This is a genomic window from Bacillus cereus, assembly GCF_007678085.1.
GTDB classification, from domain to species: domain Bacteria; phylum Bacillota; class Bacilli; order Bacillales; family Bacillaceae_G; genus Bacillus_A; species Bacillus_A cereus_BE.
In genome coordinates this window covers 1-57,671 of the sequence record NZ_VEDW01000007.1, presented here as the reverse complement: position 1 = coordinate 57,671, position 57,671 = coordinate 1, and the positions used below count along the sequence as shown (strand labels likewise).

Here is a 57,671-nt window from a genome sequence, read left to right as displayed (position 1 = left end):
AGATAAAGGCTTAATATCATGCTTGCTATTGAAAAAAATTATCAATATGTAGGGGGTACATAATGAATTTCATGCGAAAGAAATCGTTTACAGTATTTGTATTTTTACTGGCATTTTCACTACTTTTAAGTGCTTGTGGGAAATCAAATAACAAAGAAGAATCTACAAAAGAAGATAATAAAAAAGAAATGATTACGGTTGAACATGCAATGGGTAAAACAGAAGTTCCTGCTAATCCAAAACGTGTAGTTATTTTAACAAATGAAGGAACTGAAGCTTTACTTGAGCTAGGTGTGAAACCAGTTGGGGCTGTAAAATCTTGGACTGGTGATCCATGGTATCCACATATTAAAGATAAAATGAAAGATGTAAAAGTTGTTGGTGATGAAGGACAAGTGAACGTAGAAACAATCGCTTCTTTAAAACCAGACTTAATTATCGGTAACAAAATGCGTCACGAAAAGGTGTACGAGCAACTAAAAGCAATTGCACCTACTGTGTTCTCTGAAACGCTACGTGGTGAATGGAAAGATAACTTCAAATTTTATGCGAAAGCATTAAATAAAGAAAAAGAAGGTCAAACGGTTTTAGCTGATTACGATAAACGTATGAAAGATTTAAAAGCTAAACTAGGCGATAAAGTAAATCAAGAAATCTCTATGGTTCGCTTCATGCCTGGTGATGTTCGTATTTATCATGGTGATACATTCTCTGGTGTTATTTTAAAAGAACTTGGATTTAAACGTCCTGGTGATCAAAATAAAGATGACTTCGCAGAGCGTAACGTATCTAAAGAACGTATTTCTGCAATGGATGGTGACGTATTATTCTACTTCACATTCGATAAAGGAAACGAGAAAAAAGGCTCTGAATTAGAAAAAGAATATATCAATGATCCGCTATTTAAAAATTTAAATGCAGTGAAAAATGGTAAAGCATACAAAGTTGATGACGTTATTTGGAATACAGCTGGTGGTGTAATGGCTGCTAACCTACTATTAGACGATATCGAAAAACGCTTTGTTAAATAATATTTCCCTAACCAGCTCCCCTTCTATGGAGCTGGTTATTTTTCAATTCACTTAAATGTCACATTATTTCGTTTTGTATTTTTATTCCCAATATGTTATATTATAAAAGTAAATAGAATATATTTTCTCTATATCGAAATAAATATTTTAATCTAAATTTTCTGATTAATCTTTATTTTATTTTCTTTTAGAATTCAATTATTACATTTGAAAACGCTTATCATTGTGTTTTCAGGGCAAAATACAATAACGGTTGAAGAAAAATAGAACCTTTTTAGAAATTTTCTTTCTATTTCCATATAATTCTATTGACTTCTAAATATTTTGTAAATTAAAATGATTACATAAATATCCGTTATACAGGATTAGGGGGAAACAAAAATGGATGCAGCTTTAAAATTAGACAAAGCTGGAGAGCAACAATCACCAAAAAAACATCCACCAGGGTTGTACTTGTTGTTCTTAACAGAAATGTGGGAAAGATTTAGTTATTACGGAATGCGTGGCCTTTTAGTTCTTTATTTAACAACTGCTGCTGTTAGTGGCGGGTTAGGATTTGATAAGGCAGTCGCAGTGCAATTATATGGTACTTTTACAGCGGCAGTATATTTCATGCCAATTATAGGCGGATGGCTAACAGATCATTATATCACAAGACGTCATGCCATTACTCTCGGCGGAATTATTATGGCAATCGGAAACTTTGTACTATTCTCCATGAATACAAAAACAGGACTATTCCTTGGATTAATACTATTAGTTATTGGTAATGGATTCTTCAAACCAAATATTTCTACACTGCTAGGTGAATTGTATAGTGAAAATGATTCACGCCGTGACAGTGCATTTACTATCTTCTATATGGGTATTAACGTAGGTGCTTTCTTCGCTCCACTTATTTGTGGATTTTTAGCAGAAGATTTCTTTAAAACAAGCGTTGATGGCGTTATGGTTATGGGATATAAATACGGATTCTTAGCAGCTTGTATCGGTATGATTATTGGACAAATTGTTTTCAACTTATTAGCTCCTCGCTACCTTGGTACAGCAGGAACAACAGTTGTTGGTAAAAAAACAAAAAATCAACCTGCAATCGAAAAGAAACCTTTAACAAAACAAGAAAAAAATCGCACTTGGGCAATTGTAATTTTAACTTGTTTCGTAGTATTCTTCTGGGCAGGCTTTGAACAAGCTGGTAGTTCTTTAACACTTTATACAGATAAATTTGTTGATCGTACAATTTTTGGATGGGAAGTTCCAACATCTTGGTTCCAATCCGTTAATCCAGCGTTCATCGTACTACTTGCACCATTCGTATCTATGCTATGGTTAAAACTTTCTAAATCAAAGCGTGGCGATTTAAAAATACCAACAAAAATGGCATTTGGTATGATTTTACTAGGTATAGGTTACCTTGTTTTAACATTAGCGGTTCTAAAAACTGGAAGTAGTGAAGCTGATATAACTGTTAAAGCAAACTTATTATTCATCGTTATCACTTATATGTTCCATACAATTGGCGAACTATTCTTATCACCAATCGGTCTATCAATGGTAAGTGCAATTGCACCTGTTAAATTAGCATCATTACTAATGGGTGTATGGTTAGCTGGTTCAGGTATGGCTAACTGGTTAGCTGGTAAACTTGCTTCCTTTACACAATCATTAGGTTATCTTGAAGTATTTGCAAGTATTGGTATTATCGTTATCGTCCTAGGAGTTGTACTTCTTCTTTGCTCTAAAAAAGTTGCAAGTATGATGGAATAACAAATCAAAAAGACGCTTCTAAAATTAGAAGCGTCTTTTTGATTACTTCTCCTCTAAAGCCGTCACGTTCACGTGAACGCTTTCTCCGGGATTAGATACATCATACACTTGAGCAACTCCACTCTGCTCGTCACAGCTCTCAATCCATACTGGTACACCCTCATATGTAACGTCAATTCTACTTGAAGAAGATAAGATTTGTTTCACACGTTTTACATCCATACTACTATTCCTCCTTTTACTTACTACACTCCTTTCTATCTTTTCTTTTCTCTTTAGAATATATTCCATATAGCAGCATGTTAATGGATAGCCTTTTCTTCCTTACATGCTAACATTTTCTCTCATATTACCTTTCTGACAAATAAAAAAAGACGTATATCCCATACGTCTTTTTCCATAATATTCAAATTTTAAGAAAATAATGTTTTTACTACTTCACTTACTTTATCATTATGAATTTGATAATACACTTCTAATCCTCGTCGTTCAAAGCGTACTACTTTATTTTGTTTTAATTTCGTTAAATGTTGCGAAACTGTTGATTGCGGAATTTCTAATACTTCCTGTAATTGTGTTACATTACATGTTCCACGTTGCATTAGTTCCATTACTAGGCGTAAACGCAACGGATGCGCTAACGCTCTTAACATTTGTACATCTTCTTCTGAAATACGACATTCGAATTGATTTTGGCTCATAAAGTTCCCCTCATTTTCGTTTTTATTTTCTTTTTATTTATTTATATATCTGTTCTTATATTTCCTGTTACGACATAACTTTATCAACTTATAAAGCCGAAAAATTTTTCCATCTTAACCAGCAAAGAACTCAGGAAAAAACCTTGCTGATTTTGAATATTATACTATATGATATAACGAAAAAGCAAAACAACGGGCTGTAAATACTTTGCTTGCAAACGTTGTTTTATCAAGCTTTTTGTTATATTTTCACCTCATTGCAACGTGCAGTAATGATATTGTAAAATACCGTCTATAATTGATAACCTATCGTAACGTATTTGGGTCATATTTAACCTCTTTGTTATGATAAAAGGAATTTTCAGTAAAAAGAGATACTGTAACATTAAAAATTAACTTATTTCTTTTTAAATTCGTATTCCATAGCTTGAACTGTGACGAAATACTTCCTACTTAAATGCATTTGCTTTCTCTGCCCTACTAGATCAACTCGGTCGAGCATGTTACCACCTATCAAAGCTTAAGTATTCCAACACCCTATATACTTGAGGTAAAGATGTCATCTAATATATAGAATCAATGATATATGAACAAACAAAAGAATACGGAAATAACTTCAAAAAGCGCACTCAAATGGATTTGAGTGCGCTTTTTGTCTACTTTATGAACAAAGCATCCCTTTTAACACTATTATGGAATAATTATACTTTTTTACGTTGACAATAGTGTTGAAGGAGAATATACTAAGCATGTAAGTTGATTGTGAATAGTTTCACAAATAATGTGAATTTCTTCACATAAAATAGATAGGAGTTGTCATTATTATGAGTACTTGGACACAAATTTATGACCCACTAAACAATATTTGGTTATCTGCACTAATCGCAGCACTACCAATTTTCTGCTTCATCATTTGTTTAATGGGACTAAAAATGAAAAGTTATATCGCTGGTCTTTACAGTGTGATCGTCGCTATTATTCTTGCTATATTTGTTTATAAAATGCCAGCAACTGTAGCTGTAGCATCTGCCGGATTCGGTGTTTTATCTGGATTTTATCCAATTTGTACTATCGTTATCGCAGCAATTTTCCTTTACAAATTAACTGTTAAAACAGAGCAATTCAATGTCATTCGTGATAGTATTTCAAGCATTACAAATGACCAACGTTTACAAGTATTATTAATCGCTTATTCTTTCGGTGCTTTCTTAGAAGGCGCAGCTGGTCTAGGGGTTCCAGTTGCTATTACAGCTGCATTACTTGTAGGTATGGGCTTTAATCCATTAAAAGCAGCAGGTATTTGTTTAGTAGCTAACATCGCTGGTGGTGCTATGGGTGCTATGGGTATCCCAGTTACAGTACCAGCACAATTAACTGAGCTAGACGCATTAACTATCGGTCGTCAAACTGTTCTTATTTTACCATTCATTAGTATTGTTTTACCTTTCTTACTTGTTTCAATGATCGATGGAATTAAAGGTATTAAAGAAACTTGGCAAGGTATTCTTGTAAGTGGTGTTTCTTTCGCAATTACTCAGTTCGTCGTAACTTATTTCTTAGGTGCAGAACTTACTAACATTTTCGCAGCCGTTGTAAGTATGGTCTCTCTTGCATTATTCTTACGTGTTTGGCAACCAAAATCTTCTACTAAAGAAGAAAAACAAGAAGAAAAAGAATCTCATACATTCAATCAAATTCTATATGCTTGGTCTCCATTCGTATTCTTAACTGCATTCGTAACAATCTTTAATTTAAAACCAATTAAAGCTTTATTTGCTCCGGATGGCGCACTAGCAAACTTAGTATTTAACATTCAGTTCCCTGGTCTTCATAATGCTGTTATGAAAACTACACCAATTACAAAAGCTGATACACCTTTCGCAGCTGTTTTCAAGTTTGATGTATTCTCATCTACAACTACTGCAATCGTATTAGCAATTATCGTTTCACTTATCGTATACCGCGTAAAAGGAAAAATGGTTAAAGAATTAATGGTTGAAACAATAAAAGAACTAAAAGCTCCAGTATATACAATCTGTAGCGTTATCGCTTTAGCTTACGTAGAGAACTACTCTGGTATGTCATCTACACTTGGACTTGCATTCTCTTCTACTGGTAATGCATTCCCTGTTCTTTCTCCGATCTTAGGATGGATTGGCGTATTCATTACAGGATCAGTAGTATCAAGTGGTTCATTATTTGCACCGCTTCAAGCAGTAACTGCAGATCAATTAAACATCGTTCCTACTACTCTTGTTGCATTAAACGTAGTAGGTGGTACAATGGCAAAAATGGTTTCACCACAATCTGTAGCAGTTGCTTGTGCAGCAGTTGGACTAGTTGGTAAAGAATCTGTCCTATTTAAAACAGCAATGAAATACAGTTTAATCTTCTTAGCTATCATTAGCTTACTTCAATTAAACGCTGTATTTAATATCTTTTAAAAATAAAACACCGATCCAAATGGATCGGTGTTTTTTCACATTACATCTTCTTATTCTTTAATAAAGAAGCACCAGCAATTTCAGGGTGTGTCATTTCGAATGGATCTAAAATAATATCCAATTCTTCTTCTGTCAGTACACCATGTTCTAAACATAACTCTCTAACAGATTTTCCTGTTTCAATTGCTTCACGCGCAATACGAGATGCTGCTTCATAACCAATATGAGGGTTTACTGCCGTAATAATTCCAACACTCTTCTCCACATATTGCTTCAGCAATTCTTCATTTGCTGTAATTCCTTTAATACAATATTCACGGAATACACGGAATCCGTTATTCATAATACTAATAGATTGAATTAAATTAAATACGAGTACAGGCTCCATTACGTTTAACTCTAATTGTCCCGCTTCTGATGCTAAGCAAATTGTATGATCATTACCAATTACTTGGAAAGCAACTTGATTGATTACTTCTGCCATAACAGGGTTTACTTTTCCTGGCATAATAGATGAACCTGGTTGACGAGCTGGCAATTGAATCTCCGCCAATCCAACACGTGGACCAGATGCCATAATACGAAGGTCATTCGCAATTTTAGACATATTCATCATACATACTTTTAATGCCGCAGATACTTCTGTGTATGCATCTGTGTTTTGCGTTGCATCAACTAAATGCTCTGCACCAACAAGTGGGAATCCGCTAAATGTTCTCAAGTGTTTAACCACTTGTTCGATGTACGTAGGGTTTGCATTTAATCCCGTACCAACAGCTGTCGCCCCCATGTTCACTTCATATAAATGTTGGCGAGACTGTTTAATTCTCTTTATATCACGCTCAAGCACGCGGCTATACGCTTCGAATTCTTGTCCAAGACGAATCGGAACAGCATCTTGTAAATGTGTACGCCCCATTTTAATAACGTGATCGAACTCTTTTGCTTTTTCACGGAAAGCTGCATGAAGTTCTTCCATTGTAATAAGAAGTTCTTCTAACATCATAAGAGTTGCAATATGAATTCCCGTTGGAAACGCATCATTCGTTGATTGAGCCATATTCACATGCGTGTTTGGACTAATCTTTGCATACTCGCCTTTTTCATATCCCATACGTTCTAACGCTCGATTAGCGATTACTTCATTTGTATTCATATTAATAGAAGTTCCAGCACCGCCCTGGATTGGATCCACGATAAATTGATCATGGAATTTTCCATCAACAATTTCTTGTGCTGCCTCTGCAATTTCATGTCCAATGTCTTTTGCTAAGTAACCAGTATCCATATTTGCAAGTGCCGCCGCTTTTTTCACAATTGCCATTGCCGTAATGAGTGACGGATGAATGCGATATCCTGTAATCGGGAAGTTTTCTACAGCACGTAATGTTTGTACACCATAATAAGCTACATTCGGTACTTCCTTTTCACCTAAAAAGTCTTTTTCTATACGTATATCCTTCGTTGCTATCATTTTTATCACCTATACTTTTCATTCTAAATCCTTATCTAAAAAATTCGCCCTCTAAAAATACGAGTATCATGCAGAAGAATTTTTCAGTATCCACCTTCACTATATAGCACCTTTTTTGAAAGCGCAAACATTTATTTTTCTATATATATCTTTTATAAATATTTACAGAAAATCATTCTTCTACCTTCTTTACTTCCACTCGTTTAATTTGATGCATATCCTTTTCAAGAACTTTAAAAGAAAAGCCGGATTTTTCAATAATATCTCCTTCAGCAACGATTTGCTTTTGTACCATAATCCAGCCACCAATTGTATCTACATCATCAGCGATTAAGTGTATGCCAAATAAATCATTTACCTCACTAATAAGCACTTTTCCATCTACAATCTTACACCCTTCACTTATATGCTCTATAGGCGGGTGTTCATCTTCATCGTATTCATCTCGGATTTCTCCAACAATTTCTTCTAAAATATCCTCTAGTGTAACAATCCCCGCTGTACCGCCGTATTCATCATATAATACAGCTAATGGAATTCGTTTTCTTTGCATTTGTAATAGCAAATCATGTATAGGAATATTTTCCAAAACTTCAATAACTGGCCTTGTATATGGTGTAATCGAGCACTCCTCATCTCGATTACCATCCATATAACGAATAAATAAATCCTTTACATTAACCATCCCAATGATTTCATCTTTATCTTCACCAAATACAGGATACCTCGTATATTTTTCTTGTGCGATTATTTTAATATGTGTTTCAAATGGTTCGTCCTCATATAAACCTACAACTTCCGTACGAGGTACCATAATTTCCTTTGCGACTCTATTATCGAATTCAAAAATATTATTTACATATTTAAATTCTCTTTGATTAATCTCTCCGCTCTCATAACTCTCTGATAAGATTAATCGTAATTCTTCCTCCGAATGAGCAACTTCATGTTCAGAAGCCGGATGTAATCCAAATAACCCTGTCACAAGCCTTGCAGAACCATTTAAAGCCCAAATAAATGGATACATTACTCGATAAAAGTAAATAATTGGCTTCGATAATAATAAGCTAACTTGCTCTGCTCTTTGTATAGCGAGCGTCTTCGGAGCAAGTTCACCAATGACAACATGTAAAAACGTAATCACGGCAAAGGCAATAATAAATGAAACGGTACTTGCAATTGCAGGAGATAAGTGTAGTTTTAAAAACAATGGCTCGAGTAAATGTTTTATAGTCGGTTCGCCTAACCACCCAAGCCCTAAAGCAGTAATTGTAATACCTAGCTGACATGCTGATAAATACTCATCTAAATTCGAAGTTACTTTTTTTGCTGCCAATGCTCCTCGGCGTTTTTCGCTAACAAGTTGATCAATACGACTGCTACGTACCTTAATGATTGCAAACTCAACAGCTACAAAAAAACCTGTTAACGCGATAAGGATGACTACCATCAGTAATTTTAAAATATCCACATATATCCTTTAGCTTTCTTAGCTAAAGTTACACCTCCTTTAAAAAAGAAGTTTCACTTTAGTTTCTTCATTTACACAAAAGCAACCCTATATAAAATTCACCAATTTCAAACCTCATACAATTCTAAAGGCAAGCCATCAGGATCTTGGAAAAAGACGAATTTTTTTCCGGTTATTTCATCCATACGTATCGATTCAGTCTCTACACCGCACTGCTTTAAATGGTTTACAGCTTCTTCTATATTTGTAACAGCAAATGCCAAATGTCTAAGTCCAGCCGCTTCTGGAAAACTTGGACGCTCAGGAGGACTTGGAAATGAAAATAATTCAATTTGATACTCTTCCCCTACACATAAATCTAACTTATAAGAATCTCGTTCCCTTCTATATACTTCATTTATCGCTTCAAAACCTAATATTCGAGTATAAAAATCCTTTGACACTTCATAATTCGAACAAATAATTGCAACGTGGTGCACTCTACATATATTCATGCTCTCTCTATTCCTTTCTTTACCAAAGATGTATATTCTCCCTTGAAATGAAAAACATATATAGCAGAATATCTCTTTTAGGGGGCTTACTATGAAATTTATTACTTTTTTCGTGGGACTTATCGTTGTTTTCTTCCTTGCTTATATTGCTAGCAACAATAAGAAACATATTAAATTTAAACCAATTGTCATTATGCTTATTATACAGTTGATTTTAACCTATTTATTATTAAATACAGAAATCGGCCTCATACTTATTCGGGTTATTTCCAGTCTGTTTACAAAGCTACTCGAGTATGCCGCTGATGGTATAAACTTCGTATTTGGCGGTCTTGCCAATAAAGGTGAAATGCCATTTTTCCTTACTGTATTATTACCAATTGTCTTCATTTCCGTCTTAATTGGTATACTACAACATTTCAAAATACTACCATTCTTTATTCGGTGGGTCGGTTACTTCCTTAGCAAAATAAATGGGCTTGGGAAATTAGAATCTTACAACGCTATCGCATCTGCCATTGTCGGCCAATCAGAAGTTTTTATTACGGTAAAAAAACAATTAGCCCAAATTCCAAAACACCGTCTTTATACACTTTGTGCTTCTGCCATGTCAACCGTATCTATGTCTATCGTAGGTGCCTATATGACAATGATCGAACCAAAATATGTAGTAACCGCACTCGTTCTCAACTTATTTAGTGGATTTATTATCGTACTCATCATTAACCCTTACGACGTAAAAGATGAAGAAGATATTTTAGAAATTAAAGGTGAAAAGCAAAGCTTTTTTGAAATGCTTGGAGAATACATTCTAGATGGCTTTCGCGTAGCCATCGTTGTCGGCGCTATGCTCATCGGATTCGTCGCATTAATTAGCTGCATTAATGACCTATTCCTCATTATATTCGGCATTACCTTCCAGCAATTAATCGGCTACGTATTTGCGCCTATTGCATTCCTTATCGGTGTACCAAATTCTGAAATTGTCACAGCTGGTAGCATTATGGCAACGAAGCTTGTAACGAATGAATTTGTAGCAATGATGGACCTTAATAAAATTTCTAATAGCCTTTCTCCCCGTACAGTGGGTATCATTTCTGTATTCCTCGTTTCTTTTGCGAACTTTTCCTCTATCGGCATTATTTCAGGTGCGGTAAAAGGTTTAAATGAAGAACAAGGAAACGTCGTTGCCAGATTTGGCCTTAAATTACTATATGGAGCTACTCTCGTTAGCATTTTATCTGCAATTATCGTAAGCATTATGTTGTAATCAGGTAAAATTTTATCATTTTCTTATCCCTATCTTTTGTATACAATAACGAATAGATGTCTTTATAAATAATCAAGACATCTATTTTTTATACATGTACAATCGCTTTTATTTAGCGTACAATATTTTTTATGTGTTTGAATGCGCTTCTAGATGTATACACTTTGATAGTTTTAAAGGAGAAAAAATGATGAAATCCGATATGAACAAAGATACTCGAGCCAAAAAAGGACGCTCAAAGAAAAAACGCCTACTTTGGTTCCTTCTTATTCCATTACTGATTATAGCACTAGGAGCAGGAGGCTACTCCTTCCATATATACAGTAAAGCGAAGTCTGTGTTAAGTAATGCCTATTCCGAACTGGGCCGCGGGGATAAATCCAGCAAACGTGAAAAAGCCGTGAAACCTATGACTGACAATATTTCCGTACTTATTATGGGTGTGGATGAAAGTGATATTAGGGACAAAAATTACGGAAAAGCAACTCGTACAGATGCGCTATTACTTGCAACGATTAATAAAAACGATAAATCTGTTAAGCTTGTTAGTATTCCACGTGACTCACGTGTCTACATTAAATCACGTAAGAAATACGATAAAATTACACATGCACACGTATTCGGTGGTGTGGATAGCACAATTGATACTGTAGAGAACTTTTTAGATGTTCCAGTTGACTACTATGTAAAATTCAACTTTAAATCATTTATCAAAATTGTTGATTCCCTTGGTGGTATTACTGTCGATGTTCCAGTTGAGTTTACAGAACAAAATAGTAAAGACGAAGCAGATGCAATTCACCTGAAAAAAGGACGTCAACATTTAAATGGAGAAGAGGCATTGGCACTAGCTAGAACTCGTCATATCGATAGTGACTATATGCGCGGTCAACGACAGCAGCTTGTTTTAGAAGCTATTGCTGAAAAAGCACTATCTCTTAATTCCATTAATAAGATCGGTGGTCTATTAGATGCTGTTGATAAAGACTTAAAAACAAATTTAACTTTTGATGATATGATGACAATTGCCAAAAATTCAATGGATTCCAATTTAAAAATGGACAAACTGCAAGTAGAAGGTACTGATAAATATATAGGTGGTATTTATTATTACGTTCCAAACGAAAAAAGCGTCAATAATATTTCGACAACACTACAAGAACATCTCGGTGTTACGAATAAAAATGAGCATAAAAAATTATAATAAAAAGGCTGCTAGATCTTTCTAGACAGCCTTTTTATTATAATTTTCAACATATTTCTCGTACATATTGTGACAAAAAGAGACAATTATTACAACGGTGTAACATTTTTTATAAAAACATTACACACATAGTGGGAATAATAGTATACTAGTACGTACATAATGTTATTTTCATCATTTTTATACAAAAAATGTAATACATATATTTATACAAAAATTTCTGGGGGGAAATAAATGAAGCTAAGTAAAATACTGATTGGTTCTGCAATTACTGGAGGCATATTACTTTGTGTAGGCGGTGTTAGTGGATATCAATATGTATCCAAACTAAATAATCAATTAGATACTACTGCATTACCAAATACTACATTTGAAGGTATTTCTCTCGATGGAAAAAATAAAAAAGATATTCAAGCAATTATCAATCAAAAAGTAACTGAATTAGACCAAAAATCTCTTACCTACATATTTCAAAATGATAAACAAACGTACACATGGAAAGATTTGGGGATAAATTATAAGGAAAAAGATATTATCGACAAAATCTTTAAAGAACAAGAAGGAAACGCAATGAATCGTTACAAAATGCGGAAGCAGGCTGAAAACGGTGAATTAAAACGTGATTATAAATTAACGCCTCAATTAAATACAACTGCTTATGAAAGCTTTATGAAGGATAAATATAATGACACATTAAAAAATCCTGTTAATGCAGAATTAAATATTGAAGGCTCTACAGTAAATATTAGCCAAAGTGAAAATGGGGAAAAAATTGATAAAGAAAAATTAACTGATTTAACGCAGCAAGCCATTACTTCTGGCACACCAGATGTTACGTTACCAGTTACACTATTAAAGCCTGAACGTTCTACAGAAGATATACAGAAAATGGGCATTAAAGAGGTAATCGCTGAATATTCGACTCCAATGGCTGGTCGTAATGGGAATCAATCCTTTAATGTAAATAAGTCAGCTAATACTTTAAGTGGAGTTATTGTCGCACCTGATGAAACGTTTAGTTTTAATGGCCGCGTTGGCGTAACAGATGCTGCACATGGTTATAAATCCGCAGCAGTATTTTCACAAGGTAAAGTTATACAAAGTGCAGGCGGAGGCGTTTGCCAAGTGAGTAGTACTTTATATAGCGCCGCTTTAAGAGCAGATTTAGGAATTGTCTCTCGAAGCAATCATTCTATGCCCGTAAATTATTTACCACTTGGGCAAGATGCAGCAGTGGCAGATTATGGTCCAGATTTGAAATTTAAAAACAATACAGGCAATCATATTTATATTCAAGCTTTTTCAAATGGAGGTAGTATTACTACACGCATTTTCGGTACAAATACTGGTAAAAATGTTGAAGTTTCTTCTCAAGTAATTAGTAGGACTGGTGATAAAATAACAGCAGTTACGTATAAAAAAGTAACACAAAACGGTGAAGTAATATCAAATGGCCAAATTTCAAAAAGCGTATATAAAAGTGCTCCAACACAATAAGACACTATCAAACGAATAAATTGCAAAAATAAAAAAGGCGTGATCTACTCACGCCTTTTTCTTTTGCAATAATATTAAAAAGGTTGCAAGATGGTCTTTCGTTTCTTCTAACGACCACATGCGATTTCCTTGCTTCGCAGCTAATACGCACGCCTCTTCCCAAGCATCCTTTTTCTTCATATATAATAATTCATCGCGTAATTTCAAAACAATTTCTTCGTCTTCTTGCTCTATAAACTCTTCCATCACGCCTACTATTTCATCTTCATGAACACTTAACGTACAGTAAGATTTAAGAAAGTATTGTAATGTTGTATACATATGCACTCCCCCTTCTTATTTGTCAGATGGATAAGAAGTAATGATCTTATATCCTAAATCTCCTGACTTATCTCTCGCTAAAACAGTAACAGTTTTTACTAACTTGTCTTTTACATTCATATTTTTCTTTATTACCGTTTTTCCAACCGGGAATGAATGAGTTGTATTTAATACGAGACGAGCCTCTTTAGAATTTTTCAACCAATCTTGAATTTCCTTATCATGCTGCTTCAAACTATCTTTTACAGCTTTCGTCGCCGTTTCCTTATCATAGTATGTACTTGCCGCTGATACTTTATCTGTCTTCACGCGATTCTTCAAATCCTCTTCTGATTTTCCTACATGTCTTTCAATCGTATGACCATTTTTAGGTGGCCCTTCCATTTCATCTAAAATATTATCACTAATTTTTTCTACTGATGTCGATTGATTACCTGTTTGTTTCTCTGTTTTTTGTTCTTTTCCTGCACATCCACTTAAGATCAGCATTAATGCCAATAAACTACTCAAGAAAAGACTACTTATTCGTTTCATCATATCACCTCTTCCATGATTATTATCGTAACTTACCTAAAAGTCAATTTCACAACGAAAAAACATATATATTTTTAAAATTCCTCGTTTATTTTTCCATATTACCACCATAGTTTCATCAAATCGCTATTTTAGCCCTTATTATAAATATACCCCTATGTTTTTATGATTATTTCCCAAGTTAGATCACCTCTTAAATTACCGAATAATCCCTTTAAACACGGAGTTTTTTGGTTGTTTTCCAAAAATATAAATATACCCCTATTTCCATATACCCAATACCTATATAAGGTATATAGATGGTGTTTTATCAACAATTTCTACATTATGTAAATTTGTGCTTGCCTACACAATGAAAATATGGTGTAATGCAAAAAAAGATAAAGGATTTTAAACGATGGCTGAAACAATTCAAAACTTCTTAACAGATTACTATTCAATCGCAATTCCACTTAGTATCTTAATTAACATCATCATCAGTCTTTTAGGTTTTATCCCTAGTATTTTTTTGACCGCTATTAACATACAGCTCTTTGGCGTAACGAACGGAACCATTATTTCGATCGCAGGTGAGGCCTTAGGGGCTATTATCTCGTTTTATATTTATCGTATAGGCCTTCAAAAGTTCACTCACGATAAAGTAAATAAGTACCCAAAGGTAGAGCGTCTTCTTTATGTACAAGGCAGAGAGGCCTTTCTACTCGTCCTATCGTTCCGCCTCATCCCTTTCATTCCGTCCAGTATCGTGACTTTATTTGCCGCTCTAGGCAAAATGTCATTACTCTCCTTCAGTATTGCCAGTACAATAGGTAAAATACCGGCTTTGTTAATCGAGGTATATTCGGCTTACCATGTCATGAATGGAACGAATGAAGCAAAGTGGATTGTAACAATCGCAGGCGCTATTGGATTGTTTTATTTGTGGAAAAAATGGAGAAAAAAATAAAGAAGGAGCATAGGCTCCTTCTTTATTTTTGAAGTATTTTATTAATAATAGTCTCTTAAATCCTTAGTTTACACCAACAGCACTATATGATTGCTTCACTGCTGCTACTTCTGCAGAGCTAGCACCATATAAGTCAGCTGCAGCTTGTACTAAACCAGCGCGAGCTTGACTAAACGTAGTAGATTGAGTGAAATATTGCGTGTTTGCACGGTAATAAATAGCTCCTACTTTATCTTTGCCAATACCACTCACAGTCACACCGTAATGCGTGCCACCATTCGCTAATAAATAAGCCGCTTTGTTAATAATACCGCTATTCGTATGAACGCCACCATTGTCACTAGTACCAGTGTAACGCTTAGAGTAATGATCCGGATCACCATATTTCGTTGGATCACTCATAGAGCGAAGCGCATCTCCTGCTTTACCAGGCGTATAAATATCTTCACCAATTTCCCAATCTGGATTACGGTTATCATAATACTCTACTAATGTACCAAAAACATCTGAAATAGCTTCATTTAATGCTCCTGATTCATTTTGATAAATTAAATCTGAGCTATACTCTGTAACAGCATGCGTTAATTCGTGACCAATTACATCAATACCACCAGATAATGAAGTGAACGTTACACCATCACCATCTCCGTATACCATTTGTGAGCCGTTCCAGAATGCATTATTATACTTACTTCCGTAATGAACTGTTGATTTTAATGGTGCTCCTGCATCATTAATAGAGTTTCTATTAAATGTAGCTTTATAGTAATCATATGTTTTACCTGCATAGTAATGAGCATCTACTGCTGCTGCATCATACGCTGCATTGAAAACATTATCTGCATCTGCCCATAATGTTCCTGGTAATGTTGAACGATTTTTCGCATCATATGTAAAAATCGTTGCTCCGCGCGTATTATCTTGCAAGTAGTAAGATGATCCAGATAACGTTGTATTAAGCGACTTTGTATCCCCTAATACACCTTTACCAGTTCCTACTTTATTTGTCCCTGTTACAGCTGGCTTTGCTTCCTGTTTAGGTGCCTCTTGCTTAACTGGTGACTTATCTTCATTTGCTACATGATCAAGTTTATTATATTTATTTAATACTTTACCGCTATCTGCTTCAATGAAATAGTAGTAGTTTCCTGGACTTGGATCTAAGAAGTTTAAATTTACAACGTATGCATATGTTGTTTCTTCACCATTTTGATATACATATAAGTCCGCTTTTGGTTCTACCTCATATTTAGGTGTAACCCCTAAATCTTTTTGCGCAATTTCAATTGCTTTTGTGCCTTCGATCTTATTTTTATTTTTCAACTTGTCCTTTTTGTCTAAATCAGGCGCAACTGTTCCAGACAATACTTTTAAAGAACCATCTTTACTTACGTGAGCTACTTGAGTAGAACCCCATACAGGTACTCCTTCGTATACTTGTTGTAAACGTAATACTGTTGAATCAGTTACAGCATCTTTCTTCACTTGTTTCACTTTGAAAGAATCTTGCGCACTCTTTTCCCCTAACTTATAATCACCTTTTGCCGCATTTAAGTAATCAAACACAACAGATTCTGCTTTCTTACCAGTTGCTCCAGTTAGATCACCAGAAATAAACTCAGGTGACTGCACCGTCTCATTGTACTTCTTCGTAGAGAGCACATTTTTAGAATCCGCAAACGCAGAGCCTGTCCCTCCAAACGTTGTAACTGCCATTCCTGTCGCTAACACTAACGCTAAACTTTTCTTTTTCATGAACCTTCCCCCTAATAAAAATTTTTTTGAAAAAGAGTAGTTTCATATTAGCATTATGTTTCCACTATTAATATACTAAAAATTCAAATAATTATTTTCTCAAGTATTGTAGAATTTTGGGGAACAAATATTGAAAAACCCCTTTCCTGTTGGAAAGGGGTTTTTATTACGATTCAATTGTTTCCACTATTTGTGTTCCTTGCGTTAAAACATCCGGTCTCGACGAATACTGTGCAATAAACTGCGTCAAAAATACAACTCCAACAACAAGTCCTAAAAACACCACTTTTTTCATATTATTTCTCCTCTCCTTTTTCCAATAGTGAAATAGTTTCTTTATAATAACGACTACTCTCTTCGAAATTACGGATCTCCTCGAAATAATTCGCAATTTCTAAATATACTTGCTTTAAATACACTAAATTACCTTCACTTTTAAAAAATGGTATAGCCTCTAATTCTAGAAATTTCTTATATTCATCCGATGTACGGAAATATTTATATTGTAAAATAATTAGTAAATATAATACCCTTTTATACTTTTCGTGTTGCTGAGCAATAGAGATACCTTTTTCTATCCACTGATTCGCCTCATCCATTTGTTTTAAATGAATACACTGTAATGCTGTATGATATAAAGTATCTAAATAATTATCATCTTCATGTTGATGATATTGCAAACTATTCAAATAAAATTCTTTAGCCTTTTCATATTGTTTTTGGTTACCATAGACTTCGGCAATATTACTTAAAGCGATACTCATAATTATCTCATTTTCAGAAAACGAACTTGCTTCACGTAAAATGCTATTATACATATCCAAAGCCTCTTTGTACTGCCCTTGCCTTACAAAACAAATCGCTATAATAAATTGACAGTTTATCACATTACGGAATTTATATTCACTACGGAATCCCTCTATTGCAATGTTAGCGAAATGCATAGCTTTATAGGGATTTTCTAAGTGACTATATGCCAATGCTAAATTATAGTAAATACCATTCTCATGATAATTTAGTTCTTTCGCCATTTTTTCTGTTTCAATTAAACTCTCTAATCCTATCCTCCATTTGTTTTGTAAACAATTTAGTAATGAAACATTATATGTGAATAACATTTTTTGGAACTTAGATAATTTTTTATACCCTTTTTTTAATTTATTTAATCTTTCCACTCCGTTGTCAATATCACGCTTAATCATAAGATAACGTACATATAATAGCTCATAATAATTCATAATTTCAAAATCCGTTACTTGCTCCATTTGTTCTTGTAAATCAGCATATATTTGTTCAATTCGTTCTCTTTCTAAATGGACGATAGCTTTATGCCAATCCTCCAGCTTCCCCTTCACATCTTCTTCTACATCTCTCAAATCCGTCACGGCAATTTCTAACCTTGTGCAGAGCAATTGTAGAATTTCTTCTGATGCTTCGATCTTTCCATTTTCGATTTTACTTAAGTATGAGACAGAACAAATGCCCTGACATAATTCTTCTTGTGTCATTTTTTGCTGTAGCCGTTTATAAAAGACTTGTTTGCCTATTTTTTCTAATGTTTGTTGCATTGTCCTCCTCCATTCTCATTACCCCCATTACTCTAATAATACATAAAATCTTGAGAAATATAAATTGATAAATGTTAATTTTCTAAAAAATATGCAATATTTCATTTTTTTCCCTCTTGACTATACTTTCATATCCATTCTTTGCTACGAGCGATGAAAAATTGGTATACTATAACCAAATTATGGAGGTGTTTTCGCGATGACTTATTATAAAGACGATAGCTATGCCTTACATACAGATTTATATCAAATTAATATGGCTTATACATATTGGAAAGACGGTATTCATAATCGCCGCTCGGTGTTTGATTTATACTTTCGAAAGCTTCCATTCGAGAACGGTTATGCTGTTTTTGCTGGCCTTGAAAAGATTGTAGAGTACATAGAAAACTTCAGCTTTACGGAAAGCGATATCGCTTATTTAGCAGAATTACAATTCGAAGAAGAATTCCTTCAGTATTTACAAAATATGAAATTTACCGGGACGGTTCGAAGTATGCAAGAAGGTGAAGTTGTATTTAATAACGAGCCTTTATTACGTGTTGATGCACCGCTCGGCGAAGCACAAATTATTGAAACTGCCCTGTTAAACATTGTGAATTACCAAACATTAATTGCAACAAAAGCTGCTCGTATGAAGCACGCTGCAAATAATGATGAACTTTTAGAATTCGGTACAAGACGTGCTCACGAGTTCGATGCTGCTCTTTGGGGCACACGCGCTGCCTTTATTGGTGGTTTCTCCTCTACAAGTAACGTACGTGCTGGAAAACGCTTCGGGATACCTGTAGCCGGCACACATGCTCACTCTTTCGTTCAAGCGTATCGCGACGAATATGTCGCGTTTAAGAAATACGCTGAAACTCATAAAAAATGCGTCTTTCTCGTTGATACATACGACACTTTAAAATCAGGTGTTCCAAATGCGATTCGCGTCGCGAAAGAGTTTGGAGATCGTATCGATTTTTACGGCATTCGCCTTGATAGTGGTGATATGGCTTATTTATCTAAAAAGGCAAGAAAACTACTAGATGAGGCTGGATTTACACATACAAAAATTATTGCTTCTAGCGATTTAGATGAGTACACAATTATGCACTTGAAATCTCAAGGTGCAAAAATTGATGTATGGGGCGTTGGAACAAAATTAATCACATCCTTTGAACAACCGGCGTTAGGGGCTGTGTATAAACTAGTTGCGATTGAAGATACTGATGGAAAATTAAATGATACAATTAAAATTTCATCTAACCCTGAAAAAATTACCACTCCAGGACTGAAACGAATTTATCGCATTATCAACCGAGTTAACGATCATGCAGAAGGTGATTATATTGCATTAGATTCTGAAGAACCAGGAAAAGAAGAACGTTTAAAAATGTTTCATCCTGTTCACACGTATATAAGCAAATTTGTAACAAACTTTGAAGCTCGCGAACTGCATAAAGACATTTTCGTTAACGGCGAAAGAACATATGAACTACCAGGCATATTAGATATTCAAAAATATAACGAACAAAGTCTCGCGCTATTTTGGGAAGAGTATATGCGAACTTTAAATCCTGAAGAGTACCCTGTCGATTTAAGTCAAGAATGCTGGGATCATAAAATGAATTACATTCAAACTGTTCGAGAACAAGTTGAAAAAAATATACAAAAATAAAACAGAGAAGTTTCTCCTTCTCTGTTTTTTCAATACCATATGTATCTTTGTGGAAAATATATTAAAATAATAAGACAAATATTTTTTATTTGTAAATTTTAATATTACGTTATTTATTAACAAAATAATATTTGTTATTATTTTATTGAGTCAATTTCAACAAAATAACCTAAAAAAGAGGACGCAGGTTGCGTCCTCTTTTTTATAAATCTTTCACTCGTAGTACACGCATTGCATTTAACACTGCAAGTAGTGTCACACCAACATCCGAGAAGACAGCTTCCCACATTGTTGCAATACCAAACGCACCAAGTAATAAAACTAATCCTTTTACACCTAATGCAAAGATGATATTCTGCCATACAATGCGTCGTGTGCGTTTTGCGATGTTTAAGGCTGTTGCAATTTTCGAAGGCTCATCAGTCATAATAACAATGTCTGCCGCCTCAATCGCTGCATCTGATCCTAAACCACCCATCGCAATACCAACATCTGCTCTTGCTAATACCGGTGTGTCATTAATACCATCACCAACGAAAGCAACTTTTTCTTTTCCGTGCTTCGCCGCATCAATTTTTTCAATCTCTTCTACTTTTTGTTGCGGTAATAGTTCTGCGTGAACTTCATCTAAACCTAATTCTTTACCAACAGCTTCACCAACTGTTTTTGCATCACCAGTTAACATGACTGTCTTCTTAATACCTAGTTCTTTTAATTTTTGAATTGCTTGTTTTGAATCTTCTTTTACCTCATCAGAGATAACGATATAACCTGCATATTCCCCATCTACAGCAACGTGAACTAATGTACCTACCGTTTCTGGTTGCTTAAATGTAATGTTTTCTTTTCTCATTAATTTAGCATTACCTGCAAAAATTTCTTTTCCTTGTACTTTGACGACTGTACCGTGACCAGAAATTTCGTTATAATCATCGATTATTTTTTCATCAATTGATTTTCCATATGCCTTTCGAATCGATTGTGCAATTGGATGGTTAGAATACACTTCAGCAAATGCTGCATACTCTAATAATTCTTCATTTGTAATGCCTTCGCTTGGTTCCATTTTTGTAACTTTGAAGACACCTTTTGTTAATGTTCCTGTTTTATCAAAAACAATATATTTCACATCATTTAAAGCTTCTAAATAGTTACTTCCTTTTATTAATACACCACTTTTAGATGCACCACCAATTCCTCCAAAGAATCCAAGAGGTATAGATACAACTAACGCACATGGACAAGAGATTACTAAGAACACTAAAGCTCTATAAATCCATTCTGAGAATGTAGCTCCTTCTAAAATAAGTGGTGGAATAAACGCCATAATCGCTGCTGTAATAACTACAACTGGGGTGTAGTAACGCGCGAACTTCGTAATAAAGTTTTCTGTTGGCGCTTTTTTACTGCTTGCATTTTGAACTAAATCTAAAATTTTTGATACAGTTGATTCACCAAATTCTTTTGTAACTTCAATTGTTAATACACCATTTTGGTTCACAAAACCACTTAATACATCATTTCCAACTTCGACTTCACGTGGTACAGATTCACCAGTCAATGCTGAAGTATCTACCATTGATGTTCCTTCAACTACTTTTCCATCTAATGGTACTTTCTCACCAGGCTTCACGATAATATAATCGCCGATTTGTACATCTTCTGGTGATACTTGTTTCGTTTCATTTCCAACCTTCACATTCGCGTAATCAGGACGGATATCCATTAATGAAGTAATTGACTTTCGGGAGCGATTGACCGCAATACTTTGGAATAGTTCCCCTACTTGATAGAATAGCATTACCGCAACAGCTTCTGAATATTGTTGAATCGCGAAAGCTCCTAGTGTTGCAATTGCCATTAAGAAGTTCTCATCGAAGACTTGGCCGCGAGTTATGTTTCTTACCGCTCTCCAAACGATATCTCCACCTATTAATAAATACGCAAGGACGAATAACGTAATTGTTATCATTTGTGGTAAGCCAGCTAATGCAGCAATTGCTGTCAAAATTCCGCCGACCACTAATCGTCCTACCATCTTTTTCACATTTGCTTCACCATGGTCGTGACTATGTCCGTGGTCATGACCACCTTTTTCTTCACGAACAACTTTCACATCTGGTTCTAACTTTTGTACGACGTTTGTTATATTTGCTACAGTCGCTTCTAATTCTCTTTTATTCGCAACTTCTACTCGTAATTTCTTTGATACGAAATCAACAGTTGCTGCTGAAACAGTCGGCATTTCCTTCACTTTATTTTCAATCTTCATCGCACAATTCGCGCAATCTAAACCTTCTAATATAAATACTTCTTTTGCAACTTTATTTTTTTGTTCTTCTTGTACTTTAATATGTGGTTCTAATTTTGTAACGAGTTGTTTTGCTTCTGTAACAATTTCACTTTCTTTATTTTGTGCTGTTTCTAAAAGCATTGTTTTTGTCGCGAAATTTACAGAGCAAGAATTTACTCCTTCTATATTCCCAACGCCTTTTTCAATTTTCATTGCACAGTTCGCACAATCTAAACCTTCTAACACTAGTTTCTTTTTCACTAATGCTTCAGCCATCGTTCTCCCTCCTCGCGTTCTTTTTTATTCTTCCTCGTTTACGTGTTCAAACGCTTGCTCGAAGATATGAATTACGTGCTGGTCAGCTAACGAATAATAAACGACCTTTCCTTCTTTACGATTCTTTACAAGTTTCGCTTGCTTTAACACACGAAGCTGATGTGAAATTGATGATTGTGTCATTCCTAATAAATAAGCTAAATCACACACACACATTTCTGCTTCAAATAACGCATGTAATATTCTCGTACGTGTACGATCGCCTAATACTTTAAATAGTTCTGCTACTTTACTTAAACTTTCATCATTTGGAATTGTTTGTTTTACTTGATCAACAACTTCTTCATGAATTATCGTTTGAGAACATGTCTCTTGTGGTGTTTCTACTTTATTTCCAGCCATTATAGCTCACCTCTTTATTTGAACATATGAACAATCATTCATATATCTTATACTCTTATTATATGAGCGTCCATTCATATGTGTCAATGAAATCTCATACATTTTTTCGAACATTTTGTTCACATTTTAATAAAGCATACACATATTTTCCGCATCCATTACATTCTCATTCAAAGAAGGATCTACATTTTGCACAAAAGAAAAAGCCTTGCGCGCTCCCTAGACGCACAAGGCTTACTATCTTATATCCCTTTTAATTAGCTGTTAATTAGCTTGTTCTAAATTATCCTGCGAACTTCCATCGTCTTTTAAATGACTATGTTTTTTCGAATAAACAAAGTATACAACTACTCCAATTGCTAACCAAATACCGAAGTAGATCCATGTTGTTAATGGTAGGTTAAACATTAAGAATAGACAACATGCGATTGAAATAATAGGTAGCGTTGGTACAAGTGGTACCACAAATCCACGTTGTAAATTCGGATGTGTTTTACGAAGAATAATAACCGTCACACCAACCATCGCAAACGTTAACAATGCTCCAATATTCGCTAAATTTGACAATTCTTTTAAATCGACAAATCCAGCAATTAAAGCACTACCAATACCTGTTAACCAAGTTGAGAATACTGGCGCTTCTGTTTTCTTATTAATTTTCGCAAATGATTTTGGTAATAAACCATCACGGCTCATCGCGAAGAATACACGTGTTGTTGCATAGATGTAAGCAAAGATTACAGCCATAATACCAATTACAGCTCCAACTGCGATTACACCTGCTACTTTATCTTGCCCTACAACTTCTAACACATATGCCATAGCTTCTGGTACATCTAATTCTTTATAAGAAACCATACCTGTCATAACAAGACAAACTACAACATAAATGATTGTACAAATAATTAACGAAGCAATAATACCAATCGGTAAATCACGTTGTGGATTTTTTACTTCTTCAGCAGAAGTTGCTAATGCATCAAATCCTAAGAAAGCAAAGAATACTGCTGCTCCTCCGGCAAAGACTCCGCTAATACCGTATGGTGCAAATGGTGTCCAGTTTTCTGGTTGTACGTAAAACGCACCAACTGCAATGAATAAAACAACAATACCAATTTTAATTAATACCATTATGTTATTCACACGCTTACTTTCTTTCGTACCTCTTGATAGTAACCAAGTTAAAACTAATGTAATGATGATTGCTGGTAAATTCACGATACCACCTTGTGATGGAATCTTTAACAACTCTGTCGGAATTTCTAATCCAAATCCACTCACTAAGTTATTGAAATAACCTGTCCATCCACCAGCTACTGCGGCAGTTGTTACGACGTATACAGATAGTAATGTCCATCCCATTAGGTGGGCAATAAACTCACCAATTGTCGCATATGAATATGTGTACACACTACCTGAAACCGGCAGTGTAGATGCAACTTCTGCATAACATAATGCTGCAAATCCACAAACAATCGCTGCAATCATGAATGAAAAAATAACTGCTGGACCAGCATCTCTTGCTGCTACTAATCCTGTTAATACTAGAACTCCTGTACCAATTATCGCACCAATCCCTAGCATTGTTAGGTCGAATGCCCCTAGCGTTTTCGTTAAAGTTTTACTTTTACTTTCCCCTAACAATTGCGTAACGGATTTCTTTTTAAATAGGTTGGCCACGATGTATGCCCCCTTTTGCCAAGAAGAGCTAAGAGATATTCACTCTTAGCTCTTATCATGTTGGTTTATATATTGTTCGATTTTGTTTTGTATAATGCTTCTATTAGCAAGATACTGTTTCTGCTTCTAATAATTCTTTAGCACCTTTGTACTCTACACCGTGAGCTTCTGCAACTGCTTCAAATGTTACATAGCCGTCTAATGTGTTAATACCTTTTAGTAACGCAAAGTTGCCTAGGCAAGCTTCTTTGTAGCCTTTGTTAGCAATTTGTACTGCATATGGTACTGTTACGTTTGTTAATGCAAGAGTTGATGTACGTGGAACCGCACCTGGCATGTTTGCAACTGCATAATGAACAACGCCGTGTTTTTCGTAAGTTGGGTTATCATGAGTTGTAATACGGTCAGTTGTTTCGAAAATACCACCTTGGTCAATCGCGATATCTACAACAACAGAACCTGGTTCCATTGATTTAATCATTTCTTCTGTTACAAGTTTTGGCGCTTTTGCACCTGGGATTAATACTGCACCGATTACAAGATCAGACTCTTTTACAGCTTCTGCAATATTGTAAGGATTAGACATTAAAGTTTTTACTTGGTTTCCGAAAATGTCATCTAATTGACGAAGACGTTCTGCACTTAAGTCGATGATTGTTACATCCGCACCTAGTCCAACTGCAATTTTAGCAGCATTTGTACCAGCTTGTCCACCACCGATGATTGTTACTTTACCACGTTTAACCCCTGGAACACCTGCAAGTAAGATACCTTTACCGCCTTTGTTCTTCTCAAGGAATTGTGCACCAATTTGTGCAGCCATACGACCAGCTACTTCACTCATAGGTGCAAGTAATGGTAGAGAACGGTTTTCTAATTGTACTGTTTCATATGCAATAGAAACAACTTTCTTTTCGATTAATGCTTTTGTTAATTCTGGTTCTGGAGCTAAGTGTAAGTATGTGAATAAGATTAAACCTTCGCTGAAGTGTTTGTATTCGCTTTCAATTGGTTCCTTAACTTTCATAACCATTTCCATGTTCCAAGCTTCTTCAGCTGTATCAACAATTTTTGCTCCTGCTTCAACATACTGAGCATCTGTGAAACCAGATCCTAAACCTGCACCCTTTTGAATGAATACTTCGTGATTGTTACGAATTAAATGTACAACACCTGCTGGTGTCATTGCCACACGGTTTTCGTTGTTTTTAATTTCTGCTGGTACCCCAATACGCATAATGAAATGCCCCCTTATAATTAACAGAAAAAAGAAAGTCTTTTTTCTTTTTGTAATAATTAATAACTTATGTCCTTATTCTAGCATAACTTAAAAGTTATGAAAACGCTAACATACTATATTTTTAAAGTTTATATATTTAGAATAGTGTAAATATATGGAACATTGATTCTATTAGCCTCTTTGTTCCATCTCATTATTTATCACTCTATTTTTATTATACTCCTTCAAAATAAGTAGTAATCATTTATTATTTGACAATAATGTAACGATGTAAAAAACCTCAATGATGCCGTATACATATTCAGTTATTAATTTACACAATACTTTAGGGATATATTCTTTTTGTAAAAAAAACAGCTGCGGGCATTTAGCCAGCAGCTGGGTAACTTATAAATAACTTGGAAAATAAATCATCTGTTGTTTCAGTAATTTTATCAAACAGATCACTTTCTTCCTCTTCTTGTTCTTTTAGCATCTTAATTGTTTCACGTGCATCTTCAGGATAATCGGTAATGATACCATCTACGTTTAACTTATAATATCCCTTTAAACTTTCCATATCATTTACTGTCCATACGTAAATTGGCTTGTTTAACTTCCTTGCTTCTTTTACTAACTTCTTATTTAACATATATTCTTCTGCTACATAAAAATCAGCTTTCACATTCTTTAAGTTGGCTCTACTTGCATACAGTATATATCCGACTTTTATATCTGAATTTGCACGCTTAAACTCTTTAATAAGCGGGTAATGTAACGTTTGAATGACACATTGTTTCTCAAATTCATTATCTTTAATCGCTTTTAATACTTTGTTTACGAAGTCTTTTTCGCCACCATGAAGCTTCACTTCAATATTAAGCTTGATTTTCCCCTTTGCCAGCTTAATGATTTCATCAAGTGTACTGATTTGTCCTGAAAACCCATCTTGACTAAGGATAAGTTGTCTTAACTCGTCCATCGTTAAATCTGACACATGAACATTAGCGTTAGCAAGACGTTTTAGCTTCAAATCATGTATAACTGCTAGTTCACCGTCTTTCGTTTGCAGTACATCAATTTCAGCATAATCTGCTTTCGCATCAATAGCTCCCTGCAAAGCTTCTTTCGTATTCTCTACACCTTTTGAAATATAACCACGATGAGCCATAATAATTGGCTCTTTATACGTATTTGTAATAAAGGTCACAATAAAGGCAACAACCATTCCCGCCGTAATAATTCCTACAATATATACACCAATAAATTTCCAACGATGTTTTTGGAAGAAACATTTATCTGCCTTCGTCTTTGAATAATCTAATCCTTCTTCTAATAAAACATCTTCAACCGGAACCTTTTGTAAATACAACCTTGTTAACGCCATAATATAAAACGGCGTCATAATAAAGCTAAATAGATACAATGTACTCGTTAAGAAGACTGAAATAGTTGACTCTGCTAGTAGTGCAAATGTCCCTTCTGGGTTTGTAAATTCATATACTCCCCACAGACAAAGTAAATAAATTCCTACACATAAAAGAAAGACGATTCCTACAGATATGAAAAAACCTACTAAAAAGAACAATACTTTAAAAAAGCTTTCTTTTACTAAGTTTGCGCTTTTGCGCGCTGCCGTGCGAAACGGTTTTTCCTCTAAAACAATAATAGGTAAAACAAAAATCCAACGAAGATTTAAATAGGCAACTACAGCAAAGAAAGTATAATACCCAACTTGTCCCATTGTTGTCTTAAATAGTTCACCTGTAATAAAATTAGGAATTTGAATTTCAGGAATCAATGCAGATTTATATCCCATACTTAATAGTGGTAATAGTACAACTGCATACAAAACAAATCCAGGTAAGCAATATGTAAACAAGGACGGTAAATACGTTACTGTTTTATACAAAATGGGACGTAATCTCACCTTTTGCCTTTTATGAGCGAAGTACGAAATGATAATAAGTACTGCAAACTCTGTAAAGATAAGAAACAATGCCAATATAGATAAAATTACAATTGCCAAAATCCCGTATGGTGTTTTCAAAAATGCTAATAACTCATCATTTGTTGCATTTGCATACCCACCAAAGTACAACAACTTATTGAAAATAATACCGAAAAGTGGGATAAACACAATCGCTGCTAACAATTTATAAGCAAGTTGGAATGTTAACACATTCCAAAAAGCAAATCTAACAGTTTGAAAGGAATGTCTCATTACTCCTGGTATAGATAGTCTTTTACGGTGTTGCATATATTCCTCCACATTCTAAAACGATATTTGAGATGGATTCCATATTTCCATTTCTAATCCACCTTTTTAATAATAATATATTCCACCTAACATGAACACTCTTATACATACAATGAAAAAAGTGATGGCTACTTCCCATCACCTTTTTCATTTACTCTATTTTTTCTCTAACCCTTGTCCAAATGCTTTCAAGAAGCTAAAACCGAATGTAATGGCTCTATTGATATCTGGATCTTTTAACACTTTAAAGAAATCCATCACTTTTGTTTTTTTACCACTATTTAATTCATCTGTAGCAAATTGCAATCCAGTGACTAAACTCGATGTGATTTGCTTTGTTACTTCTGGGTCAACTGCGGATAACGCTTCCCCCGCCCCCATCATATTGTTGAGTGCATTTTTAACTGGTTCACGATTTAATTGCTCGACAGCGATTTTTGAAACATCTTCTTTCGCAGCAAGTAAACTAATCGCTGCGTCTAATATCCCAGCCTTCTGCAACTGTGCTAAAAGCTGCATCGTTTCTTCTACTGCTTCACGATTATTAGATAGCTCATTTAGAAGTTCATCTGCTACTTGCTGTTTCTGTTCTTCCTCTGTTACAACTTTCTTTTTAATTAACGTAATTTCTTTCGCCACTATCTCCGCCCCCTAGTCCACAAGTGATACGTATTGTTTTCTTTGCCACTTTTGCTCGATTTCAACACCATTTTGCGGATTGCGCTTTTTATCTCGCGGGTTTGAAGATGGTAACGGACGATTTCCTTTTTCACGTAATACACGCATTTTCACCATCGTTTGTTTATACGCTGGTGTACACGTATACAGGTCTGTTGCCGTTCCAGTTAAAATATTAATCGCTTCTTCATTTATCGTTGCATGCATCGGTAAATATAGCTCTTTCCCCGTTACACGATCAGTAATAAGCGCTTGTACTTTAATTTTTCCAAATGGTGATGCTAATTCCACAAGGCCACCATCTTTCACATTACGCTCTATAGCGAGTTCAGGTGAAATTTCAACGAATACTTCAGATACTTTAGATAAAATACCAGCCGACTTATTCGTCATATTCCCTTCATGGAAATGTTCTAGCATACGACCATTATTTAAAAGTAAATCATACTCATCTGGCGCTACAACCGGTGGTACCCATTCATCTAATGATAAACGAGCAAGTTTATCTGGGAAGTTAAATCCATCTACATATAATAACGGTGTATCGCTACCATCATGACTACCCCAACATAAACTATTCCATCCTTCTAAACGGTCGTACGTTGCTTGAGAATATAACGGTGCAAGTGATGCGATTTCGTCCATAATTTCACTTGGACTTTCATAATTCCAATCCCCGCCTAGTGCACGAGCAACTTTTTGTAAAATCCACCAGTCTGGTTTTGAATCACCAAGTGGTTTCAATACTTCGTATAATCTTTGAATACGGCGCTCTGTATTCGTAAATGTTCCTTCTTTTTCTAAACTTGGTGCCGCTGGTAAAATAACATCGGCAAAACGAGCTGTTTTTGATAAGAACATATCTTGAACAACCAGGAAGTCTAAATTCGATAAAATATGTTGCACATGGTTCGCATTTGAATCAACTAAAGCCATTTCTTCACCCATGACATACATACCGCGTAGTTTTCCTTCTTCCGCTGCAAGTAACATTGCAATATTATTTAATCCCGGTGCTTTCGGAATAGTTGTACCGTATGCTTTTTCAAATTTTGCACGAAGCGTATCATCTGATACTGCTTGGTAACCAGGAAGCCAGTTTGGTAATGTTGCCATATCACAAGCACCTTGTACGTTATTATGTCCACGTAATGGATATGCACCTGCACCAGGACGACGATAGTTACCCGTAACAAGCAGTAAATTGGAAATGGCAGCTGACGTTGTACTTCCTCCTGTATTTTGAGTCACACCCATTCCCCAAAGTACACACGTACCATCTGCTTCATATACCATACGAGCCATTTCTTTCAGATTCTCTTTCGAAATCCCCGTAATTTCTTCTGTATAATCAAGCGTATACTTTTCTAACATTTTGCTATATTCATCAAAGTTCTTCACATTTTCAGCTAAAAACTTTTTATCGTGCCAATCTTGATCAATAATATATTTCGTAATACCAGCAAGCCATACGTAATCCGTACCTTGGCGCGGATGAATAAATAAATCTGCACGCTCTGCCATTTCATGTTTACGAAGGTCTGCTACGATCAGTTTTTGCTCGTGTAATTTATGCGCACGTTTTACTCTCGTCGCAAGTACAGGATGTCCTTCTGTTGGATTCGCACCAACGATAATAACAAGGCCTGCTTCAGCTATATCTTTCACTGTTCCAGCATCCCCGCCCATACCGACAGTTTTAAATAAACCATCTGTTGCTGGAGATTGACAATAACGAGAACAGTTGTCCACATTATTCGTTCCATATATTTGTCGGGCTAGTTTTTGCATAAGGTAATTTTCTTCATTCGTTACTTTCGAAGAAGAAATAAATCCAAATGCATCGCTACCGTATTCAGATTTTATATGCTGCATGTTAGAAGCAACAACTTCTAATGCTTCTTCCCATGAAGCTTCAACAAACATATCTCCTTGGCGAATTAATGGCTTCGTAATTCGATCTTCGCTATTTACAAAGTCCCATCCAAATTTACCTTTTACACATGTGGAAATACCATTAACCGGCGCATCTGAAACAGGTTGCACTTTTAATATATGGCGATCTTTCGTCCATACTTCGAAGGAACAACCGACACCACAAAATGTACAAACGGTTTTTGTTTTATTAACTTTCGTCTTACGCATCGCAGCCTCTACTTCTGAAACCGCTAAAATACTACTATATCCAGGCTCTACATCCTTTACAAAATCAATCATCGGATCTAACACATCTGGTTTTAATCCTGTCATGAACCCAGCTTCGCCTAACATTGATTTTTCCATTAACGCATTACACGGACATACTGTTACACATTGCCCACAACTTACACAAGATGAGTCATTTATACTTACACCATGATCCCATATAACACGTGGACGATCTAAGTTCCAGTCTATCGATATAGTTTCATTAACCTGTAAGTTTTGACATACTTCTACACACTGTCCACAAGCAATACATTGATTTGGATCATACCGATAAAACGGATGTGACATATCCACTTCACAAGCACTTACTTTCGGCTCATACGGATATTTCTGTTCTTCAATTTCCATCATATGTACTGTGTTATGGACTTTACAGTTACCATTATTGTTATCACAAACGGTACAATACAATAAATGATTCTCTAATATTCGATCCATTGCCTCAGTTTGTGCCTCTTTTGCACGCTTGGATTGTCTTTCGATATGCATACCATTCTCTAATTTCGTTGAACAAGCACGCAATAATTTCCCATTTACTTCTACAATACACGTATCACAAGTTTGAATTGGATCTACTTCCGGTACATGACAAATTTGAGGATGTTCCAAATTACTCTCGTTAAATAATTGTAGTATCGTCTTTTCACCCGATGTGGAAAATTCTTTACCATCCACGGTTACACGGACTGTCTGTTCTGCCATAGTTTCCCCTCTCCTTACAACCAACTGTACAACACAATTATGAATCCGTTTTCAAAATCGTATTACTGTACATATTTTTGAAACGCTCTGTCCAAATACTTTTCTTATGAAGTCGATTCTAGATGTTATAAGGTATAACTACGAAAGCTTGAAAATATCACTATTCTACAGTTCTATTATATCGTACATATACAATAATAACCAAAATAATCTGTAATCTTCTTGCTAATAGATGTTTTTATTTCCCCATTGTTTTATGATAAATATGGGAGAGAAATACATATAAAAGGGGAATTTAATATGGGGCTTACGCAAGAGACTTATACAATTGTACGCTATCAATCTGGTACATTTTCAAAACAACTTGATGAGATTGTTACAGAATCTCCTATTACTATTAAATTAAATGGTGAAGAGTATGTAACAGTCGTATGTACACCAAATTACATCGAAGATATGGTAATTGGTTTTTTAATTTCTGAAGGAATTATTTCTTCCTATAAAGATGTTGAAGAAATATGGGTTCAAAAAGATAACGGAATTGTCCATGTAACCTCATCAAAAGTAAACCCACTCTATCAAAATTTATATAATAAACGATACATCACTTCTTGCTGTGGAAAAGGTAGACAAGGTTTTATTTTCGTTAACGATGCTGCAAAAGCAAAAGATTTACATGATATACATGTAAAAATTACTCCTGAAGAATGCTTTTACTTAATGAATACTTTACAACAATCTTCCACTACATTTCGCCAAACTGGTGGTGTGCACAATACCGCGCTATGTGATCGAAACAAAATTCTCCTATCAAGAATGGATATCGGAAGACATAATGCATTAGATAAAATATATGGCCATTGTTTGCGTAACGATATATCTGTTAAAGGAAAAATCATTGCATTTAGCGGGCGTATTTCATCCGAAATTTTACTCAAAGTTTCAAAAATTGGATGTGAAATTGTTCTATCTAAATCCGCTCCAACAAAACTGGCATTGCAACTCGCTCACGATTTAGGCATTACAGTCGTAGGATTTATTAGAAATGAATCTTGTAATATTTACACACATCCACATCGAATTGATGGTTATCAATCGAATAACTAAAATAACTCCTCAATTGAGGAGTTATTTTAGTTATAAAAATGTAATATATTAAAGACTTGAATAGTTAATAAAGTTAATATATAATTTCATTACATATTAAAAACAAAACATTGTAGCATATATCTTTTCATTCTTTTACAAATTAAAAGAGTCTGCTAACAAAACACATACACAATTTTATAAAAGTAATGGATTTATTTTATTTGAAATTGACCAAGGAGGTTACAACTATGGAAATTCGCTTATTAAAGACAGAGGACGCAGAAATATATTTAAAAGTTTGTATGGAAGGTTTAACGAAGAACCCGGAAGCTTTTAGCTCTTCTTATGAAGATGTTCTGAAACATGAGGATCCTGTAGCTGCTATGGCAAAACGATTAAGCAATCCGGATAAGTATACTCTAGGGGTCTTCAAAGATAACGATTTAATCGGCATTGCTACTTTAGAAACAAAACCATTTATTAAACAAGAACATAAAGCAAAAATCGGTTCCGTTTTCGTTTCCCCAAAAGCACGTGGCCTTGGAGCAGGACGAGCTCTCATTAAAGCAATCATTGAAAATGCCGATAAATTACATGTAGAGCAACTTATGCTTGATGTTGTAGTTGGTAACGCTGGTGCCAAAAAATTATATGAGTCATTAGGTTTCCAAACTTACGGTGTACAAGAGCGTTCATTAAAACATAACGGTCAATATTGGGACGAGGAACATATGGTTCTGTTCTTAAATGATTAATACTTCAATATAGTTTTTTAAAAGCATCTTCTTATTAAGGAAGGTGCTTTTTTCATTACAACAATGTAATCTTCATGTCACCTTTATCGATCGTACCAAACCTTTCCATTCATTATACTAATAATATAAAGTGAAACTTTACTCAGTGGGGAACTACATCCCACGCTGATCGCATGTACTTGATATGTAGAGGAGAATGTGACATGAAACAAAACAAACGAGCTATGATTTTAATATTTACTACAGCAATTGTAACTTCTGGGTTAGCAATTTTACCTTGGTTTATTATATAGAACGATTCCCCTAATAATGAAAAAAGCTTATTGCTTCTTAAGAAGCAATAAGCTTTTTTTATATTATAAAATCCCCAAAATTTTATTTACACAACTTATAATAATAACCATAGATACGGCAATGCACATGACAACCGTATTACGATCTTGCTTTTCTTTTTTTGAAATTTCTTCTTTTGGATTCATGTGTATGATCTCCTTTTAAAAAAAGTGTGAGATAGGAAATTTTTCTTATCCGATGCGAGGTGAATACGAAAACCCTCTCTATCTCACATACACAATAGAATGGAATTGTCATTTTATAAATAAAATGACATGACGTTATGTCGCAACATAGGGTATTTTGTGTCGCTACGTTTTCTATTATAAAAAATAGTTGTGCAAAACTAGTGCATTTTTTATGTCAATTACTCTGAGCGTAAAAATAACTCTTCCACTCAATCACATAAAAAGAGTTTTTTATTATTTTCATGTAAACTATACAAGTAGAATGAACAGTTTGGGGTGCACAAGATTATGGTAAAAATTTTATTAGTAGACGATGAAGAACGCATGTTACGATTATTAGATCTGTTCTTAAGTCCTCGTGGCTATTTTTGTATGAAAGCTACCTCTGGCCTTGAAGCACTAAAGTTAATAGAACAAAAAGACTTCGATATTATTTTGTTAGATGTTATGATGCCGAATATGGATGGATGGGATACTTGCTATCAAATCCGTCAAATTTCCAACGTTCCAATTATTATGCTAACAGCTCGTAATCAAAATTACGATATGGTGAAAGGCCTTACTATGGGCGCGGATGACTATATTACAAAACCATTTGATGAGCATGTATTAGTTGCAAGAATCGAAGCTATATTACGCCGTACAAAGAAAGATGGCTTCGTTAGCTTCAATGGTATTGAGTGGGATAAAACGAAACATACTGTCACAGTATATGATGAAAAAATTCCACTAACTCCTATCGAATTTTCTTTACTTGGACTATTTTTACAAAATACAAACCGTGCTTATAGCCGAGATGATTTAATCGAAAAAATTTGGGGTTATGAAACAGACATTGAATATAGAACAATCGATTCACATATTCGCAATATCCGTGATAAATTACGCAAAAAAGGATTTCCAGTTGAAAATTACTTAGAAACTGTTTATAAAGTCGGATATAAATGGAAAAGTGAATAATTACTTCGGTCAGTGGACAATAGTATACCACTGACCATTTATATGAAATAAGGTATGGTGAGAAAATGAGTAAACTTTCACTTAAAATTGGGACATACTTTTTAATATTAGCTTTATGTATTGAAACAATTGCTTTTGTATCTTTTTACAAAAGCATTTCAACAATGCGGATTGAGGAAGAAACACTTGCTCTTTTAGAAAAAGGTAATCGCTATAGTAAAAAAATTACAAGCCGCACAAAGTGGAATGCAATTGCTAAAGAAAAGCAACATCCCGAACGCGCTGAATACAATAAAAACCCTAACCGTCCTATGTATCCAGATTTCGATATCGCGGATGCAGCTGCACACTTAGTAGAATCAGAATTAATTGCTAACTCTGATATAGCTATCATACTAACAGACAATAATGGCAAAATTATTTCCACTTCAGAACCCGTAACAAAGGCAATGCAAAAACAACTTATTTGCAAGACAGAACCTATTCCAAAAGGCGGATTGATCGTCGAAAAGAACTGGAAAAAATCAAAATTCATCACAACGGTAAGCCCACTTAACACAGCAGAGTTTCAAGGGAAGTTATATATGTTATTAAAAACATCCTTCTTAGAGAATATGTTACTTAAACTCATGAAACAATTTCTTATCATTGGTGTTTTGACAATTATTTTGACTACTATTTCTGTCTTTGTTTTTTCGCGTGTTATTACAGAACCACTTATAAAAATGAAGAGGGCGACAGAAAAAATATCAAAATTGAATACACCAATTCAATTAGGTATTAAACGGAATGATGAACTTGGAAGCTTAGCAAAAACGATTGAAGATTTATCCAGTGAACTGACTTATATGAAAAAAGAACGTAATGAATTTCTCGCTAGTGTTGCCCATGAACTATTAACTCCATTGACCTATATGAAAGGTTATGCGAAGGTTGCAAAGAGAGACTCTTTAACGAAAGAAGAGCGTGAAGAATACTTACAAATCATTGAGGATGAAACAGATAGTGTAACCGATCTCGTCCAAGATTTATTTATGTTAGTGCAATTAGAACAACACCAGTTTGTTATAAAAAAACAAAAAGTGATTCTTCAACCATTTTTAGAACGAATGGTTGAAAAAACAAAAACAACATTAACTAACAAACAAATGCAACTCCATGTATATTGCAAAGATGATTTAGAAGTTTGCATAGACGAAAGACGTATGGAACAAGTTATGTTAAATTTATTACACAATGCTTATCAACATTCGCCAGAAAACACATCTATTACGATACGTGTACTAACGGAAACTGATTCTTTCACAATAAGTGTAGACGATGAAGGAGAAGGTATTCCTGAAGAAGATATCTCACATATTTTCGATCGTTTTTATCGTGTTGATAAATCCAGAACGAGAGCTACCGGAGGAAAAGGTATCGGGCTAGCTGTCGCAAAAGAAATTGTAGAATTGCATAACGGTTCCATTCTAGTAAAAAGCCAATTAGGAGTAGGAACAAACTTTATAATCGAGCTACCTTTTGAATAAGATGCGTGTGAAAACACCAGTAGTAGTAAACACTACTGGTGTTATTTTGTTCATAAAATCAGCTCATATAAGCTAAGCTTTTGAAATTATTCTTATTTCAATATAAAATAAAGGTACATTTGCAAAGATTTGGAGGGTGATATAATTGGATATCCATGTATTAACAAAAGACGAAGCGGAAATTTACTTAGAACTTCGTGTAGAAGGATTAAAGCAAAACCCTGAAGCTTTCAGCTCTTCTTATGAAGATATTATTAATAAAGAGTGTGCGATCGAATATAAAGCACAAAAATTAGCACAAGATGAAAACTATACGCTAGGTGCATTTAAAGATGGACAATTAATCGGGGTTGCAACACTGGAAACGAAACCATATGTAAAACAAGAACATAAAGCTAAAATCGGTTCTGTATATGTGTCTCCAAAAGCACGCGGGCTTGGAGCAGGAAAAGCACTTATTAAAGAATGTCTTGAACTTGCTAAATCTTTAGAAGTAGAACAAGTTATGCTTGATGTTGTTGTTGGCAACGATGGAGCGAAAAAACTTTATGAATCATTAGGATTTAAAACATTCGGTGTACAAGAACGTTCATTAAAATATAACGGACAATATTGGGACGAAGAGCATATGGTCTTATTCTTAGATGAAAATAAATAACAAAAAACATCCTCATGCTTGGAGGATGTTTTTTACTTTCTTGTATACCATGCCTTATGTAATAATTGAATCGCTTTCGCAATTTCTTCTTCTGATAAAATCGCAAATCCAAGTAAAACTACATTTTCAGGTGCAGTACCGTCTTTATAGTACGTAGAAACAGGATATATTTTAATACTATATTTTGCTGCTTCTTGAATTAGTTCTTCTTCTCGCATTCCATTATGCACTTGTAATAAAATGTGCAATCCCGAATCTTCTCCTATCACTTCAACACGATTAGAGAAATACTTTTCTATTTCAAAGACAAGTCGATCCCTCTTTTTTCGGTAAACGACACGCATTTTATGAATGTGTTTTTCCCAATAGCCTTCATTTAAAAACCTTCTTATCACTTCTTGGTCCATTCTTGAAACACTTTGCGTATAAAATAAATATTCCTTTTGATACTTTTCAATTAAATGCTTCGGTAATACTATATAGCTCATCCGTAATGAGGGCAACAAAGCTTTTGAGAGCGTCCCCATATAAATAACTTTCCCATCTGTATCTAATCCTTGTAGTGCCGGAATTGGCCTTCCTGAATAGCGAAATTCACTATCGTAATCATCTTCAATAATATACCTACCTTCTGCTTTCTTCGCCCATTGTAAAAGCTGCGTCCTTCTCGTAATAGGCATAATCATTCCATATGGAAACTGATGAGAAGGAGTTACAAATACAACATTTGCATCGCTATTTTCTAAATCTGCCATACAAATTCCGTCTCTATCTAAAGACAACATTTGAACCTTCTTTTCTCCCTGTTCAAAAACGACCATTGTCCTATGATAACCTGGGTTTTCAACTGCATAATTACTTCCCTTCAACAATTGAAAAAGTAACTTCACTAATATTTGTGTTCCCGCTCCTAATACAATTTGACTAGCTGAGCAACGTACACCTCTAGATTCATACAGATAGTTCGCGATTTCCTCCCTTAAGCTCAATTCCCCTTGAGGGTGTCCAAGAAAAAGCAACTCATTATTATGTGGCTGCCATACATCATTTATAAGCTTGCGGTACATAGTGAACGGAAAAGTATTCGTATCAACCCCTGTTTGGGTGAAATCAAATGTATAGTTCTCCTCCCGGAACGATACTTCTTCTACTTTCTCTTCGCTTCCTTCTACATAAATCATTTGTTCAATTTCACATACAAAATAACCTTTTCTCGATGCTGATTCAATATAACCTTCTGCAAGTAATTGCTCGTAAGCCGCTTCTACTGTATTCTTACTCACTTGTAAATAGCTCGCCAGCTTTCTTTTAGCAGGTAATTTTGTAAAAGCCGGAATCGTTCCATCTTTAATTTCTTTTTTTATATACTCATACAATTGCACGTACAATGCTATTTTACTTTTCGCATTTAAATTAGGCGTTAATTCTAACATAATATCTGACCCCTTAATAAAACTAAAATCTGATACTTTTTACAGTACCAGAAATTATATATAATTCCTTTTATCATGTCACACATAAAAAATCAAATACTCGAGAAGGGATGCATGATCATGAACAATAGTAGACGGATTGGACTCATTATGATTATTACAGGAGCTACCTTATGGGGATTATCTGGCCCGATGATTCAGTGGCTATTTCAACATACTAACGTATCATCAATTGATTTTTTAACAATTCGCTTGTTGCTTGCGGGAATATTTATTTTATCTTTCTTACTTATAAAGAAACAAAACATATTTCAAATTTGGAAACATCCTAGACATTCTATACAACTTATTATTTTCTCTATTCTCGGCATGCTCGGTGCGCAATACGCCTTTATTGAAACGGTTCATATTAGTAACGCAGTCACAGCGACATTATTTCAATTTCTAGGTCCTGTTCTTATTACCATTTATGTCGCATTTGGACAAAGAAAATTTCCTGCTTCTATGCAAATACTCGCAATTATAACTGCCCTAACGGGAACGTACTTTATTATTACAAACGGTTCAATTGAAAATATTGTTTTATCAAAAGAAGCCATTATTTTCGGCCTATTAACAGCAATTGGCTTTGCATTTTATACCCTTCATCCAGCTTCTCTTATTAAAGAATGTGGAACAACTGTAGTAATTGGATGGGGAATGTTAATTGGCGGTATTGTCCTGCTTATTTGTAATCGCTCGTTTGGATGGAATCAGCTTTCACAAACTTTTACACCAAAAACTTTTTCTATGCTGATTCTTATCATCATAAGTGGCACTCTTTCTTTCCTCCTTTATATCGGTAGTCTGAAATATTTAGCAGCAACAGAAACAAGCATTTTATCTAGCATTGAACCACTTGTAGCTGCCATCGTTTCAATCGCTTGGCTAAATGAATCATTTGGAGCCTATCAATTATTAGGCGGCGTATGTATCGTTCTTTCTGTTATTTTCTTAACGATGCCGCAAAAAGAGAATGAACCTACCTTTTCAACTGAACAAATATAAAGTGAAACTTTAATCAGTGGGGGTTTTCTTCATCCCCCACTGATTATTAGTTGAACCAATCGGACTTTAATGGGCAGCCCGACCCCCACCTAAATTCTTAGCTTTCGCTGAATTTTGAGGTGGGGGTCTTACTGCCCATTAAAGCGGGATAAAAAATGTCAAAAGAGGTCGTACAAAACTTACGACCTCTTTTGACGTTTTAAAGGAATTGTCCCGCTTTCTAGCAAATACAATTACACTAACAATAAAAATTAGGAGTGTGACACCATGAAAAAAATTGGAACTATGCTACTTGTCTCCTTTCTCATCGCTGGATGCATACAAGCGCAGCCTGATTCAGAAGTACCTAAAAAAGAAGCTATCGCCACGTCATCCACCAAAGTTAATGCACCTTCCTTCTTTCACCTTAGCGTTTTAAAAGATGTAAATTGGGAAGAAACACCCTCCTTCATACAAGAAAAAACACCTTTAAAAGGTATCGAAGAAAAAATCGCAATGGCTGATAGCCCCATTATCGCAAACGAAAAAAATGAAATAATGTGGTACTTTTTAGATCCTGAAATGCCAACTGGAAAACTATCTATTATTGCATTAAAGCAAGGATTAGTAACTCCAACACCCGTACTCTTTCAACAAGAAACTTCCAAACCAACTTGGACTACTTCAAATACAATTGATTCCACTACAAACGAACTCCCTCTCACTATGTCACTACCTTCATCTGGATTATGGGTATTAAACATATATGTAAATGAAAAATATTATAATCAGTTTGTAATTACTGCTGAGTAAAGTGACAAAACTAAAACACTTTCTACTTTCTTACAACAATGTAATTTCTACGTCATATACTTCGATAGTTTAAGTATCTCTCTTCTCTTATACTTAAAGTAAGAAATGACACAAGGAGAGATGAGAGATGAGAGATGAAAAAAATGATAGAAGTGGTCGTAGCAGTAACTGAGGTTTTAGTAAATGGTAAACAAGTTGCAATGGAATTAAATAAATAGTGAGGAAACACAAATAAATAATTTTACACTTCTTCATTATTTTGATTTCTTATCTCAAAAAAGCAGTGCCTTTTAGGCACTGCTTTTAGCTATTAATAACTTGGCATTTCTGTAATTTGTGCCACACCTGAATCAATGGCTGCTTTCGCTACAGCTTCCGCAACACTTGGAACAACTCTTTTATCTAATGGATTCGGAATTACATAATTCGTATTACGTTCTTCGTCCGTAATGATGTTAGCGATCCCATATGCTGCCGCTAATTTCATCTCTTCTGTAATATCAGTCGCGCGTACATCTAACGCACCACGGAATATTCCTGGGAACGCCAATACATTATTTACTTGATTCGCATAATCCGAGCGCCCGGTTCCTACTACAGCTGCCCCAGCCTCTAATGCATCCTCAGGGAAGATTTCTGGAATTGGATTAGCCATAGCAAACACAATTGCTTTCTCATTCATCGTTTGTACAAGTTCTTTCGTTAATACGTTAGGAGCAGATACGCCAATAAAAATATCCGCTTGATGAATTGCTTCTTTTAACGTTCCACGCACATGTTCTCGATTTGTCTTTTTTGAAACTTCAATTTGCGCTTCGTTCATCCATGTTTCACCTTCACAAACAATACCTTCTAAGCTAACTAACGTAATGTGCTTTGCACCAGCCTTTAATAATAATTTTCCAATTGCAATTCCTGCCGAACCCGCACCGTTAATAACAATTTTCACATTATCCATTTGTTTGCTAACAACTTTTAATGCATTAATAACAGCTGCTAATACGACAATAGCTGTTCCATGTTGATCATCATGGAATACAGGAATATTTGTTTCTGCTTTTAATCGCTTTTCAATTTCAAAACAGCGTGGTGCCGCAATATCTTCTAAGTTAATTCCTGCAAACGTAGGCTCTAAATTTTTCACAAGGGTAACGATTTCATCCACATCAGTCGTACCTAAACATAACGGGAAAGCATCTACATTCGCAAATTTCTTAAATAAAATACTCTTCCCTTCCATAACAGGCATAGCTGCTTTCGGTCCAATATTCCCTAAGCCAAGTACCGCTGTTCCATCTGAGACAACTGCCACCATATTACCACGTGCTGTATAGTCATACACTGTTTCTTCATCCGCCGCAATTGCTTTGCAAGACTCCGCTACACCTGGTGTATATGTCAGGCTTAAATCGTCCGCTGAATTTACTTCTACTTTACTTGTAATTTCAATTTTCCCTACTAATTCTTTATGCAGTAACAATGATCTTTCATTAATTTGATTCTCTAACATACTTATAATCTCCCCTTAATTTGACAAGCTAGCTATATGAATATAGCTAGCTTGTTTGATCATGAAAACATTTTTAATAAAATTGTCGCTGTTACAACCATTGCTGCCCCGCCTAAACGTGTTGAAATTTGCGCAAACGGCATTAATTCCATACGATTTGAAGCTGATAAAATAGCAACATCTCCAGTTCCACCTAAACCACTATGACATCCCGTTACAATTGCTGATTCAACTGGATACATTTTCATCACTTTCCCTACAAGAAAACCTGATGCTACCATTGTAAGAACAACTGATGCACACACAACAACATATCCTACTGAAAGAACTGCTGCTACGTCTTTTAGCGGAATATATAGCAACCCCAGTCCAACCATTAACGGCCAAGTTAAATTCTTCGAAATGAATTTATATAAATGGAATGCACCTTGCTCCATTTTTGCTGGCATTAATTTAAAATATTTTACAATTGCTGCCGAGAAGATCATAATGATTGCCCCAGGAATACCGATGAACTTAGAAGCAAATCCTCCGAAAATGAAGAACGTACACGCAATTAATAAACCTGCTCCCATTAATGAGAAGTCAATTGGCTTTTCTGTATTTTGTTCTTTTAATAACTCGGCTTGATTATCTGTTTTCACTAATACACCGTTACCACTAAGCTCTGGTTTCTTCTCACCTAAACGCTTCATATACCCTGCACTCACAATTGCGAACATATTTCCAATAATAGCCGCTGGAATAAGCTGTGATACAAACGTTGCTGATGATTCGTTTAAAATATCACTATAAGCTAGCGATAATGGTAAAATCCCTTCCCCGATACCACCACTAACAATTGGTACGATGATGAAGAAGAATGTTTTCTTCATTTCAAATCCAAATAGTGAACCGACCAATAATCCTACTGCTACAGAAGCTAACGTCCCTACTACTAAAGGAATAAACATACGAACGAAACCTTGTACTAACACTTTACGGTTCATTCCTAAAATACTTCCGACTACTAAACAAGAAATATATAAATATAAGAAGTTCGATTTTTTCATTAACATAGTCGCAGCTTCCATTGAAGCTGGATTCATCCAGTTAAAAAATACAAGTAATGATGGAATAAATAACGAAAGTATTGCCGGACCGCCGATATTTTTTAAAATTGGAATTCTCATCCCAATGTCTCCTAAGAAAATACCCATGATCATAATAACTGCAAATCCACCAATCATATCTGCTGGCAATTTATTATATACAGATGCCCCATAAATAATAGCAGCCAATACTACATATAACGGTAAAGGTATAACACCGATTTTTACATTCATAATTTTAGAAGCGAAAGATTCTCTTTGTACTTCATTTCCTCCAGAAAATGATACCGCTTCCACATTCTTTTGAATTCCCATATGGCACCCCCTTGTTTTCTTAATAACAATATTAAAACGCTTTCAATAGTAAAAATAGTTTTTGTAAGTTTTGTAATTGATTTTGTAATTAAAAAAAGTATAAGCGACTTATAATAAGTCGCTTATACGTAAAACTCTATTTTATTTTGGTCAATACATCTTAATTTACTCACCGGTCTCCCTACATGTTGATACACCATTTCGTTTTCTAATACTCCAATTTCAGTCAAAAACATTACATACTTTCGAATAGAAACCCTTGAAACACCAACTAATTGCGCCATTTCCTCTGTTGTAAATGCTCGTCCATTCAGCGACTCGATCTTCTGCCAAATTAATTGCATCGTTTGCTTCGTTAATCCTTTCGGAAGCTCTTTAGTGACAGTAGACTCTCTTTTTTCTTTTTGCAAAATTAACGAATCTAATTCCGATTGAGTAATTTTTTGTTGTTCTTTCATGAAAGTAAGTTTTTCTCGATATATAGTTAACGCCTTTTTAAATCTTTCAAATGTAAATGGTTTAATTAAATAATCTACTACGCCATATTGTAATGCTTTTTTAATACTCCCCATATCATGTACAGCTGAAATCATCATAATATCGATTTCTTTTTCTTGGTTCCGAATATACATTAAAAGCTCAAATCCAGTCTCTTCAGGCATAAAAATATCAAGTAATACTAAATCTACTCGTAATCCCTCTAATACCTCTATCGCCGATTTTACGGAGTTAACTGCTTGAATAAGTTCGAATCCTCCTACTTGCTCTAAATAATGCGTATTTAACATTGCTACCATCGGGTCATCTTCTACAATTAAAACTTTAATCATATTTGCCTCTCATCCCTACCTTTAGGTATTTCAATTGTTATCGTTGTTCCCTTTCCTACTAATGAATACACATGAATTTCCCCATTTATTCGCTGTATACTTTCTGTTACAAGATACAAACCATAACCACGGTTATCTCCCTTTGTGGAATAACCTTTCGTAAATAATGCCCCTATTTCTTCTTCTGGTATACCTTTCCCAGTATCTTGTACTGTAATGATTAATGTATCACCATATTGTATCTCAAGTTCAACTTGCTTCTTTTCACAATTCGTCACTGCCTCTAATGCATTATCAATTAAATTTCCGACAATCGTAATTAGTTCATGAATAATACTTTCATCATCTATTTCCGGCATGTAAGAGTCTTCACTTATGATTAATTTTATATTTTTCTCTCTAGCATAGCTAAGTTTCCCAAGTAAAAAACCAGCAAATACTGGACTTTTTATTCTTTCCATAACCCCACCAATTTCATATTGATGCTCTGATACCATACCGCTTATATACTTCTGTAATTCTTCATACTGCTTCATGTGTGTAAGCCCTAATACAACATGCATTTTATTCATAAATTCATGTGATTGTGCCCGTAATGCTTCCGCATATAGTCTAATACCAGTTAATTCTTCTGCTAATTTTCTAATCTCTGTTTTATCACGAAATGTTGCAATCGCACCAACTATTTCTCCTTTTACATATAAAGGAACACGATTTGTCACAATCGTAATTCCATAAATATTTTGTTCTTCGTTTAATTGTACCTCTCCCGTTTGTAATACTTCTTTTATACGTGAATTAGGCATATACAACTCAACATCTTTACCAATAAAATCTTCTTCAAGACCACTTTTCTTAAACAATCGTTTTGCCTCATTATTTATTAAAGTCACATGGGCCTCTTTATCTACAGCAATAATACCTTCCTTTACAGATTGTAGCATCGCATTTCTTTCTTCAAGAATTTTCGCTATCCTGTGAGGTTCAAGACCAAATAAACTTTTCTTTATATGTCTAGCTAGTAATATTGCTCCTATAATTCCGACTAGTACTCCAACTCCAACTCCAATATAAATAATATGTCTACTTTCCTTAACTCTCTCTTTTACATTATCTGCTGAAATACCAACGGCCACCGCTCCAAGTTGTTCACCTGTTTCAGAAAATATAGGTACAAACACTCGCATTGAAATACCTAAAGTTCCTTCTGCCAGCGATACATGTTCCTTTCCTTTCAATGCAGGCCCCTCATCTCCCCCAATAAAATGATGACCTATTTTTTGAGGATTTGGATGTGATTTTCTTATTCCATTCATGTCCATAACTACAATAAATTGAACACCTGTGTTTTTTAATATTCTATTTGTATACGTTTGGATTGCAGAAGTATCTGCTTTCCCAGTCAAACCATCGATCACAATCGAATCATTCGCCACAATGTGTGCAATTGTTTTTGCTTTCTCTGCTTGACTATCCTCCGTCGTCCGTTCTACATTATGACTAATTAATATATCTGTCACAAGTAAAGAAAAAATTACAACTGTACAAACTAACAATGTAATCGTTTTCCATAAATTCCATAGTCTTTTCCTTTTTTTCATCCCGTTAATGACTCCCCTAATTACTGAATAGAAAAATAAGTAAGGTGATATTATTTTCACCTTACTTATCTGCTGTTATTATACTTTAAATTTACTAGTCATCGCTTGTAGTTCTTCGGCCATCTCAGCTAAATTTTGCGAAGCTGAACTAATTTCTTCCATTGAATTCATTTGTTCTTCTGTTGAAGCAGCAACACTTTGCATACTAGCTGTATTTTCTTCTGCAGCCGCTGCAATTTCATCAATAGCATTTGTCACTTCATTTGCATCTCCAGCAATTCTCTTTGTTGTTTCCACCATTTGATTCACTTGAGAAACAATATGTGTAGTAGAACTTAAAATTTCCGTAAAACTTACTTTCGTTTTTGTTACAACATCAAGGCCTTGTTGAACTTCCCCATTCACATTATCCATCGCCTTAACAGTATGTTCAATATCAGCCTTAATTTCTGCAATTAAATTCGCAATCTCTCCAGATGATTCTCCTGATTGCTCCGCTAATTTCCTAACCTCATCTGCTACAATAGCAAACCCTCGGCCCTGTTCACCTGCTCTTGCTGCTTCAATAGCCGCATTTAAAGCTAATAAGTTCGTTTGAGTAGCGATGTTTTGAATTGCTTCAGAAATAGCTCCTACCTGCTTTGATTTCTCATCAAGAAGTTTAATAATAGCATCTGACTCAGATACCGATTTAGAAATAGACTGCATTTGTTTTGCTGTTTGTTCAACCAATTCTTCCCCTTCTTCAGCTCTTTCTTTCGCATGTAATGAGGAGATAGAAATTGATTCCGCGCTTCCATTTACATCTTGAATTGCAGTATTTACTTGTTGTAATGTAGCTGCACCTTCTTCAACACCTTGACTTTGTGATTCAGCCCCACCTGATACTTGTTCCATTGCAATTGTAATTTGATCTGTCGCATCATTTGCTTGCTGTACGCTCGCTGTTAACTCTTCAGCCGATGCAGCGACATGTTCTGCTGAAAAACTAATTTGAGTAATCACATCTTGTAAAGAGGCAGACATTTCATTAAATGAATTCCCTAATTTCCCTATATCATCATTGGAATGGATTGTAATTTTCTCTGTCAAATCTCCCTTGCTAATTTTATGTGCCGAGTCAGCTATTTTTCTTAATGGTCTTGTAATAGACTTTGTAATGAAATAAATTAATACACTACCAAATACAATAGCGATAGCAATGACAATCAAGGTCTTATAAAACACTGGATTCGCAGCTTGGGTAATTTCTTCGTCGAACATAACTCCAACTACTTTCCATCCTGTTTTCTCATTTGTTGCAAAGATTAAATTCTTTTTATCATCTTGTTCTGTATAAGACACATTTCCTTGTTTCTCTTCATAAATTGGTTTAATCCAAGCGTCAGTAACTTTTGCACCTGGTTTTCTAGATGGATGACTAACAATTTGCTTATTTTGATCTAAAATAACTGCATAACCTTTTTCACCAATATTAATCATTTTAGAAATTTTTAAGATGTTATCTAAATTTAAGTTAATTCCTATAACACCTTTACCATCTTTTACTTCTTTAGCAATTGTCACTACCATATTTTTGGTAGATGCTGATTGATATGGTGCAGTAACAATTACTTTCTCTTTATTTTCATGCGCTTCTTTATACCAAGATCTATCTGTTGGATTATATCCATCAGCCATTTGGATAAATGGTTCTCTTATAAACTTTCCCGTCTGCGTTCCAATATAAATGCCTTCTACTTCTGGATGAAGTTTTATATATTGTGCTAACTTCGTTCTTACTATTTCTTCTTGCCCATTTGGATATGTATCCTCTGTTAAGATGTCTGCAAAGTATGCTGCATCAACAAATTTCTCTTCTATATTTTGAGAAATAACAGTATTTAAAATCGAAATATTTTCCTTTGCTTTACCTGTGATTTGTTGTTCAAAATTTGTTTTGGCAGTTTGATATGAAACACCACCGATGATAAGTCCTGGTATAGTTAAAATAAGAAAAAATGAAATGATTAATTTTTTCTTGATACTCATACATTTAACCCAATTAAATATTTTTTGCATAATAAGCCTCCTTTATGTAATGTGGATACTTGTGTAATTTTATACAATCAACATATATAAAACAATATATAATGATAACATGTAATTTTTTTGTCAATTATGCATTTTTACATATTCACTACTTCTAAAGATTTAATCATAAAAAAATAAGAGAACTTCAGCTTATATAATAAGCTGAAGTTCTCTTATTTCTTAACAAAAAACTTACAATTCCTTACATCTCTTTCCTCACTACTTCATTTAGAGCTTTTCACATAACTAATCGCCTGACTCCCCATTTGCATCCATGCCTGTTCAAAGCTTTCTCTCGGTACTTTTACATCTAAACTATCACTTAGGGGATCTCGAATATATACAAATTCCTTATCATATCCAATAAGTACTACACAATGTTCATTATACGTAATAGAAACATCTCCACTATTTGTTTCCCATGTAGTAAATTCATCTTCATCTAATGGTGCAAATGTTGCATTTGTAATCATAACTACCGGTTGTCCTGATTTTATACTCTTATAAAGTTCTTCTATATTCTTCCCTGTTAAGTCTACAGCTTTATTAGGTAAATACTGTTTCGCTAATTGAAATAGTGGTCCATGATATACACCGTATCCAGATTCAGAAAAGGTATAAATATTCCCTACAAATCCTTCATTCGGATTCCCACGTACACCATCATTCATAAAATCAACTTTCTTTATTTCATTTGCTAATTTCATTTTATCCGCTTTAACACCTGCATATTGTAACAGCATCGCTAAACTTGTTACTTCGCAGCCCCTATCTAGCTCTGGTAATTGCTGAATTAAAGGTACATTTGATAAGATAACCTTTTCATCATTATTACTAAACTCCGCTTCTTTTCCGCTTCGTATATGGAAGAATGTTAACTTCTCCACATACTTTGGCATTCCATTTGTATATACATTCCATGCTGCTATAGCTAGTAAAGCCATACATATATACCACTTCCATCTCCGTATCACTCTCACGCCCCTTTTAGTTCGTTAAATAAGAATAAAACGCGTCAGCATCCGTGCGAATCACCGGTACAAAATTTAGTTCTTTTCCTTTTTCAGGCTGATCTTTTTTTATTTTTTCGGCTAATTCTTGAACGTTCATATTCGTTTTATCCATATTAAGCTCATCTGCCATTTGTAATACTTTTTGCTCATTAATTTCTTTTAATACTTGATATATATCTTTCCCATACAAATCAATATGATATTTTTTTGCTTCTTCCTGTACTTTTTGTTCATACACTTCTTGTGCTAACGTTTCTATCTCTTTTCCTTTTTGGGAAATACCTAACTTCTCTGCTTCCTCTCTTACTTTCGTTCCATAGATTTCTTCCTCAATGTTCTCCATTTCTTTTCCATTTGTCAAAATGCCTAATTTATCCGCTTCATCGTTAATTTTAATCGTATTAATTTGATTAATTAAATTTACAATCGTTGTATTCTCTATAGATATGCCTAGCTTTAACGCTTCTTGCTTTATTTTTGTTTCATAGATTTCTTCTGAAAGAGTTCCAACGTCTTTTCCTTCAATCGAAATTCCTAACTGTTCTGCTTCCCTTCCTACTTCCGTCTCATGGATTTCTTTTTCTAGCGTAATTTGTTCTTTCCCTTCCGTTTCAATCCCTAGATTCTCCGCCTTTTCCTCTGTATGTACCGCATGTATCTTCCCATTATTTAATTGTTCTTTGCTGCGCTGCTTATAATCTGTCTTTCCTTTTGATGTTTCAGAAGGAGAGGCACCGCCTAATATACTTAAACTCATTACTCCAATAGTGAATACTGTCATCATTTTCTTTTTCAAAATTAATTCCTCCCTCTTACACTTTCTTTTCCATCATTCCCTATACATAATGGAAATAACATTATGATCGATATAATCTGCTCAAATACCTTTTTATAATCGCTTCTTCATAGAGCGAACTTTCTGTATATCATACATGTTATAAATAGTTTCTTAACTTTCCCTTAAAAAAGACGACCTTGTAAAAACAAGATCGTCCTCTCACTTATATTCTTTGGTTTTTAGGAAGAATTACTTCAAAACAAGTGCCCTCTCCCCATTTGCTCTCTACTAATATTTTTCCATAATGCTTTTCTACAATCCAATTTGCAATTGAAAGACCTAATCCAGCTCCTTCTGAAGCACTTCTCGCTTTATCTCCTTGATAAAAACGATTAAATAGTTTTGGGATGTCCTCATCTTTCACTCCTATCCCATCATCTTTCACTCGTATACGAATCGAACTGTTCGTTTGCGTACAATCGATTTGAATATGACCACCTTCATTCGTATACTTCATCGCATTATCTAACAATATGACCATCATTTGATGAACTCTCTCTCTATCACCCATAAATGATATATTATGTTCTACTTTCAATATCATCGCTTTTTCTTGATATGACGCAATTTCCTTATATGGATCTACTATTTCTTCTAACAATGTATCCATCTCAAATGTTTTCTTATCCATCTCAATTTGATTAGAATCCGAACGTGCTAACAATAATAAATTAGCTACAAGCTTAGATAATCGTCTACACTCCTTTGAAATCGTAGAAATATCCATCGCTTTTTCTTCTATTGTCGCAGATGGTGATTGAAATAATATATCTGTTTTGGATTGAATAACCGCAAGTGGTGTCCTTAATTCATGCGATGCATCCGAAACGAATTGCTGCTGTTTTTCCCATGAATTTTGAATGGGTACGAGCGCCCTGCCAGCTAAAAAAAATCCAATTCCTATTGCACATAAACTTCCTACGCTACAACCTATAACAAGAATTAAAAATAAAGTATTTAACATGTCTTTTTCAGCTGTTATATCGCGTACGATTTGAACTATTTTTCCATCTTGTTGAAATGCAAATGTCCTAAAATATAGTCCTTGCACTTCTATATCTCGCAAAGTTCCTAATTTTTTTGGCGAAAACTTTTCCAAATTTTCTTCAAAGATCAAACGCCTTTTGCCGTTTTCAACACCTATCTCCACTGTGTTTCCACTCCAAGTTAACTCCATTATCCTTGGATCCCCAATTGGAGGATATCCCCTCATTTTTTTAGGTAGTTTTTTATCCTCTGCATTCTCTCTATGCTGAACGGCTTTTTCTATCGATTCATTTACTCCACTATAAATACGCTTATATGTATACGAATAAATAATACTACCTAATACGCCTATCAAAATGATAAATACTAATGAATTCAATATAGTTAATCGAATGCGCATCTTCTGAAACATACTTCCCTTTTTCATTGTTCTTTTAATATATATCCAATACCTCGAACGGTTTGAATATCTTTCTGATAACTGAATGGCTCTAATTTTTTACGTAAATGATGTACATACACTTCTACAATTGCCACTGTCGTATCTGAATCAAATCCCCAAACACGATCAAAAATTTGTTCACGCATTAAAATCTTTCCGCTATTTTGAACAAGGTACTCTAGAAGCTCATATTGTTTTAATGTTAGCTTCATACTTTGTCCATCTACTTGAACATCTTTATCTTTTCCAAACAGCTCAATCCCTCTATAACGAATAGTCTGCTTTGTTGTTAAACTACCGCTTCGTCGTAATAAAGCACGAATTCTCGCTTTTAACTCTGGAGCCTGAAATGGCTTAACGATATAATCATCGCCACCAAAATCCAAGCCTTTCACGCGATCTTCTAAAGAATCTCTCGCTGTCAAAAATAGGACTGGTGTTTCAATCTTTTCATCACGTATTTTTTGAATTACTTCAAAACCGTCCATTTCTGGCATCATCACATCAAGCAAAATGGCATCATATATATTTTGTAACGCTAGAAATAATCCATCTTCTCCATTCAATGCTGTATCTACTTCAAACTCATCGCGTAATATCTGGACAATAGACTCTAATAAAGAAGCATTATCTTCTACTACGAGTAAGCGCATATTCTCACCTTCCACCATATTGTTCAATTCTATTTATAATTACATTTTAACGTTTTTTTTCGATATAAAATTGGGAAGATTTATTATAAAAGCTCTTCCTTAAATTTTGCTTAATAAAAAATTGAAAGAAATAAGATTCCCCTCATCTCTTTCAACTTTTTACTACGTATACCTTTTTACTCGGCAATTCTAAACAATTTAACTGGCCACCATATACAGCACCGCCATCAATCCCTATAATACGATTACTACCAAAATACACGCTGCAATTCTCACTACCATGAAGTGTTTTTGTTTCCGTATGGCCAAATACAACAACCTTTTCGCCACTGTATCCATTATGAAACTCATTACGAATCCACATTAACTTATATGGTTCACATTCCGAAACTCGCTTCAATGGCTCAACACCAGCATGTACAAATATATACTCTTCTGTCTCAACGTAATGATCTAATTCTTGAATAAACTTTACATGTTCCTCTAAAACATGAGATTGTAACATTGGTTTTCGGAAGGCTTCCTCATTGACCACAATATCTTCTTCTACAAAGCCATAGCTGTATAAAGTCTTATCTCCACCATTCCTTTTTACCCAATGGTTCCATGAACGTTCCTCATCCGTCGTTAACGCTTTAATCATCATATCTTCATGATTTCCTTTTAAAACAAAGGCACCTTCTTCTTTTAACTCTTTTACCTTTTCAATTACAGCACGCGCATTTGGACCACGATCTACATAATCACCTAATAAAATTAATTGATCCTGTCTTACATCGTATTGAGCTTCTTCTAATAACTGTTCGAACTTTTCTATTTCCCCATGAATATCACTAATAACAAGAATTCTTTTCATATTATCCCCTTCTTTCTAAACCACTCTCTTTCTAATTATAGTTCAAAACAACAGAAATTTCTGAACTCATATTTATTACAAATAAAACGATTATCCTTACAACAATGTAAGTCTCTTGTCATCCAATTCGATAGTTACAATTGCTATATTTCCTTATACTAAAAGTAAGAAATGAAACAAAAAACAAGGAGAGATGAGACATGAAAAAAGTGATGGAAGTTGTAGTAGCAGTGGCAGAGGTTTTCGTAAATGGGAAACAAGTTGCAATGGAGTTAAACAAATAATGAAAAGGACAAGATTCATTCTAGACCCTTTACTCATATAAAAGAGATAAGACTTCTTCATTTTTTTGATCCCTTATCTCCTTGTAGAGAAAGCCGTATCCTTTTTCAGGATACGGCTTTCTCTTATTACCATGTTTCATTTACACACTTTATTATTCCTTTTACTATGTATCTATCCCCTCAAATAATTTTTTCAAAACAAAAATCCCATTTACATACACATTACTGAATCCATCATACGAAATGACTTCTTCATTCTGTCTATCTAAATGGGATTATTTCATACTTGTTATTCCACCTGTTGTGGTTGTGGCTGTATTACTTCATTTGCTCCAGCTACCCTCAACATATTCGCAATATCTTTAAAGCCTCTTTTTTCAGCATATTGCAATGGCGTAATATTTTCCTTATTGACCATATTTACATCTGCCCCGTGGTCAATAAGTATTTGAATTACTTTCTTATGATTTTCACTACCATTTCCTAATACGATTGCTTCTACTAAAGCCGTTCCACCACGAGCATTTCTATAATTTACATCAATATCTGTATGCTCTAACAATTCTTTTACGACTTCTACATGGCCACGTTCAGATGCAGAAATGAGTGCTGTTCCACCTGATTTAGTAATTTCTTTCGTATTAACCCCTGCATTAATTAGTAGCTTTACAATGTCCGTATATCCTTCTCTACTTGCATAAAGAAATGGATTACTTTGTTTCTCATCTTTACTTTCAATATTAGCACCTGCACCAATTAACGCTCTAACTGTCTCTACGTGATTTTGATACGTTGCTGCAAGGATAGGTGTTTCTCCGTTGTCACCTTCTACATTTATATTGGCTCCATCTTGAATCAGCTTCATAGCTGTTTCTGTGTCTCCAAGAGTCGCAGAAAGTAACAACTGTTTGTCCATTAAATTTATACTTTTCTCTTCTTTAGATTCTTCCTGTTCTTTATGCTTTTCTTTTTTCTTTTCATTTTTCACATGAACCGGTTTCGATTCTGGCTCCTCTTGCTTATCGCAAGCCACTACCGTCATTAAAAGTCCTAATAACATACATAATAAAATTTTTTGTTTTCTCACAACTACAGCTCCTATGAAAGATAATGTTTTCTTAACCATTCCTCCATCACATACAATAACTCTTCTTGATTACATTTATCCATAAGCCCTTTATATTCCTTCTTTAATCGGATTATCTAAACTTATACCTATGTTTCTCAACCTATATCAGCAGAGCAATTAGTTTAGCACGATTTTACCGCATTTGTATACATTTCTAAAAAGTACATAAATGATTGCTTTAGGTTACTATATTCCATTGTAACCGTTCTTCTAAAAATTTTACACCTTTTCTATATTTGCACCTGAGTAATAATAGAAAGAGACAACTATATAGTTGTCTCTTTCTATTATTAATGATGCCCACCGTGATTTCCCTTTTTCGGGTTCCCCATCATCTCTTTATTCATTTCCCATTTATGCTCTGATAACTCTTTATATGAAAGAACTTTCCCTTTATAGTTAGACACAAAATTCTCTGCATCCTTTTTATTTTCAAATGAAATGACATTATAAGCCATCGGTGTCGTTATTGTTTTATCATATACGTAAGTCGCATCTTCTAATGAAATCCACTCTTTCGAATCATAATCTCGAACAAATTTTTCTTTCGTCTTTTCACCTGGATTAATCTCCATCCATTTATACATACAACCGATATCATCAAACTTTAACGCTTTTCCATTTTCTAAAATAACTTCTGTTGCAAATTGATTATCCATTACCCCAATTTGGCAAATATCACATTTATCATGTTTCTCATCAATTGCCACAGCCTCTGCTTGTTTTTTACCACATCCTACTATTGTGAAGACAAAGAATAAGCATATAGCAAGCATCACATACTTTGTTCTCATTTCATTTCCTCCCTAACCATATTTTCCACTAGGAGAATATCAAAAATTTGTGTGAGATTTGTGAAAAAACAATGTTCTTTTTGTAATATATGGAACAAAAAAGATGTGTAGTCATATCTACACATCTCTCATCATTCACAACCTGTAATTAATAAATCGTCTTCTAACTTAACTAATAATGTATCTGTATTAATTTGCTGTCCAACAACTACATTTACTAATCTTATATTTCCACTGATACCGATCGCAACTTTTTGAAGTTCATCGTTATTTTTTCGGATCATCATTAATTTTTCCCACTCATATACGTAAGAAGATTCATTAACAAAAATCTCTTCTATTTTTCCTTCATAAGAACTATAAATCTCTTCCATTCTCGTTTTCATATAAAATCTACTCCCTATTTCGCACTTCAATATTTTCATCTTATTCTACCATTCTTACGGAGAGCAGCTTACTTTTTAAAAATTCAAATTAACTACCGTGAACAAAATGACCAAAATAAAAATTATGCTTCTAATGATGTTATTTTTCAAATTATTTACCATTTGAATGAACGATTTTATGATAAACAAAAAACATTTTTTCTGAATTTTCATTACATTTTGAAAGCGCAATCATTTTTGAGGGGGAGATTACATGTTAGCACTACTTGGATTTGCAATGGTATTTGTCTTTATGTTTTTAATTATGACGAAACGTATGTCAGCACTAGTAGCATTAATATTAATTCCAATTACTTTCGCATTAATTGGCGGTTTTTATGCAAATATGGGACCTATGATGTTAGAAGGAATCCAAAAACTAGCACCTACTGGTATTATGCTTATGTTTGCTATTTTGTATTTTGGAATTATGATTGATAGCGGTCTATTCGATCCTGTCATTAGTAGGATTTTGAAATTTGTAAAAGGCGATCCTTTAAAAATTGTTGTTGGTACAGCGATTCTTACGATTATCGTTTCATTAGATGGGGATGGAACAACAACGTATATGATTACTGTTTCCGCAATGTATCCACTATATAAACGTCTTGGAATGAATCCACTTATATTAGCTGGGATTGTTATGTTAGGAGCAGGAGTGACAAATCTTACACCGTGGGGCGGACCGACAGCTCGGGTTATGAGTGCTCTTGGACTAGACGCATCTGAGCTCTTTACACCACTTATACCAGGGATGATCGCTGGTGCCATTTGGGTCGTTTTCGTCGCTTACTATCTTGGCAAAAAAGAAAGAAAGCGATTAGGAATTATGGATGTACGATATTTAAAACAAATGCAAACGATGGATGAGCAAGCTGCCACAGTAGAAACTGCTGTTCATAAACGCCCTAAGCTTCTATGGATTAACTTTTTATTAACTGTTACCTTACTTGTCTGTCTCATACTAGAAGTTATGCCGTTACCTGTTTTATTTACAATCGCTTTCGCCATTGCTGTTATGCTTAACTACCCGAATTTAGAACAACAAAAAGAGCGTATTGCTTCTCACGCAGGAAACGTATTAGCGGTTGTTTCTCTCGTATTTGCCGCTGGAGTTTTCACTGGTATTTTATCAGGAACAAAAATGGTAGATGCAATGGCTCAAAGTGTAGTTACTCTTATCCCTGACGCTCTTGGACCACAACTACCAATTATTACAGCTCTTCTTAGTATGCCGTTCACATTTTTCATGTCCAATGATGCATTTTACTTCGGAGTATTACCTATTCTAACGAAAGCTGCCGCTGCTTACGGAATTAGTGCAGCTGAAATGGGACGCGCTTCATTACTCGGGCAACCTGTTCACTTATTAAGTCCTCTTGTCGCTTCCACTTATTTATTAGTCGGAATGGCCAAAGTTGATTTTGGTGAACATCAACGCTTTACTTTACTTTGGGCTGTTGGAACGACAATGGTTATGTTAATTACGGGAATTGTTATCGGAATTATTCCAATATAAGACGTAAAAAAACAGTAGAAGAAATGTAATTCTCTACTGTTTTTTTTGTTATGAAGAAACAAGAAAATACCTTCTTTCTGGTCTCCCAACACTCCCATATATAAGCTCCGCATGAACTTTCTTTCCAGATATTAAATACTCTAAATAGCGCCTCGCTGTTGATCGGCTTACCCCAACCATTGAGCTTAACACTTCTGCCGTAATACCTTCTTCATCTACTGTTAACATATGCTTTTTTATTTTTGCTAAAGTTAAAGGGTCTATCCGATACGATAAACTTAACTAAATCTATACAATTCAATCAAATTTACACAAGTTAGTGCTTCATCGTGTTCTCGCAGCCCCAAAGGGACGAGGGGTATAACACTCCACACGAGGCAGTATCGTTACCTCCTATTATCAAGCATTTATTTTACCCATCTTGATAAATTTATCGATGCATTTACATCCCTATCGTGATGGCTATTGCATGAAGCACAACGCCACTCACGTATTTTTAAACTCCACTGTCCTTCTGGTTGAACTGAATGGTCGTATTTTAATCCGCAACATGAGCAAATCTTACTTGAGGCGAACCATTTATCAGCTTTTACATACTCAATGCCATGCTTCTCGCACTTGTATGATAAACATTGAAAGAAGAAGTTTAATTTTTGAAATGAAAATGCT

49 protein-coding genes and 2 pseudogenes are annotated in these 57,671 nt (G+C 34.7%); 16 read left to right on the top strand and 35 right to left on the bottom strand.

Annotation, left to right across the window (positions count from 1 at the left end):
* The first annotated feature begins 62 nt into the window (after positions 1 to 62).
* On the top strand, positions 63 to 1,031 hold the full coding sequence (locus FS742_RS24605; protein WP_144615739.1) for an ABC transporter substrate-binding protein: 969 nt from the start codon (positions 63 to 65) through the stop codon (positions 1,029 to 1,031).
* Between the two features lie 381 nt (positions 1,032 to 1,412).
* Positions 1,413 to 2,798, top strand: coding sequence for a peptide MFS transporter (locus FS742_RS24600; protein ID WP_144615737.1), 1,386 nt, complete (start codon positions 1,413 to 1,415; stop codon positions 2,796 to 2,798).
* Positions 2,799 to 2,840: 42 nt separating this feature from the next.
* On the opposite strand, the gene FS742_RS24595 is transcribed toward FS742_RS24600, so the two are convergent.
* Both FS742_RS24595 and FS742_RS24590 read right to left on the bottom strand, forming a co-directional pair.
* Positions 2,841 to 3,020, bottom strand: coding sequence for an acid-soluble spore protein H (locus FS742_RS24595; RefSeq protein ID WP_000382683.1), 180 nt, complete (start codon positions 3,018 to 3,020; stop codon positions 2,841 to 2,843).
* Positions 3,021 to 3,211: 191 nt separating this feature from the next.
* Positions 3,212 to 3,499: an ArsR/SmtB family transcription factor gene (locus FS742_RS24590; protein WP_000081429.1), complete on the bottom strand. Its 288-nt coding sequence runs from the start codon at positions 3,497 to 3,499 to the stop codon at positions 3,212 to 3,214.
* Positions 3,500 to 4,323: 824 nt separating this feature from the next.
* Here FS742_RS24590 and FS742_RS24585 point away from each other — a divergent pair.
* Positions 4,324 to 5,943: an L-lactate permease gene (locus FS742_RS24585; RefSeq protein WP_144615735.1), complete on the top strand. Its 1,620-nt coding sequence runs from the start codon at positions 4,324 to 4,326 to the stop codon at positions 5,941 to 5,943.
* A gap of 40 nt (positions 5,944 to 5,983) precedes the next feature.
* Here FS742_RS24585 and aspA read toward each other — a convergent pair whose 3' ends face one another.
* From aspA to gloA2, 3 genes are all read right to left on the bottom strand, one after another.
* Complete coding sequence (gene aspA / locus FS742_RS24580; protein ID WP_144615733.1) at positions 5,984 to 7,417, bottom strand: aspartate ammonia-lyase; 1,434 nt, start codon at positions 7,415 to 7,417, stop codon at positions 5,984 to 5,986.
* Positions 7,418 to 7,589: 172 nt separating this feature from the next.
* Positions 7,590 to 8,888 carry a hemolysin family protein gene (locus tag FS742_RS24575; protein WP_144615731.1) on the bottom strand — a complete coding sequence of 433 codons (1,299 nt, stop codon included), beginning with the start codon at positions 8,886 to 8,888 and terminating at the stop codon, positions 7,590 to 7,592.
* 107 nt (positions 8,889 to 8,995) lie between these two features.
* Entirely contained in the window at positions 8,996 to 9,382 is a 387-nt protein-coding gene (gene gloA2, locus FS742_RS24570) for an SMU1112c/YaeR family gloxylase I-like metalloprotein (protein ID WP_144615729.1), read from the bottom strand.
* Positions 9,383 to 9,473: 91 nt separating this feature from the next.
* Here gloA2 and FS742_RS24565 point away from each other — a divergent pair, with 91 nt between their 5' ends.
* From FS742_RS24565 to FS742_RS24555, 3 genes are all read left to right on the top strand, one after another.
* Positions 9,474 to 10,652 carry a NupC/NupG family nucleoside CNT transporter gene (locus FS742_RS24565; protein WP_144615727.1) on the top strand — a complete coding sequence of 393 codons (1,179 nt, stop codon included), beginning with the start codon at positions 9,474 to 9,476 and terminating at the stop codon, positions 10,650 to 10,652.
* A 187-nt stretch (positions 10,653 to 10,839) separates the two neighbouring features.
* The gene (locus FS742_RS24560) at positions 10,840 to 11,856 is read left to right on the top strand and encodes an LCP family protein (RefSeq protein ID WP_313956679.1); all 1,017 of its coding nucleotides are present in this window, start codon (positions 10,840 to 10,842) and stop codon (positions 11,854 to 11,856) included.
* A gap of 234 nt (positions 11,857 to 12,090) precedes the next feature.
* Positions 12,091 to 13,353, top strand: coding sequence for a VanW family protein (locus FS742_RS24555; protein ID WP_144615724.1), 1,263 nt, complete (start codon positions 12,091 to 12,093; stop codon positions 13,351 to 13,353).
* Positions 13,354 to 13,401: 48 nt separating this feature from the next.
* On the opposite strand, the gene FS742_RS24550 is transcribed toward FS742_RS24555, so the two are convergent.
* Positions 13,402 to 13,674 carry a hypothetical protein gene (locus tag FS742_RS24550; protein WP_144615722.1) on the bottom strand — a complete coding sequence of 91 codons (273 nt, stop codon included), beginning with the start codon at positions 13,672 to 13,674 and terminating at the stop codon, positions 13,402 to 13,404.
* Positions 13,675 to 13,689: 15 nt separating this feature from the next.
* Positions 13,690 to 14,208, bottom strand: a complete 519-nt coding sequence (locus tag FS742_RS24545; protein WP_144615720.1) for an RNase A-like domain-containing lipoprotein — start codon at positions 14,206 to 14,208, stop codon at positions 13,690 to 13,692.
* A gap of 397 nt (positions 14,209 to 14,605) precedes the next feature.
* Between FS742_RS24545 and FS742_RS24540 the strand changes: the two genes are divergently transcribed.
* Entirely contained in the window at positions 14,606 to 15,154 is a 549-nt protein-coding gene (locus tag FS742_RS24540; RefSeq protein ID WP_144615718.1) for a TVP38/TMEM64 family protein, read from the top strand.
* Positions 15,155 to 15,217: 63 nt separating this feature from the next.
* Here FS742_RS24540 and FS742_RS24535 read toward each other — a convergent pair whose 3' ends face one another.
* From FS742_RS24535 to FS742_RS24525, 3 genes are all read right to left on the bottom strand, one after another.
* Positions 15,218 to 16,909 carry a M4 family metallopeptidase gene (locus FS742_RS24535; protein WP_144615717.1) on the bottom strand — a complete coding sequence of 564 codons (1,692 nt, stop codon included), beginning with the start codon at positions 16,907 to 16,909 and terminating at the stop codon, positions 15,218 to 15,220.
* Between the two features lie 166 nt (positions 16,910 to 17,075).
* Positions 17,076 to 17,204, bottom strand: a complete 129-nt coding sequence (locus FS742_RS24530) for an NprX family peptide pheromone (protein ID WP_144615715.1) — start codon at positions 17,202 to 17,204, stop codon at positions 17,076 to 17,078.
* A gap of 1 nt (position 17,205) precedes the next feature.
* Positions 17,206 to 18,477 (bottom strand): helix-turn-helix domain-containing protein, encoded by a 1,272-nt coding sequence (locus FS742_RS24525; RefSeq protein ID WP_144615713.1) that lies wholly within the window; start codon positions 18,475 to 18,477, stop codon positions 17,206 to 17,208.
* Between the two features lie 199 nt (positions 18,478 to 18,676).
* Here FS742_RS24525 and FS742_RS24520 point away from each other — a divergent pair, with 199 nt between their 5' ends.
* Positions 18,677 to 20,140 (top strand): nicotinate phosphoribosyltransferase, encoded by a 1,464-nt coding sequence (locus FS742_RS24520; protein ID WP_076542321.1) that lies wholly within the window; start codon positions 18,677 to 18,679, stop codon positions 20,138 to 20,140.
* 202 nt (positions 20,141 to 20,342) lie between these two features.
* Here FS742_RS24520 and FS742_RS24515 read toward each other — a convergent pair whose 3' ends face one another.
* From FS742_RS24515 to fdhF, 7 genes are all read right to left on the bottom strand, one after another.
* The gene (locus FS742_RS24515) at positions 20,343 to 22,709 is read right to left on the bottom strand and encodes a heavy metal translocating P-type ATPase (protein WP_144615711.1); all 2,367 of its coding nucleotides are present in this window, start codon (positions 22,707 to 22,709) and stop codon (positions 20,343 to 20,345) included.
* A 24-nt stretch (positions 22,710 to 22,733) separates the two neighbouring features.
* On the bottom strand, positions 22,734 to 23,111 hold the full coding sequence (locus tag FS742_RS24510) for an ArsR/SmtB family transcription factor (protein WP_144615709.1): 378 nt from the start codon (positions 23,109 to 23,111) through the stop codon (positions 22,734 to 22,736).
* A gap of 264 nt (positions 23,112 to 23,375) precedes the next feature.
* Complete coding sequence (locus FS742_RS24505; RefSeq protein WP_144615707.1) at positions 23,376 to 24,791, bottom strand: amino acid permease; 1,416 nt, start codon at positions 24,789 to 24,791, stop codon at positions 23,376 to 23,378.
* 103 nt (positions 24,792 to 24,894) lie between these two features.
* Positions 24,895 to 26,028 (bottom strand): alanine dehydrogenase, encoded by a 1,134-nt coding sequence (gene ald, locus FS742_RS24500; RefSeq protein ID WP_144615705.1) that lies wholly within the window; start codon positions 26,026 to 26,028, stop codon positions 24,895 to 24,897.
* A gap of 370 nt (positions 26,029 to 26,398) precedes the next feature.
* Complete coding sequence (locus FS742_RS24495) at positions 26,399 to 28,270, bottom strand: glycerophosphoryl diester phosphodiesterase membrane domain-containing protein (protein WP_144615703.1); 1,872 nt, start codon at positions 28,268 to 28,270, stop codon at positions 26,399 to 26,401.
* A gap of 156 nt (positions 28,271 to 28,426) precedes the next feature.
* Entirely contained in the window at positions 28,427 to 28,909 is a 483-nt protein-coding gene (locus FS742_RS24490; protein ID WP_001040525.1) for a helical membrane plugin domain-containing protein, read from the bottom strand.
* Between the two features lie 12 nt (positions 28,910 to 28,921).
* Positions 28,922 to 31,858 carry a formate dehydrogenase subunit alpha gene (gene fdhF, locus FS742_RS24485; RefSeq protein ID WP_144615701.1) on the bottom strand — a complete coding sequence of 979 codons (2,937 nt, stop codon included), beginning with the start codon at positions 31,856 to 31,858 and terminating at the stop codon, positions 28,922 to 28,924.
* A 300-nt stretch (positions 31,859 to 32,158) separates the two neighbouring features.
* On the opposite strand from fdhF, the gene fdhD reads away from it, so the two are divergent.
* On the top strand, positions 32,159 to 32,965 hold the full coding sequence (gene fdhD / locus FS742_RS24480) for a formate dehydrogenase accessory sulfurtransferase FdhD (RefSeq protein ID WP_260869688.1): 807 nt from the start codon (positions 32,159 to 32,161) through the stop codon (positions 32,963 to 32,965).
* A 230-nt stretch (positions 32,966 to 33,195) separates the two neighbouring features.
* Entirely contained in the window at positions 33,196 to 33,702 is a 507-nt protein-coding gene (locus FS742_RS24475) for a GNAT family N-acetyltransferase (RefSeq protein WP_144615697.1), read from the top strand.
* Positions 33,703 to 34,058: 356 nt separating this feature from the next.
* On the opposite strand, the gene FS742_RS28105 is transcribed toward FS742_RS24475, so the two are convergent.
* Complete coding sequence (locus FS742_RS28105; protein WP_001068388.1) at positions 34,059 to 34,181, bottom strand: hypothetical protein; 123 nt, start codon at positions 34,179 to 34,181, stop codon at positions 34,059 to 34,061.
* A 330-nt stretch (positions 34,182 to 34,511) separates the two neighbouring features.
* Between FS742_RS28105 and FS742_RS24470 the strand changes: the two genes are divergently transcribed.
* The 3 genes from FS742_RS24470 to FS742_RS24460 all read left to right on the top strand — a co-directional run bounded on the left by FS742_RS24470 (position 34,512) and on the right by FS742_RS24460 (position 37,370).
* Positions 34,512 to 35,183 (top strand): response regulator transcription factor, encoded by a 672-nt coding sequence (locus tag FS742_RS24470; protein WP_000238948.1) that lies wholly within the window; start codon positions 34,512 to 34,514, stop codon positions 35,181 to 35,183.
* A gap of 65 nt (positions 35,184 to 35,248) precedes the next feature.
* The gene (locus FS742_RS24465) at positions 35,249 to 36,712 is read left to right on the top strand and encodes a sensor histidine kinase (protein ID WP_144615695.1); all 1,464 of its coding nucleotides are present in this window, start codon (positions 35,249 to 35,251) and stop codon (positions 36,710 to 36,712) included.
* A gap of 145 nt (positions 36,713 to 36,857) precedes the next feature.
* Entirely contained in the window at positions 36,858 to 37,370 is a 513-nt protein-coding gene (locus FS742_RS24460) for a GNAT family N-acetyltransferase (RefSeq protein ID WP_000351216.1), read from the top strand.
* A 32-nt stretch (positions 37,371 to 37,402) separates the two neighbouring features.
* On the opposite strand, the gene pdxR is transcribed toward FS742_RS24460, so the two are convergent.
* Positions 37,403 to 38,803 carry a MocR-like pyridoxine biosynthesis transcription factor PdxR gene (gene pdxR, locus FS742_RS24455; protein ID WP_144615693.1) on the bottom strand — a complete coding sequence of 467 codons (1,401 nt, stop codon included), beginning with the start codon at positions 38,801 to 38,803 and terminating at the stop codon, positions 37,403 to 37,405.
* A 120-nt stretch (positions 38,804 to 38,923) separates the two neighbouring features.
* On the opposite strand from pdxR, the gene FS742_RS24450 reads away from it, so the two are divergent.
* Both FS742_RS24450 and FS742_RS24445 read left to right on the top strand, forming a co-directional pair.
* Positions 38,924 to 39,850: a DMT family transporter gene (locus FS742_RS24450; protein ID WP_144615691.1), complete on the top strand. Its 927-nt coding sequence runs from the start codon at positions 38,924 to 38,926 to the stop codon at positions 39,848 to 39,850.
* 267 nt (positions 39,851 to 40,117) lie between these two features.
* Positions 40,118 to 40,642, top strand: a complete 525-nt coding sequence (locus tag FS742_RS24445; RefSeq protein ID WP_144615689.1) for a DUF4871 domain-containing protein — start codon at positions 40,118 to 40,120, stop codon at positions 40,640 to 40,642.
* 310 nt (positions 40,643 to 40,952) lie between these two features.
* Here FS742_RS24445 and FS742_RS24440 read toward each other — a convergent pair whose 3' ends face one another.
* From FS742_RS24440 to FS742_RS24380, 14 genes and pseudogenes are all read right to left on the bottom strand, one after another.
* On the bottom strand, positions 40,953 to 42,152 hold the full coding sequence (locus FS742_RS24440) for an NAD(P)-dependent malic enzyme (protein ID WP_144615687.1): 1,200 nt from the start codon (positions 42,150 to 42,152) through the stop codon (positions 40,953 to 40,955).
* A gap of 59 nt (positions 42,153 to 42,211) precedes the next feature.
* The gene (locus FS742_RS24435; RefSeq protein ID WP_144615685.1) at positions 42,212 to 43,558 is read right to left on the bottom strand and encodes a 2-hydroxycarboxylate transporter family protein; all 1,347 of its coding nucleotides are present in this window, start codon (positions 43,556 to 43,558) and stop codon (positions 42,212 to 42,214) included.
* 122 nt (positions 43,559 to 43,680) lie between these two features.
* Complete coding sequence (locus FS742_RS24430) at positions 43,681 to 44,388, bottom strand: response regulator (protein WP_144615683.1); 708 nt, start codon at positions 44,386 to 44,388, stop codon at positions 43,681 to 43,683.
* Entirely contained in the window at positions 44,385 to 45,989 is a 1,605-nt protein-coding gene (locus tag FS742_RS24425; RefSeq protein WP_144615681.1) for a sensor histidine kinase, read from the bottom strand. The genes FS742_RS24430 and FS742_RS24425 overlap by 4 nt, the downstream gene beginning before the upstream one ends.
* Before the next feature lie 78 nt (positions 45,990 to 46,067).
* Entirely contained in the window at positions 46,068 to 46,886 is an 819-nt protein-coding gene (locus FS742_RS28370; protein ID WP_445958380.1) for a methyl-accepting chemotaxis protein, read from the bottom strand.
* A 120-nt stretch (positions 46,887 to 47,006) separates the two neighbouring features.
* Positions 47,007 to 48,020 (bottom strand): annotated as a pseudogene (locus FS742_RS28365) (HAMP domain-containing protein); the annotation flags it as partial.
* A 266-nt stretch (positions 48,021 to 48,286) separates the two neighbouring features.
* Positions 48,287 to 49,036, bottom strand: coding sequence for a C39 family peptidase (locus tag FS742_RS24415; protein WP_144615677.1), 750 nt, complete (start codon positions 49,034 to 49,036; stop codon positions 48,287 to 48,289).
* A gap of 13 nt (positions 49,037 to 49,049) precedes the next feature.
* Positions 49,050 to 49,871 (bottom strand): transporter, encoded by an 822-nt coding sequence (locus tag FS742_RS24410; RefSeq protein ID WP_144615675.1) that lies wholly within the window; start codon positions 49,869 to 49,871, stop codon positions 49,050 to 49,052.
* 205 nt (positions 49,872 to 50,076) lie between these two features.
* Positions 50,077 to 51,312 (bottom strand): sensor histidine kinase, encoded by a 1,236-nt coding sequence (locus FS742_RS24405; protein WP_144615673.1) that lies wholly within the window; start codon positions 51,310 to 51,312, stop codon positions 50,077 to 50,079.
* Between the two features lie 11 nt (positions 51,313 to 51,323).
* The gene (locus FS742_RS24400) at positions 51,324 to 51,995 is read right to left on the bottom strand and encodes a response regulator transcription factor (protein WP_144615671.1); all 672 of its coding nucleotides are present in this window, start codon (positions 51,993 to 51,995) and stop codon (positions 51,324 to 51,326) included.
* 151 nt (positions 51,996 to 52,146) lie between these two features.
* The gene (locus FS742_RS24395; protein WP_144615669.1) at positions 52,147 to 52,851 is read right to left on the bottom strand and encodes a metallophosphoesterase family protein; all 705 of its coding nucleotides are present in this window, start codon (positions 52,849 to 52,851) and stop codon (positions 52,147 to 52,149) included.
* 573 nt (positions 52,852 to 53,424) lie between these two features.
* Positions 53,425 to 54,261, bottom strand: a complete 837-nt coding sequence (locus FS742_RS24390; protein WP_260869687.1) for an ankyrin repeat domain-containing protein — start codon at positions 54,259 to 54,261, stop codon at positions 53,425 to 53,427.
* A gap of 293 nt (positions 54,262 to 54,554) precedes the next feature.
* Positions 54,555 to 55,058 (bottom strand): nitrous oxide reductase accessory protein NosL, encoded by a 504-nt coding sequence (locus tag FS742_RS24385; RefSeq protein ID WP_144615667.1) that lies wholly within the window; start codon positions 55,056 to 55,058, stop codon positions 54,555 to 54,557.
* 131 nt (positions 55,059 to 55,189) lie between these two features.
* Positions 55,190 to 55,444 (bottom strand): hypothetical protein, encoded by a 255-nt coding sequence (locus FS742_RS24380; RefSeq protein ID WP_144615665.1) that lies wholly within the window; start codon positions 55,442 to 55,444, stop codon positions 55,190 to 55,192.
* A gap of 253 nt (positions 55,445 to 55,697) precedes the next feature.
* On the opposite strand from FS742_RS24380, the gene FS742_RS24375 reads away from it, so the two are divergent.
* Positions 55,698 to 57,002 carry a CitMHS family transporter gene (locus tag FS742_RS24375; RefSeq protein WP_144615663.1) on the top strand — a complete coding sequence of 435 codons (1,305 nt, stop codon included), beginning with the start codon at positions 55,698 to 55,700 and terminating at the stop codon, positions 57,000 to 57,002.
* A 48-nt stretch (positions 57,003 to 57,050) separates the two neighbouring features.
* Here FS742_RS24375 and FS742_RS24370 read toward each other — a convergent pair.
* Together FS742_RS24370 and FS742_RS24365 are read right to left on the bottom strand one after the other, a co-directional pair.
* Positions 57,051 to 57,266 (bottom strand): annotated as a pseudogene (locus FS742_RS24370) (response regulator); the annotation flags it as partial.
* A gap of 143 nt (positions 57,267 to 57,409) precedes the next feature.
* A partial coding sequence (locus FS742_RS24365; RefSeq protein ID WP_144615661.1) for a zinc ribbon domain-containing protein occupies positions 57,410 to 57,671 on the bottom strand: 262 nt, incomplete at its 5' end.

Bases quoted from the DNA above. Each gene is read 5' to 3' on its own strand.
- FS742_RS24605 (WP_144615739.1), top strand. From the start codon at position 63: ATGAATTTCATGCGAAAGAAATCGTTTACAGTATTTGTATTTTTACTG.
- FS742_RS24600 (WP_144615737.1), top strand. From the start codon at position 1,413: ATGGATGCAGCTTTAAAATTAGACAAAGCTGGAGAGCAACAATCACCA.
- FS742_RS24595 (WP_000382683.1), bottom strand. From the start codon at position 3,020: ATGGATGTAAAACGTGTGAAACAAATCTTATCTTCTTCAAGTAGAATT.
- FS742_RS24590 (WP_000081429.1), bottom strand. From the start codon at position 3,499: ATGAGCCAAAATCAATTCGAATGTCGTATTTCAGAAGAAGATGTACAA.
- FS742_RS24585 (WP_144615735.1), top strand. From the start codon at position 4,324: ATGAGTACTTGGACACAAATTTATGACCCACTAAACAATATTTGGTTA.
- aspA (WP_144615733.1), bottom strand. From the start codon at position 7,417: ATGATAGCAACGAAGGATATACGTATAGAAAAAGACTTTTTAGGTGAA.
- gloA2 (WP_144615729.1), bottom strand. From the start codon at position 9,382: ATGAATATATGTAGAGTGCACCACGTTGCAATTATTTGTTCGAATTAT.
- FS742_RS24565 (WP_144615727.1), top strand. From the start codon at position 9,474: ATGAAATTTATTACTTTTTTCGTGGGACTTATCGTTGTTTTCTTCCTT.
- FS742_RS24560 (WP_313956679.1), top strand. From the start codon at position 10,840: ATGATGAAATCCGATATGAACAAAGATACTCGAGCCAAAAAAGGACGC.
- FS742_RS24555 (WP_144615724.1), top strand. From the start codon at position 12,091: ATGAAGCTAAGTAAAATACTGATTGGTTCTGCAATTACTGGAGGCATA.
- FS742_RS24550 (WP_144615722.1), bottom strand. From the start codon at position 13,674: ATGTATACAACATTACAATACTTTCTTAAATCTTACTGTACGTTAAGT.
- FS742_RS24545 (WP_144615720.1), bottom strand. From the start codon at position 14,208: ATGAAACGAATAAGTAGTCTTTTCTTGAGTAGTTTATTGGCATTAATG.
- FS742_RS24540 (WP_144615718.1), top strand. From the start codon at position 14,606: ATGGCTGAAACAATTCAAAACTTCTTAACAGATTACTATTCAATCGCA.
- FS742_RS24535 (WP_144615717.1), bottom strand. From the start codon at position 16,909: ATGAAAAAGAAAAGTTTAGCGTTAGTGTTAGCGACAGGAATGGCAGTT.
- FS742_RS24530 (WP_144615715.1), bottom strand. From the start codon at position 17,204: ATGAAAAAAGTGGTGTTTTTAGGACTTGTTGTTGGAGTTGTATTTTTG.
- FS742_RS24525 (WP_144615713.1), bottom strand. From the start codon at position 18,477: ATGCAACAAACATTAGAAAAAATAGGCAAACAAGTCTTTTATAAACGG.
- FS742_RS24520 (WP_076542321.1), top strand. From the start codon at position 18,677: ATGACTTATTATAAAGACGATAGCTATGCCTTACATACAGATTTATAT.
- FS742_RS24515 (WP_144615711.1), bottom strand. From the start codon at position 22,709: ATGGCTGAAGCATTAGTGAAAAAGAAACTAGTGTTAGAAGGTTTAGAT.
- FS742_RS24510 (WP_144615709.1), bottom strand. From the start codon at position 23,111: ATGGCTGGAAATAAAGTAGAAACACCACAAGAGACATGTTCTCAAACG.
- ald (WP_144615705.1), bottom strand. From the start codon at position 26,028: ATGCGTATTGGGGTACCAGCAGAAATTAAAAACAACGAAAACCGTGTG.
- FS742_RS24495 (WP_144615703.1), bottom strand. From the start codon at position 28,270: ATGCAACACCGTAAAAGACTATCTATACCAGGAGTAATGAGACATTCC.
- fdhF (WP_144615701.1), bottom strand. From the start codon at position 31,858: ATGGCAGAACAGACAGTCCGTGTAACCGTGGATGGTAAAGAATTTTCC.
- fdhD (WP_260869688.1), top strand. From the start codon at position 32,159: ATGGGGCTTACGCAAGAGACTTATACAATTGTACGCTATCAATCTGGT.
- FS742_RS24475 (WP_144615697.1), top strand. From the start codon at position 33,196: ATGGAAATTCGCTTATTAAAGACAGAGGACGCAGAAATATATTTAAAA.
- FS742_RS28105 (WP_001068388.1), bottom strand. From the start codon at position 34,181: ATGAATCCAAAAGAAGAAATTTCAAAAAAAGAAAAGCAAGATCGTAAT.
- FS742_RS24470 (WP_000238948.1), top strand. From the start codon at position 34,512: ATGGTAAAAATTTTATTAGTAGACGATGAAGAACGCATGTTACGATTA.
- FS742_RS24465 (WP_144615695.1), top strand. From the start codon at position 35,249: ATGAGTAAACTTTCACTTAAAATTGGGACATACTTTTTAATATTAGCT.
- pdxR (WP_144615693.1), bottom strand. From the start codon at position 38,803: ATGTTAGAATTAACGCCTAATTTAAATGCGAAAAGTAAAATAGCATTG.
- FS742_RS24450 (WP_144615691.1), top strand. From the start codon at position 38,924: ATGAACAATAGTAGACGGATTGGACTCATTATGATTATTACAGGAGCT.
- FS742_RS24445 (WP_144615689.1), top strand. From the start codon at position 40,118: ATGAAAAAAATTGGAACTATGCTACTTGTCTCCTTTCTCATCGCTGGA.
- FS742_RS24440 (WP_144615687.1), bottom strand. From the start codon at position 42,152: ATGTTAGAGAATCAAATTAATGAAAGATCATTGTTACTGCATAAAGAA.
- FS742_RS24435 (WP_144615685.1), bottom strand. From the start codon at position 43,558: ATGGGAATTCAAAAGAATGTGGAAGCGGTATCATTTTCTGGAGGAAAT.
- FS742_RS24430 (WP_144615683.1), bottom strand. From the start codon at position 44,388: ATGATTAAAGTTTTAATTGTAGAAGATGACCCGATGGTAGCAATGTTA.
- FS742_RS24425 (WP_144615681.1), bottom strand. From the start codon at position 45,989: ATGAAAAAAAGGAAAAGACTATGGAATTTATGGAAAACGATTACATTG.
- FS742_RS28370 (WP_445958380.1), bottom strand. From the start codon at position 46,886: ATGGAACAAGTATCAGGTGGGGCTGAATCACAAAGTCAAGGTGTTGAA.
- FS742_RS24405 (WP_144615673.1), bottom strand. From the start codon at position 51,312: ATGTTTCAGAAGATGCGCATTCGATTAACTATATTGAATTCATTAGTA.
- FS742_RS24400 (WP_144615671.1), bottom strand. From the start codon at position 51,995: ATGCGCTTACTCGTAGTAGAAGATAATGCTTCTTTATTAGAGTCTATT.
- FS742_RS24395 (WP_144615669.1), bottom strand. From the start codon at position 52,851: ATGAAAAGAATTCTTGTTATTAGTGATATTCATGGGGAAATAGAAAAG.
- FS742_RS24390 (WP_260869687.1), bottom strand. From the start codon at position 54,261: ATGGTTAAGAAAACATTATCTTTCATAGGAGCTGTAGTTGTGAGAAAA.
- FS742_RS24385 (WP_144615667.1), bottom strand. From the start codon at position 55,058: ATGAGAACAAAGTATGTGATGCTTGCTATATGCTTATTCTTTGTCTTC.
- FS742_RS24380 (WP_144615665.1), bottom strand. From the start codon at position 55,444: ATGAAAACGAGAATGGAAGAGATTTATAGTTCTTATGAAGGAAAAATA.
- FS742_RS24375 (WP_144615663.1), top strand. From the start codon at position 55,698: ATGTTAGCACTACTTGGATTTGCAATGGTATTTGTCTTTATGTTTTTA.